This is a genomic window from Candidatus Chloroploca asiatica, assembly GCF_002532075.1.
Lineage (GTDB): Bacteria > Chloroflexota > Chloroflexia > Chloroflexales > Chloroflexaceae > Chloroploca > Chloroploca asiatica.
The window spans coordinates 1-57,671 of record NZ_LYXE01000080.1 but is presented as its reverse complement, the minus strand read 5'-3'; the positions used below and the strand labels follow the sequence as shown (position 1 = coordinate 57,671).

Sequence of the window (57,671 nt, the reverse complement as noted above, 5' to 3'; positions counted from 1 at the left end):
ATCACGACAATCTTTGCCATTGGGACAGGCACGGCAACGTACCCTGCCGAGTTCTTCTTCCTGGGTGGTGCGCAGCGTGTCCCTGCGCAGGTTCGCTTGGCGCACCTGGCCCCGTTTGCGGGTGGCCGTGCGGCGGTGAATGTGGTTGTGCCGGGCGATACGCCGTTGACCCTGGTCAATGATTTTGGGTTCGGCGATACGACTGATTATGTGCCCCTGCCTGATGGCACCTACCCGATCAATGTGGTCATTCCGAGTGCGCCGCGTGCGCTGGCCGATACCGTAGCGATTTCGGGGTCGGTGACGCTTTCGCCCGGCATGCGTTACACGGCGATGGCAATTGGTGGGGCCAATGGCTTTGATCCCGAACTGGTGCTCTTGAACGATCCGATCACGCCACCAATCACTGACACGGCGCGTGTCCGGATCTACCACGCGGCCCCGTTTGCGCCTGGTGACGGTGCGAATGTCTCGATCCGCACGCAGGATGGCGCGGTCGTCGGCGGGTTGGCCAATGTGCCGTACAAGGGCACGGCAACGCTGGAATTGCCTGCTGGTGTGTATGATCTGATCATTGCCACGCCGGATGGCGCAACGACGCTGCTTGACATCCCGGCGTTTGTGCTGACCGCAGGCGACGACATCACCGTCTTTGCGGTTGGTGATGGCGTCAATCAGGATGTAGGGCTTGTTGTGTTGCCACGCGATGGCATTGTGCCCCCGGCAGAAGTGCGTCTGGCGCATCTGGCCCCGTTTGCGGGTGGCCGTGCGGCGGTGAATGTGGTCGTGCCGACGGTTCCGCCGGTGACCCTGGCGAGTGACTTTGGCTTTGGCGAGACGACTGGCTTCCTCCAATTGCCGGGTGGCACGTATCCGATCAATGTGGTCATTCCGAGTGCGCCGCGTGCGCTGGCCGATACCGTGGCGATTTCGGGGTCGGTGACGCTTGCGCCGGGGATGCGCTACACGGCGATGGCAATTGGCGGGGCCAATGGCTTCGCGCCGGAGTTGGTGCTCTTGAACGATCCAACTGACCCGCCTGCCGCTGGTACGGCGCGGGTGCGCATCTACCACGCGGCCCCGTTTGCGCCTGGTGACGGTGCGAACGTCTCGATCCGCTTGCAGGACGGTACCGTCGTGCCGGGGTTGGCCAATGTGCCGTACAAGGGCACGGCAACGCTGGAACTGCCTGCTGGCGTGTACGACCTGATCATTGCCACGCCGGATGGGTCAACGACGCTGCTTGATATCCCGGCGTTTGTGCTGGCCGCAGGTGATGATATCACCGTCTTTGCGGTTGGTGATGGCGTCAATCAGGATGTAGGGCTTGTTGTGTTGCCACGCGATGGCATTGTGCCCCCGGCAGAAGTGCGTCTGGCGCATCTGGCCCCGTTTGCGGGTGGCCGTGCGGCGGTGAATGTGGTCGTGCCGACGGTTCCGCCGGTGACCCTGGCGAGTGACTTTGGCTTTGGCGAGACGACTGGCTTCCTCCAATTGCCGGGTGGCACGTATCCGATCAATGTGGTCATTCCGAGTGCGCCGCGTGCGCTGGCCGATACCGTGGCGATTTCGGGGTCGGTGACGCTTGCGCCGGGGATGCGCTACACGGCGATGGCAATTGGCGGGGCCAATGGCTTCGCGCCGGAGTTGGTGCTCTTGAACGATCCAACTGACCCGCCTGCCGCTGGTACGGCGCGTGTCCGGATCTACCACGCTGCCCCGTTTGCGCCTGGTGACGGTGCGAACGTCTCGATCCGCTTGCAGGACGGTACCGTCGTGCCGGGGTTGGGCAATGTGCCGTACAAGGGCACCGCCACCTTCCCGCTGCCTCCTGGGACGTATGACCTGATCATTGCGACCCCAGATGGCGCGACGACGCTGCTCGATCTGCCACCGTTTACGCTGGTGGCGGGCGACGACATCACCGTCTTTGCGGTTGGTGATGGGGTCAATCAGGACGTGGGCACGGTTGTGCTCGGTCTCCCCGAGGCAGAGCGCTTTAGGGTTTACCTGCCCTTTGTTGCCAACTAAGCGCCGTAGGCGCAACAATGAATGGTTGGAACGCGCAAACGCCAGCAATGCTGGCGTTTGCGCGTTCCAGAAAGAGCTACCATGAAGATTGGCAGCCAAAAATACGATATGCTATACTGGCGGGCGTATGTGGCCTGGTGCCGCAAAACAAGACGCATTATAGAGCGGAGGAAGTATGTCCACGCTGATCGAAGAGATCATCGCCCGTGAAGTTCTAGACTCGCGCGGCAATCCGACGGTTGAGGTTGATGTTCGCCTGGAGAGTGGTGATGTCGGGCGGGCGATTGTGCCGAGTGGGGCTTCAACCGGCGCTCACGAAGCCTTGGAACTGCGCGATGGCGATAAGTCGCGTTACGGCGGCAAGGGTGTGTTGAAAGCAGTTCGTGCGGTCAATGAAGACATTGCCGAGGCCCTGGTTGGCTTTGATGCGGCTGATCAGATCGGGATTGACAAGGAGTTGATCACGTTTGACGGGACGCCGAACAAGAGCAAGCTTGGCGCCAATGCGATCCTTGGGGTTTCGCTGGCCTGTGCTAAAGCGGCTGCGGCAGCTTTTGGCCTCCCACTCTATCGGTATCTCGGTGGTGCCCACGCGCATATTTTGCCTGTGCCGATGCTCAACATTATGAATGGTGGGCAGCACGCCTCGAACAGCACCGATTTCCAGGAATTTATGGTCATGCCGGTTGGTGCCGAGACCTTCAGCGACGCGCTGCGCTGGGGTTCCGAGATCTATCAGACCCTCAAGAAGGTGCTGCACGACCGTGGGTTGAGCACGACAGTCGGTGATGAGGGTGGTTTCGCCCCAAGCCTGCCAAATAACGAGGCGCCCTTGCAGGTGATTATGGAGGCCATCGAGAAGGCGGGCTATCGCCCCGGCGAGCAGGTCATGCTCGCGATGGATCCGGCCTGTACCGAGATCTACGAGGATGGCAAGTATCACCTCAAACGTGACGGCAAGGTGCTGACCACCGAAGAGATGGTTGATTACTGGGCCGATATCGCCAATCGTTACCCGCTGATTTCGCTCGAAGACGGTCTGCACGAAGACGACTGGGAGGGCTGGAAGCTCTTGCGGCAGAAGATCGGCCACAAAGTGCAACTCGTCGGCGACGATTTCCTGGTGACCAACGTGAGCCGCTTGCAGCGGGCGATTGATGAGAATGCCGCCAACTCGATCCTGATCAAGCTGAACCAGATCGGGAGCTTGACCGAGACGCTGGCGGCGATCCAACTGGCGCAGCGTCACGCGATGACGGCGGTTGTCTCGCACCGCTCAGGCGAGAGCGAGGATGTCACGATTGCCGACCTGGTAGTCGCCACCAACGCCGGCCAGATCAAGACCGGAGCACCGGCCCGTACCGACCGGATCGCCAAGTACAACCAGTTGCTTCGCATCGAAGAGGAGCTTGGTGGTGCCGCGAAGTATGCCGGCAAAGCGGCCTTCCATGTGAAGTTCTGAGCGTATTTATTTGACGCAAAGGCGCGAAGGCGCAAAGGTTTAAATACCTTTGCGCCTTCGCGCCTTTGCGTCAACACAGGTCAGCCTTTATGCGCTGGTTTAACGTGGCTGGCCCTTGCCGCCCCACTCGCGATGTTGGTTTTGGCCCAGGCGAGGCTGCCACCCATTGCCGAACGCCCCCCGCACCAGCGCTACCACGCCGAGCGGGCGTGAGGTGACGCTGGTGCGGGGGGCTACCATTAGCTTTGCGCTCAGTTTTCTGAGGCCGGTTGCTCGCGCGCTAACCATTGGTTCAGATCGGTAGCGCCGGAAAAGTCCAGCAAGGCTTCGGCTAAGGCGAGGCGCTGGTGGTGGTCAAGGCGCTGTACCTGTACGATGGTCTCGGCGCTTAACGGCCCACAGCGGCGGGTCAGCAGTTTCACGAGCAGATTCAGCTCGGCCTCTTCGCGGCCCTCTTCGCGGCCCTCTTCGCGGCCCTCTTCGCGTAACTTCCGCATCATGGGTGTTTCGGGCATCCCGTAGTCACGGGTGATGATCTGTTCTGCCATAGCAGCAAGCTCCTCATCAGGACAGAGTAAGAGTAATTCGGCAAGCAGACGCGCCTGGGTTTCGCCTTCGGTGCCCTTCATCAATTGCTGGACGGCTTGGGTAAGGATCGGTTCCGGCTCCCGAATGCGGGTTTGTCCGATCAGGGCCAAGAGGGCAGGTCGCTGGAGCGCCAACAGAACCTCGGCATCCACCTGCCATAGCCGAATGACCTGGTAGCGCCACGCGAGTGCCGGTTGTCCGGTGTGGTTCACCCGCTCGTGGATCCCCGCATCACGTGCCCCGGCTCCACCTAGATACCATACCACACTCGTGATGGGCAGATCACGGTAGATCAGGGCCAAGCGGGTTTGATAGTCGAGCATGCGCGTAGGCATAGGCTTTTTGCTGCCTGGACCCTGGAACTCCAGGTGCAGAATTACCTCGTGACCAGTGTCGAGCGTCACAAACAGGACGAGGTCACTATCGAGCGGGTCGGGCTGGGCGGTCAATTCGCCCTGGCGGGTGGTGACGGCACGGACGGGTTGTTCAAGCAGCCACGCGGCGACATCGGGGGCCGCCAGGGCGACAAAACGCTTCAGGGGGTGATCGGTTTCTGCCATCGGTTGGGTCTTGCTTCCACTGGGCACGAAGACGCCGGTTTCTCCCAGGATAACAAGTCCAACCGATGGCGAGGGTAAGCGGATGGTAACGGTTTAGGGTTTGGATTGATCGCGTACGCCAGCGCATTTAGCGCCGGACGAGAGGGATGTAGACCCGCTGGAGGCTAGGGTCAGGCGTAGGCGAAGCACCAGGCGTAGGCGACGGGCCAGCCGTGGGCGTCGTACTTGCGGTGGGCGAGGTGGTGGGCGAGGCTGACGGGCCAGCGGTGGGTGAGGTGGTGGGCGAGGCTGACGGGCCAGCGGTGGGCGAGGTGGTGGGCGTGGCTGACGGGCCAGCGGTGGGCGAGGTGGTGGGCGTGACTGATGGGCCAGCGGTGGGCGAGGTGGTGGGCGTGGCTGACGGGCCAGCGGTGGGCGAGGTGGTGGGCGTGGCTGACGGCTCCGCGGTGGGTGAGGTGGTGGGCGTGGCTGACGGCTCCGCGGTGGGTGTAGGCGTAGGCGTGGGCGCAAGGGGATCACTGGCGCTGCGCTCGACCGCACCGATATCACAGGCTGGCCCAACCGGGCGGGCGATACCCCGTTGATCGGTGTCGGGGCAGGTGGCTCCCGCCGCGTCGAGCGCAGGACTATCATCGTAGGGCGGGTGGGTGAGCGTGGTGCTGCCGTAATCGCTGAGCGGGGCGAGGCGGGGATCAAGCGGAGCCTGGCGCGTGCCGCTCTGGTCTGAGGTGGCGTCAAATAGGCAGGTTCCATCGCCAACGAGATTGGAGCCGCCAGAGGTGAGACTGCCTGGGCGCGTGGCGGCATCACTAGGAAAACCGCAGTCGCGGTCGCCATTCGCGGCGATGATGTTGCCCGTCGCAGTGACTGCACTGCCACCCCAGTAGAAGCCGCCAACAAAGCGGGCACGGTTGTTTGTCAGGGTATTAAAGGCGAAACGGACCTCGTTGGGCGTGCTGGCGAAGGTCTCGATAGCGCCACCAAAGTCGGCACTGTTGCCACTAAAGGTAACATTTTCGATCACACTCTGACTGGTGGAGTTATTGGTGAGGAATGAGAGACCACCCCCGCCGCTGAGACTCCTGTTATGCACTAGCGCACTACGCTCGATACGCAAGTGCGCCGCCGGATCAGCTGAGAAACTGGAGAAGTAGACGCCGCCGCCGCGATTATCGGCAGTATTATCACGAATAACACTATCTACAATCTCTAGCGAACCGAGCGGATCGTAATCGAAGAAGCGGAACGAGAGTCTGCTGCCTATACCACCGCCATCTGTTTTCGCATGATTATTGCGGATGATGCTGCGCTCGATCCGCATCTGCCCATCGTTATGTACCCCGCCGCCGCGTCCGTCGGCGTGATTGTTCTCTACAATGACATCAATCAGGGTCACGTTGCCAAACTGATTGCTGAGCCCCCCGCCGTCAACCGTCGTTGTGCCATTGCGCAGAGTCAGATTGCGCAGGGTCACGCTGGTCTCGCGGGTAACGCGGATAATCTGATCCAGCCCCCCGCCATCAATGATCGTCTGATCTGGCCCAGCGCCTTCGATCGTCAGCGTATCGCTGAGCACCAGTGGCCCTGCCCCGTTCAGGCTGAGTTGGTACACCCCGGCGTTCAGTTCAAGGACGTTCGCGCCAGGCAGATCGTTGGTCAGGCTGACCGCTTCACGCAGCGCACAATCCTCACGCGTGCAGGTGCCGTTGTCATCGCTGGTTTTGGTGACAATGGAACCTGCCGTGCTGAAGGTGGGCGAAAGATCAAGGAAGATATTGTCGGTACACTTGACGCGCAGGTTGGCGGCGAGCATGGCTCGGTTGGGCAGGGTGACATTGGCACTGCCATCGTTGGGCGTGCTGGCGAGCAGCGTGGTGTAGCTGGCACCGGCATCCTCAGTGAGATCGATCTGTACATTCGCGCAGCTAATTGGCGCGAGGTTGGTGTTGGCAACATCCCAGGTCACACTGAGGCTCGCCCCTTGGGCGAAGCGCTCGCCCCCGGCAATACTCGTGATCTGGAAGGGGCCAGCGGCTGCGACCACCGTGAGCGCCGTGCTATCGAAGGCAAAGGCGCCCGCACCGGGTCGGTTATCGCGAGCGGTGAAGCGAAACGTGAGCGTGCGATTGGTCGTTGGCAGCGTTTCGCCGATGCTTTCCTGACCAGTCACAATGTCGAGGTAGCGCGGAAAGAGCCGGTTCGGATTTGCACTTGGCGGGAACGAACGGAAGATCGGGCGCGCACCGTCATCGCTCAGCGGCGGCGAGGCTGCCCCCAGGTCGTACTGCTCCCAGGTAAACGTGAGCGGATCGCCATCTGCATCGCTCGCCGTGCCGACCAGTTCAAACGGCGTGCGGGCCGGGATGGTGTAACTCGACCCTGCATCTACTACGGGCGGGGTGTTGCCGGTGGGCGTGAGTTGAACGCCGCAAGGCGTCACAAATGGCTGCACCAAAAAGCTCTGCATTTGGAGCAGACTAAGCAGATGGAAGTAGCTATCGGCGCCATTTTGGATGTTTTCAGGCGCACAGAGGCCGGGGTAGGCCATAATCGTCGAGCCGCTAGCTGCTTCATAAGCGGAAGTTGCACTACGATTCGGGCCAAATCCGCCATAATTCTGACCACAAAGCCCACTTGAGCTGTTGAATGTATGGCTTGCACCAAACTGATGCCCGATTTCATGAGCAAATGTTATTAACAGATTGGCTACGGTTGGCTGGCTTGAGCCACTATTAGCGATGGCTTTCTGATGCTGTGGGCCGCTACAATTTAGACCAAAGCCAATCCCGCCGCTCTCGGTGGTAAGCAAATGACCAATGTCGAAATTGGCTTGCCCTAGTCGATTCAGCATTTCAGTATTGTTGATCGTCGCCAACACTACCCGATCATCCCCTTCTGGATCATTGGGATAGGGATCGGTCGCCGGATCAAGAAAGAAGAGTTGATCGGTATTGGCGGCGAGCGTAAAGCGCACCGCCATGTCGCGCTCGAAGATTGCATTGGTCGCATTCACCAACGCAACGACTTCGGCCATGACACTCGCCGTCGTCCCCCCATGAAACTGGGCATACTCGCCGGTGGTGGCAATCGCCAGCCGATAGTCGCGGCGCATGCTGCCGTTACTGCCGCTCTGGGCAATGCTCAGCGCATCATGATCGTGATCGTCTTCAGGCTCAGGCAGCCATTCGATTGGCGGCAGATCGCTGGAGGCGAAGGCGATATGCAAGGTGCGATCCGGCCCGCCATACGGCGTCACGTAGCTGCTCGTTGTTGGCCCGATGATGAAGGCGTGATAGCCATTTTGGCTGCGGGTGAGGCGGGCAGTCACGCTGGGGTCGTCGCGCTGCTGCCCGAGGTAGGTGCGGATCTGCGGATAGCGGGCGGCAAGTTCGGGGGCCATGACCGGACTTTCCACCAGGGCAAAAGAAGCCACACTACCGTCGGGCAGGGGCAAATCGAGGATCGCGGCCCGCTCCCAGGCGCGGGGGCTGTCCTCGCGTGGCGCACGGTTGAGCACCGCATCGATCGGTTCTTCCACCGCAAGTAGCGTCACATAGCGCAGGGGATCATCGGCGGGCGGTTCGGCGGCGAGCACAGGGCCAGCGGGGATCTGCCAGAACGGTGAGGTTTGTCCCGTAGCAGAATGCGACAGCGCGGTTGGTTGCGCCGGTTGAGGCAGGCTAACGACGATCGTGATCAGGGCCGTGACGACCAGACTAGCGAGCAGCAAGCGTGCGAGCATGGGCTTCCCTTTCAGGCACAGAGCTTCAGGAACGGCTTTCTTGCTATGTTACGGCTGCCAATCAGTCGCGGTGAACGACGCAACGCAACCTTGTGCGGGAGCCATGCTCCCGCGTCATCCAACGGTCTCACGCGGGTCATCAGGGGGCGGATGCCAATCACCACGCATCCAAAGACGACGGGCACGCTTGATCGCACCATCATTATGCCAGTCATCATTCAGATCGAGACGCTGCATGGTTGCGCGCCCACTGGGCGTTATGCCGTTGAACCATGGTCTGGGTAATCAAGGGTGCATATCCCTTACTATTGTTTGCCGCTGCCGTAGCAGGGCTGGGGAACCATCCCTGCCCTTTGCTATCTGCGGGAGTTGCAGAGCCGTTTGCATCGCTCGTTGACCGTGGGTAGTTTCGTTAGCATGCTCATGCTATGCCATCACCCAGCCCTTGTCAATCAAACAGCGCACTTCCAGCAGGGCTGTTGCAAAGATACTGCTGGCATCGAGATTATGTCTATAAGATGCAGGAACACACCTTTCAGTGTATGATGGAGGTAAGAAACAACCATTCAAACCAAAAGGTGTGTTCGATGCAGGATAGCACCGTGCCCTTTACGCTCGTCGACTCGAACGAACCGTGTGTGATCGATGTGGGAGCGCTCTCTGCGGCAGTGTCGACCTTGACGGATCGGCGCAAGGCGCGTGGTCGTCGCTCTCCGCTCGCGCTGATCATGACCGTTGCCGTGCTGGCGAAATTGGCTGGGTAGAGCCGTGTCGAAGCGATTGCTGATTGGGCCAAGCTGCGTTGTCAGGAGTTGCAGCTGCTCTTTGCAACTCCCCGTGCGCAGATGCCCCATCACACGACGTGGAGCCGTATCCTCGGCATGGCGGTCGATGTGGAGGAATTGGAACAAGTTGTCTGCACCAAAGAGAACGAGATCGTCGCGGCCCCGGTTGTGTTGCGCCAACTGGCCTTGCAAGGCTGCCTGATCACCGGCGATGCCATGTTCACCCAACGGGCCTTGAGTGTCCAGATTGTGGAGGCGGGCGGGGATTATCTCTGGATGGTCAAGGACAACCAGCCCACGTTGCGCCAGGAGATTGAACGGTTGTTTGAACCGGCCTGCGTCAGCGCCGGCTGGTCGGCCCCGCCGGTCGATTTCACCACGGCCCGCATCGTAGAAAGCGGACATGGCCGGGTTGAGGAGCGGATTCTGACGACCAGGAGCATGCTGGCGGACGATAGTGGCTGGCCCTCTTTGGCCCAGGTGTTCAAACTGGAGTATTGGAGCAAAGATACGGTCACTGGGAAAGAAACAACCGTCGTGCGCTATGGGGTGACGAGTGCTCCCGTCGCGGTGCTGGATGCGAAGGCGTTGCTTGAGGCCACGCGCATCCACTGGGGAATCGAGACCGGTTTGCACAGCCGTCGTGATGGTAGCTTGGCGGAGGATAGCATGCGGACGCGCACCGGACAGGCCCCCCATGTGTGAGCGACACTCAACAATATCACCCTCAGCTTCTTGGGGCGTCAAGGGATCACCAATGTGGCGGAGGCGCAACGAGCGATAGCCTACCATCTTGATCGGTTCCTGCATCAGACCCTTGCGAACAAGCGTGTTGAAACTGGTACATAATGGACTTTGCAACCGCCATGGAAAAGTGTGAACACTTATTTCACATTTGTACAATAATAGTGTACAATACGGTTTTTCGCCCTCTTTTATCGCTCAAATTGAGGCAGATGCGGCCTCGCCTTCGCTTGCTTCGCTCGAGAAGATTGCCAGTGCCCTTGGAGTCACTCGCGGCCAACTCTTGAGCTCGCTGGAACATAACGCTGCGGACGGTTCTAGGAGATGCCTGCCTGATGTCTATGATGATCACCCCACCAACTGAGCAAACGCTTGCCGATCAGCAGTTGGTTTCCGAGACCGCCCGCCGTCGTACATTTGCGATTATTTCGCATCCTGATGCAGGCAAGACAACGCTAACCGAGAAGTTGCTGCTCTACGCGGGGGCCATCGATCTCGCCGGTTCGGTGCGAACCCGCAAGCACCAGCGCCATGCGACGTCTGACTGGATGGCGATGGAGCGTGAGCGTGGCATTTCGATTACGTCGACGGTGCTGGCGGTTGACTATGCCGGCTGTCGGATCAATTTGCTTGATACCCCCGGCCACCAGGATTTCAGCGAGGATACCTACCGTACGCTGATGGCGGTTGATAGTGCCGTTATGGTGCTCGATGCTGCGAAGGGGATTGAGGCACAGACGCGCAAGCTCTTTGAAGTCTGCCGCCGCCGGGGGGTGCCGATTCTGACCTTTATCAACAAGCTCGACCAACCAGGGCGCGAGCCGCTCGATCTGCTTGATGAGATCGAGCAGGTGCTGCAAATCGGTGCGACGCCACTCAACTGGCCGATTGGCTCGGGCGGCGATTTTCAGGGCGTCTACAACCTGTCTCGGCGTCAGGTGCTGCGTTTTACGCGTACCGCCCATGGTGCCCACCGTGCGCCGGTTCAGGTCGCTGATCTCGCTGATCCGGCCCTTGAGACCCTGATTGGCGATGCGGCTGCCCAGCGCCTGCGTGATGATGTTGCGTTGCTGGAAGGTGCCGGTGCAGCGTTTGATGAGGCAACCTTCCTCCGCGGTGAGGTGACGCCGGTCTGCTTTGGCAGTGCGCTGAACAACTTTGGGGTCGAGCCCTTCTTGCAGACGCTGGTTGAACTCGCCCCGCCGCCTGGGATGCGGATGAGTGACCGGGGGTTGATCGATCCGATTACCGAACCGTTCTCAGGCTTTGTCTTCAAGATTCAGGCCAACATGGATCCGCAGCATCGCGACCGTACCGCTTTTATCCGGATCTGTTCGGGTCGGTTTACCAAGGATATGCAGGTTCAGAACCCGCGCCTCGGGCGGAGCATCCGGCTCACCCGCCCGAGCCGCATGTTTGCCCGTGAGCGTGAGACCGTGATCGAGGCTTTTCCGGGCGATGTGATCGGCGTGACGAATCCCGGGGTCTTTGCCATTGGTGATACGCTCTGTGTCGGATCTCCCTTGACGTTCACCGCCATCCCGCGTTTTGCGCCCGAGTGTTTTGCCGTGCTGCAGAATCGCAGCCTCGCCAAACACAAGCAATTCCACAAGGGCCTTGAACAACTGGTTGAAGAAGGGGTTGTGCAGTTGCTCTATGACCCTGATGGCCTGCGGCGTGAGACAATTCTCGCTGCTGTCGGTGAGCTTCAGTTCGATGTGGTACAGGCTCGCATGGCTGCCGAGTACAATGTCGAGACCACCCTTGAGCCTTTGGCCTATACCGCTGCTCGCTGGCCGACCTGCTCACCCGAGGTGTTGTCTGAGACGAGGCTCTTTTCAACGATCCGTCAGATGCGCGATAGCAATGGCGATCCGGTGCTCCTCTTTGCCAACGAATGGGAGTTGGCCTATGTCGAGCGTGAGCGTCCCCAGTTACTGCTTCGTGTCCCTTAAAGCTTCCGGGAAGCTCAGCCTTACCCGCGTACGCGGGCGGTCGTTTCCCGAATCACGAGTTCGGTCGTGATGGAGGGAAGCGCGGGTGGTTCGTTGGCAAGCAGCCTCAGCAGCCCGCGGGCGGCTTGGCGGCCCTGCTCATGCATCGACTGACGGACGGTGGTGAGGGGCGGGGTGGTGTAGACCGAGCCGAGCAGATCATCAAAGCCGACGAGCGAAATATCATCGGGCACACGTAGCCCGCGCCGATAAAGGCCGAGCCTGATCCCGTAGGCCATCTGGTCGTTGGCGGCAAAGATCGCCGTGAAATGACTCCCCCGCGCCAGGAGCGTCTCAAGGGCAAGCAGGCCGCTCTGCTCGGTGAAGTTGCTCTCAACGATCAGTCGCTCATCCACGGCAAGCCCGGCTGAGGTAAGCGCCTCGGTATACCCGCGGTGCCGTTCGCGCGCATCAAGGTGCGACGGAATGCCACTGATGTGGGCGATGCGCCGATGACCGAGATCGATCAAATGGCGTACAGCCTGAAAAGAGCCGGAGGCATTCTCGACGCGGATGCACTGATCTTCAAGTCCATCAATGTGGCGCCCGACGGCAATCAACGGGATCTGCTTGTTGATCGCACGCAAATCGGTATCAGGATGATAGCCCCCCAGCACGATCAGGCCGTCGACCTGGCGGGCCAGCAGAATATCGAGCGCAGCCTGTTCATCGAGCGACTCCCAGTGACCACTCGCAAAGACCCCTTGGTACCCACTGCCCGCCAGTCCCTCTTCGATTCCCTGGGCGAGTTCGCCATAGAACTGGCTCATCATGCTCTGGGTCAGAATACCGATCACCATTGACTTGCCAAGGGCGAGCGCACGGGCTGTCAGGTTGGGCCGAAAGTTCAACTGCTCGATGGCGGCCAGCACAGCCGCACTCTTGGCCGGGTGAACTCGGCTGTTCCCGGTGAGTACCCGCGAAACCGTGCTTGGCGAGACGTGGGCGATCCGGGCGATATCACTGACGGTTGGTTGCTTTGACATAGGAACATGTCCTGTTTTTTGACGGCGGTTTCAAGAACCGCCGAGCACAACATACCCCCTATTCTACCATAGAAGCGGAAGATCGCCAATCCCGAGGCGCGTAATTTTGAAAGCGATTTCATATATTTGGACGTCTTAACACCTTGACATGACTCTTTTGACCTTGTATAATGAAATCGGTTTCAAGATAAGGGCCGACAGCGTAAGGGCTGCAATTTCGCATATTATACTGACATCTTTTGGCAAAAGAGGCCACCGTTACAAGGTTGTATCTCTGAAACCGCTTTCGTAATCAGGCAACGGGCCAATACCGGGCAACTGCTGCACCGGCAACGGCATCGTTGCAAGTCAATGGCGACGTGTCGCTCAAAGCTCTGGGAGGTTTCGTATGTCTAGATGGCGTTCAACGATGTTCGGCATGATCCTTGTCTTTGCGCTGCTCCTGTCGGCGTGTGGTGCCTCTTCTTCGTCCACCCCGGGCGGTCAGGGTACCGCCGGTTCGTCAACAACCCTTCGCGTGCTTGTCCATCAAAATCCCCCAATGGTCGCTTTTATGGAGGAGTTCAATAAGGCGTTTGAGGCAGCCAACCCTGGTGTCAAGGTTGACATGACCGTAGTTAACACGAACGAACTGAGCACAGTGACCCAGACCCGCCTGACGGCCAATGATGTTGATGTGATCGATATCTTTGGTTTCTCGAATCAGGCGCAACCCTACATGAGCAATGTGACGGCTCCCAACTGGCAGACGCTCATCGATGCCGGTCTGCTGCTCGATATCACTGATCAGCCGTTCGTCCAGAATTATGACGCGGTTTCGATCAGGGATGCGGGCACCTACAACGACAAGGTCTATCAGGTAAACCTGGGCCGTGTCTCGTACAGTGGCATCTACTACAACAAAGATCTCTTTGCCGCCAACAATGTTGCCGTACCCACCACCTGGGACGAGTTGGTGCTGGCGTGTGAGACCTTTACGCAGGCCAATGTTCCCTGTATGACGGCGGGTGGCAAAGATGGTTGGCCGATCTTCGTCGGTGCCTATGGTTTGATTGGTGCGTTGTTCCCCGATCAGGGCCAGCTCGTCGAAGGCCTCTGGACTGGGGCGCGAAGCTGGAACGATGCTGAGTCGATGGTGATGTGGGAGCGCATGCAGGTCTATGCCCAGCAGATGATGGAGTCAGGGGCGAGTGGCATCGCGGGCGATGCTGCGCCTGGTCGCTTTGCTTCGGGTGCGGTCGCGATGTTCCCCGGTGGTACTTGGTACGCTTCGGCGATCGAGTCGGCTGAGCCTGAGTTTGAGTGGGGCTATATTCCCTTCCCGGGCAGCAATGAGGTTGCTGATAACTCCTTCCTTTTTGGCAAGTATGACCAGGGCTGGGCGATTGCCGCCAAGAGCCCCAATACCGAGGCGGCCCTCGCGTATCTGGCAGCCTTCTCAGAGCCAGCCAACTATCAGGCCTTTATCAATGCGGTTGGCTTTATCCCCACGCAGCCCGGCGCCACGCTCGATACCTTCATCGGCTCGGAAGTGGCCCCCTATCTCGCGAACTTCCGCGTAGGGTTTGAGCAGTACTGGGTTGCCCCCAAGGGCGCTGGCGAGTATGCCAATCCGTTTGCTTCCTACTTCAAGCCTTTTGGTACCTTTGATGATCCTCAGGCGCTTGCCGATCGCGTGCAGTCCGATCTGCAGTCGGGCCTCGATAGCAATTAGGTGCAATACCTGGCAAAGAAGGCGGTTGTTTTGACGCAAAGGCGCAAAGGCGCAAGGGTTTTCGCGTAGGTACGTTCACCCTTCGCGCCTTCGCGTGAGCTTCTTTGAAAAGTAGTGCAACTAGGCGTTCAATGATGCTTCACGGTGGGTTGCCGTTCGTCAGGGCAAGGAGCCTTGCGGCAACCCGGGAGCGCGGGCGGCCCGCCCGCGCTCCCCGCCGGTTCATTAAGCTGAAGCATTACATTGGGCATATGCGGAGTGCCGACTGAAGTCGGCTGAGCCGGAAGCCGACTTCAGTCGGCACTATCCGGAACACTTCTTTCACACACTACTCAGCGTGGAGGTGTAGCTTGCATAACTATCACTTTGGACGTGGTCGGGCGAGGTGGGCGCCCTATTTGCTGTTACTGCCCGGCTTCTTCTTTTACGTCCTGATTATGCTCGGCCCTTCGCTGGCAACGGCGGTCTATTCGTTCACCGATGCCAGTGGCATCCAGGGGTCACAGCTCAACTGGATCGGTTTCGAGAATTATCGTGAGTTCCTCTTTATGGGCCAGGCTTCCATCGATAACTATGGGGCTCTCTGGCGCACGCTCGTCTTTTCGTTTTTTGTGACCACCATCCAGTTTAGTCTCGGGCTCTTCCTGGCGTTGTTGGTCAACCAGCGCCTGATTGGCGTCAATATCTTTCGGACGATCTTCTTTATGCCGGTGATCCTCGGCGCGGTGATCCAGGGTCTTATCTGGTCGCTCTTTCTCTATCCGCTCGGTGGCCCGCTCGCGACAATGCTTGCCCCCTTCGGCATTCGCTCCGAGTTCCTCGGTGGGCAGCCCTCGGTGGCAATCGCCTGGGTGATCTTTGTCCAGATCTGGGCCAATCTTGGCGTGACGATGATGATCTTCATCGCCGGTCTGCAGACGATCCCCAACGATCTCTATGAGAGTGCTCGTATTGATGGGGCGAGTGGCTGGCAAGCCTTCCGCCATGTGACCTGGCCGCTTTTGACCCCCAGTGTCAATACGAATCTGCTGCTCAATATCATCGGCTCGCTCCAGGCCTGGCAGTTGTTCCTGGTGCTCATCGGCTATCGCAATGGTACCCAGGTGCTCGGCTATCTGATCTTTGCCCAGGGCTTTGGTCAGACCTCAGGGAGTGTGACGAGTGCCTTTCGCCAGGGCTACGCGGCTTCAGCCTCGATTGTGCTCTTCTTTATCGTGTTGGCAATTGGTTTGCCGGTGCAGTATTTCCTCCAGCAGCGTGAAAAGAGGGTTCTCGGATGAGTACCATAACTAACCCTGAAACAAAGGCGCTTCCCGAGCAACGATCATTTCCGGTCAAACGCTTCAACTGGATCCGCTTTGTCTCGTATGTTATTCTCGGCCTCTTTGCCCTCGTCTACCTCGGGCCGTTGATGATGCTGGTCATTACGTCACTCAAGACGATGCCCGAGTTTATGAAGAGTGCGACGGCGCTGCCCTCTGGCTTGCACTTTCAGAATTTTATTGATGCCTGGCAGCGGGCCAACTTCCTGCGCTATATGACCAATACGCTGCTCTATACGGTCTCGGCGACGGTGGCCTATGTGGTGATGGCGGTCTTTGTCGCCTTCCCGATTTCCCGTGGCTATGTCAAGGGCGCGAGTTGGCTCCTTACGCTCTATGTCATTGCGCTCTTTTTGCCCGTCGCCCTGATTCCTCAGTTCCAACTGATGCTCAGCCTGGGTCTCTACAACAACCCGTTCGGCTATGTGATGCTCTTCCTGGTCAACCCGATTGGCATCGTGATCCTGGTCAACTATATCAAGACCCTGCCGATTGAATTGGACGAGGCGGCGGCAATGGATGGTTGCGGTTACTTCCGTTTTGTGACCTCAATTGTCTTTCCGTTGATCCAGCCGGCGATTGCGACGATCGCGGTGCTGCACGCCATCGGGATTTGGAATGAACTGATCTTGCCGACGATCTATTTGACCAACAAGGATTATTATCCGATCACCCGTGGCATGATTGTCTTCCAGGGCGTCTATGGTAGCGATTGGCCTACCCTCGCCGCGGCTGTGCTGATTATGACTTTGCCGATGTTGCTGCTCTTCCTTGTCCTGCAACGCTATATTGTTTCTGGCTTGACCGCAGGTGCCGTCAAGGGGTAAGGTTTTTCGCTGTGCGTGGCAGCGGCTTTGCCGCTGCCACGCACAGCGAGGTGTGAGGTGGCCGCGGCTTTGTCGCTGCCACGCACAGCGAGGTGTGAGGTGGCCGCGGCTTTGTCGCTGCCCATCCCACCGCGGAGTGAGGTGGCTTGTCGGCGTGAGTGACGGGCAGTGGCTTTGCCGTTGCCACGCACAGCGAGGTGTGAGGAGCTATGCATATGGTTGAGGTGCAGGGTGACTTTGTTGAGCGCGAAGGTCTTGCGTGTTACCGGATCAGCAACATCGATCAGATGCCTCCCTTTCTGATGAGTCTGGTCGGTGCGGCTGACCATTGGATGTTTGTGACGAGTAGCGGCGGGCTTACCGCTGGCCGCGTCAGTCCTGATACGGCGCTCTTTCCGTATGAGACGGTTGATCGACTCTATGATAGTCAGGCCCACACTGGCCCACTCACCGTTTTGGCCGTTACCCGTGCGGGTGATACCTATCTATGGGAGCCGCTGGTGCGCCGTGACCAGTACGATGATAAGGTTGTGCAGCATCTCTATAAGGATGCGTTGAGCACAACCCTGGTCTTTGAGGCGATCAATCACGCGCTCGGGCTTGCGTTTACGATGACCTGGCAGACTAGCCCGCGTTTTGGTTTTGTGCGTACGTGTCGCCTCCACGAACTGACCGGGGCACCATGTACGGTACGACTGCTTGATGGCCTGCAAAATATCCTCCCTCACGGGGTGACCAGGCTTACCCAATCACAGCTGAGCAATCTGCTCGACGCCTACAAGCGCACCGTGCTTGACCCGAGTGGCCTGGCGATCTTTGCGCTCAGTTCGACCCTCACGGATCTCGCCGAGGCGAGCGAGTCGCTCCGGGCGACGGTGACCTGGCAACACGGGTTGCCCAACGCGGTGACGCTGCTCTCTTCGGCGCAGGTCAGGGCCTTCCGCCGTAATGAGCCCCTCGTCCCCGAGCACGATGTGCGCGGCCAACGCGGCGCGTATCTCCTTGCCACGACAATTGAATTGGCCCCCGGTACGACCCATACGTGGCGTGTCGTTGCCGATGTTGCCCAAGATGCCGCTGCGGTCGCTGATCTTGCCCGTGCGCTGCGCGATGATCCCACGGGTCTCGTCGCTGACCTCGAGGCCGACATTGCCCGTAGCCGCGCTGAGGTCGAGGCGCTCGTCGCTGCCGCCGATGGCCTCCAACAGAGTGCCGATGCCATGACGATTGCCCACCATGCCGCCAATACCCTCTTTAACATTATGCGCGGCGGGGTCTTTGCCGATGGCTATCGTCTGGATGCTGATGATCTGCGTGCGTTTATGGCCGAGCGGAGCCCGCACCTGCTTGACCAGCACCGCGCCTTTTTTATGCATCTCCCCCGTCAGCTTGAGCTCCGTGACCTGCGGAGGAAGGCGACGGCCAGTGGTCTTCCCGATCTCGAACGCCTTTGCACCGAATATCTGCCCCTCACCTTCAGCCGTCGTCACGGCGATCCCAGTCGCCCGTGGAATCGTTTCAAGATCAATATCCGTACCCACGATGGACGCCGCCGCCTCACGTATGAGGGCAACTGGCGCGACCTCTTCCAGAACTGGGAACCACTCGGCTATGCCTTTCCGTCCTTCCTCGAAAGCATGGTTGCGCTCTTCCTCAATGCCACGACTGCTGATGGCTACAATCCGTATCGGCTCGCCCGGTCGGGAGTTGAATGGGAAGTGCCCGAGCCTGAGAATCCCTGGGCGAACATTGGCTATTGGAGCGACCACCAGATTATCTATCTGCTCAAACTGCTCGAAGCTACCGAGCGCTTCGAGCCGGGGCGGCTCAGTACGCTGCTCAACCGTCGCTGCTATAGCCATGTTGATGTGCCGTATCGCATCAAGCCGTATGCGGCGCTGCTTGCCGATCCAACCGATACGATTGTTTTTGACATGGAGCGTGAGCGCCTGATCGAGCAACGTGTGGCGGCCCGCGGTGCCGATGGCAAATTGCTCCCCGGCCCCGACGGACATGTCTTCCACGTGAGCTTGGCCGAAAAGTTGCTGGTGCTGCTGCTTGCCAAGCTCGTCAATTTCGTGCCTGAGGGCGGCATCTGGATGAATACCCAGCGCCCTGAATGGAACGATGCCAACAACGCCCTCGTCGGCAAGGGCCTCTCGGTGGTCACCCTCGCCTACCTGCGGCGCTACCTGATCTTTTGCCGCACCCTGTTTGCAAGTGGCCCTGGTGATCTCACCGTGACCGCCGAGGTGCGCTCGCTCTTCGATAGCGTCTTTAGCCTGTTAGAGTCGGCCTGTTTGTTGCTGCCTGCTGGCTTTGACGATACGAGCCGCCGCATCTTGATGGATGCGCTTGGCACTGTGGGCGAACATTACCGCGAAGGCCTCTATGCCTCTGGGCTGAGTGGCGCCTTCCGCCTGCTCTCACGCAGCACTGTCGTTGAGCGTCTCGAGCTTGCGCTTGCCTTTGTCGAACAGAGCCTGCGGGTCAATCGGCGCGATGACGGCCTTTATCATAGCTACAATCTCTTACGGCTTGAGGGGGATCGTGCGTCGATCGGTCGGCTCGGCGAAATGCTGGAAGGCCAGGTCGCGATCCTTTCGTCGGGCCTGCTGAGTGCTGAAGCGAGTCTGGCACTGCTCGCAACGCTGCGCACCAGTGCCCTCTATCGACCAGACCAGCAGAGCTACATGCTCTACCCGAATCGCGATCTACCCGGTTTTCTGCAGAAGAACCATGTCGCGGCCACGCATGTGCAGGATCTCGGGCTTGTTGCCGCGCTCGAAGCCACCGGTGACCGCCGACTGCTTGTGCGCGATGCCAACGGTGATTACCACTTTGGCGGCGATCTCCGCAACCTCCGCGATCTACAGGCGCTCTTTGACGAACTGAGTCGCGACGCACGCTTTGCCCCCGCCGTTGCCACCGATGGCCCCAGACTGGCCGCGCTCTTTGAAGAGGTCTTTCGTCACAGCGAATTCACCGGACGCTCGGGCAGTTTCTTTGCCTACGAGGGTCTCGGCAGCATCTACTGGCACATGGTTGCCAAGTTGTTGCTGGCCGTGCAAGAGACGCATGCGCGTGCCATCGCCGAGGGTGCTGATGCTGCGACCATCAACGGGCTTGCCGAAGCGTACCACAGCGTACGGGCGGGGCTCGGCTTCTGCAAAGATCCGGCCACCTACGGGGCTTTTCCGTTCGATCCCTATTCGCATACCCCGCTTGGCCGTGGGGCGCAGCAGCCGGGCATGACCGGTCAGGTCAAAGAGGAACTGCTCACGCGGATGGGTGAACTCGGCCTGGTGGTTGAGGGTGGTCGCCTCACCTTTCGCCCGAGCCTCCTCGATCCCGCCGAGTGGGGGCGTGCAGCGAGCGTCTTCAACTACCTTGATGTCGCCGGCCAGCGTTGCACCCTGAGCCTCCCGGCGGATGCGCTCGCCTTCACTTTCTGCCAGGTGCCGGTGGTCTACCAGCGTGGCGACACGCCACAGATCACGCTGCACCTCACCGACGGCACCACACAGACGATACCTGGAGACACCCTGGATCTCGCGACGAGTCGCAGCATCTTCGAGCGCACCGGGAAGATCGAGGCCGTCACCGTCATCCAACCTTAGGGCAAACTAGCAAAACCGAACGGCCCGCTCGTCCTGCAAGGACGAGCGGGCCGTTCGGTGCTTGTCACCATCTCTACCAGTAGAAGGCAAAGACAAAGACGAACAACATAAACGTCAGGGCACCGGCCAGGGTATACATCAAGACCGTAGGCCCAACTTCCGAACTTCCACTCCACTCAGGCTTCATCGAGACCTCCTTCCACGTCAGCGAGGTGACGCTCCACGCAACCATTGTGCTTGTCGCGCCCCTCGCTATGAACCGTCGCTACTGACGCCCATCAAGACAGGCGTCAGCAGAGAGCCACTTATTTATCGCGCTTGGCATCGCCAATCGCGGCTTGCGCCGCTGCGAGGCGGGCAATCGGCACCCGGTAGGGTGAGCAACTGACATAGTTGAGGCCAACCTGGTGGAAGAAGACGACCGAAGCCGGATCGCCTCCATGTTCACCACAGATACCGACCTTCAGATTGGGCCGGGTGCTCCGTCCGCGCTCGGTTCCCATCTGGACAAGTTGACCAACGCCACGCTGATCAATCGTCTGGAAGGGATCGTCGGCCATAATCTTACGCTCGACGTAGAGGGGCAAGAAGCGTCCAGCGTCGTCACGTGAGAGCCCGAGGGCCGTCTGCGTGAGGTCGTTGGTTCCGAAGCTAAAGAACTCGGCGACACCGGCGATCTCATCGGCGGTCAGAGCTGCCCGAGGCAACTCGATCATCGTGCCCACCAGATACGGGATCTCGATGCCCGCCTCGGCAAAGACCTCGGCGGCGACCTTGCGTACCAGTTCTTCTTGCGGCTTGAGCTCGCTGAGATGGCCGACCAACGGGATCATCACCTCGGGATGCACATCAACGCCTTCGCGTTTCACCGCGACGGCGGCCTTGAAGATCGCCCGTGCCTGCATCTCAGTAATCTCAGGATAGATAATCCCAAGGCGGCACCCGCGGAACCCGAGCATCGGATTGGCCTCGCGGAGACTCTCGACCTTGATTTTCACCCGCCTGGGATCGGCCCCAAATTTGGCAGCGAGGGCCTCGATCTCGTGATCGTCGTGAGGCAAGAACTCGTGCAGCGGCGGGTCAAGCGTACGAATAGTGACGGGCAACCCGTCCATCGCCCGGAAGAGCCCTTCAAAGTCACTCTGCTGCAAGGGTTCGATCTTGGCCAAGGCGGCGCGGCGCTCTTCAACCGTATCAGCCAGGATCATCTCGCGCACGGCATCAATGCGGTCGCCCTCAAAAAACATGTGCTCGGTGCGGCAGAGCCCGATACCCTCGGCCCCAAACTGGCGGGCAACCTCGGCATCGTTAGGCACATCGGCATTGGCGCGTACGCCCATCGTCCGGATCTCATCAGCCCAACTCATCAACTCGGCAAAGTCTTCGGACAATTCAGGTTCGACGGTTGGCATCGCCCCGGCAAAGATCTCGCCGGTGCCACCATCGAGGGTGACCCAATCGCCCTTGCGGATCGTCACGCTCCCGACCGAGACCGACTGATCGGCGTAACTGACGCGCAGTTCACCGGCACCAGCCACACACGGCTTGCCCATCCCACGGGCGACCACCGCAGCGTGCGACGTCATGCCACCGCGGGCGGTCAGAATCGCCTGCGCGGCCACCATGCCGTGGAAATCTTCGGGGGCCGTCTCGACCCGGATCAGCACCACCTTCTCGCCTGTATTTGCCAGCAATTCGGCCTCATCGGGATCAAAGACCGCCTTGCCACTCGCCGCGCCGGGTGAGGCAGGCAGACCAGTGGTCAGCACCGTCGCCGTCTTGCGGGCCTCGGGATCAATCATCGGGTGGAGCAACTGATCGAGCGCGTGCGGGTCAACCCGTTGCACCGCCGTCGCCTTATCAATGACGCCCTCGTGGGCGAGATCGACCGCGATCTTGACCGCAGCGGCCCCGGTGCGCTTGCCAGCGCGCGTCTGCAACATCCAGAGCTTGCCGCGCTCGATGGTAAATTCGACATCCTGCACGTCATGGTAGTGCTGCTCGAGTTGCTTGGCAATCGTCGCAAACTCGGCATAGACCTCAGGCATCGTCTCTTGCAACCGGCTAATCGGCTGTGGGGTCCGCACACCGGCGACCACATCCTCGCCCTGGGCATTGACCAGGTATTCACCGAAAATCGCCGAGTCGCCCGTACTGGGGTTCCGCGTAAACGCAACGCCAGTGGCCGAGTCGTTGCCCATGTTCCCAAAGACCATCGACTGCACATTGACGCCGGTGCCGAGGCTATCCGCGATCTTATTGATGCGCCGATAATCGCGGGCGCGTCGGCCATTCCACGAGCGGAAGACCGCGGCAATCGCTTCGCGCAACTGTTCGTACGGATCCTCGGGGAATTCGACGCCTGCTTCTTCGCGGATAATGCCCTTGAACGTCTCGGCGATCTTGGTCAACTCTTCCGCCGAAAGATCGGTGTCCTGGCGCTGACCATGGCCTTTCGCCTCGTCCAACACATGCTCAAAACGCTCGCCATCGACCCCGAGCACAATCTTGCCAAAGAGTTGCACAAAACGGCGGTAGGCATCGGCGGCAAAGCGTGGGTTATCGGTCAGTTGCGCTAACCCTTCACGCGTCGCTTGGTTGAGCCCCAGGTTGAGCACGGTGTCCATCATGCCCGGCATGGAAAACTTGGCCCCGGAACGGACAGCCACGAGAAGGGGGTTGGCGGGATCGCCAAATGTCTTGCCTGTCTGTACCTCAAGGTCTTTCATTGCGGCAATGACCTGATCCCACAGACCCTCAGGAAATTGCTGTCCAACATCGTAATACGTGTTACAAGCCTCAGTCGTGATGGTAAACCCTGGTGGCACTGGCACACCGGTGCGGGTCATTTCGGCTACACCTGCACCTTTGCCGCCAAGAAGATCCCGCATCGTCGCGTCACCCTCACGAAAGAGGTAGACCCATTTCTTGCTCATAGAGCCTCCTGCTCCTGATGGCGTAGTCTTGAAAACCATCTCAAACTATAACGCCCTGATCGCCAAATGTCAAAAGATTTATGGCACGAAACCGGGATTTGTGACATATTCCCCATCTGGCGACGGGTGTAGATCGTTGCCGGGAGGTGTCGCCAGCGAAGCCGCCCACACCTCCCGGCAACGTACGTCTCACGTCACAGGACAGCAGGCGCACCTGGGGGGGCTGTCATGGTGTGTTGCATGATCCAGGTGGTGAGCACGTGATCACGGGGGTCGTGGGTCGTCGTGGCAAGCCTCGTCAGGGCATCAAGATCCTCGCTGGTTGCTTGCAAGGCCAGGCCATTGCGACTGAGAAAGAGCCGCATCGCCTCGCCAGCGATGCGTTTGTTGCCGTCACGAAAGGGGTGATTCGCAATCAGTAGAAAGACGAGGGCGGCAGCCTTGTCAGCGAGACTGGGAAACGATTCTTGCCCAAAGGCGGATTGAAAGGGTGTCGTCAGCGCCGAGAGTAACCCCGAGGGGTTGACGATCTCGAAACGCCATGGATCATCGACGGCAATACGGTCACGAATATCTACCAGATCACCCAGTGTAATATGGTTGGTCATGCGTTTGTCACCATCAGATGTTCACGTACCCAGGCAATGACCTCGGCACGTGCGCGATGTTCAGCTGCCTCAATCGCCAGGGTATACATCTCGTCGTTACTCGCGGTGAGACGCGCCCCATTTAGCGTTGCCATCAGGTCAAGCGCCACAACAGCAACTCGTTTATTCCCATCCGAAAAGGGATGCCCGCGAATAAGCGCATAGGCCAACGCCCCGATCTTGCTCGCCAGATCAGGATATAAATCGATCTCAAACATGCTTTGTTGCGGCGTCGCGGCGGCAGCTTGCAGACGGGCAAAGCCCGCCTCGGTAATGCCGGGCATCCCGCCAAACTGCTCGATCAGCGCTTGATGGATAATGAGGAGGTCGGTTGCGTCCAGATAGTGCATAGGTGTCAGGTCAGGTTCATCAGCGCTTCACGATATTTTGCCATCGTGATGCGCAGGCGGGCGAGCAATTCCGGGCTTGCTTCAGGTAATGGGCGCAGCAACACGCGCCCATCGCTGAGCCGTTCAAGCGAGACCGCAAACGCGGTTGGCGGAGCCTGTTCCAGCCAGGTGCGCAAGGCTGCGCACAGTTCGTATTCTTCAAGCAGCAGATCGTCCATAGTACCTTAAAAGCGGGCCGCGACACGCAAGGCTGCGCGCAGACGGCGATGGTATTCATGACGTGAGATCTCGATGGTACCGAATTGTAGCATATGGTCGCCCACAATGTACTGCGAATCGAGCAAAACAAAGCCCCCGGCATGCAGCCGTTCGACCAAATGCACCAGCGCCACTTTGCTCGCATCACGCTCGTAGTGAAACATGCTCTCGCCCGCAAAGAGGCCGCCAACGGCGACCCCGTACAGCCCCCCGACAAGTTGGTTGTTACGCCAGCATTCGACGCTGTGCGCAAAGCCGAGTTGCTGCAACACGGTGTAGGCCTCGATCATCTCGTCGCTAATCCAGGTCTGCTCGCGGCCCGGGGCTGGTTCGGCACAGGCCCGCATCACGTCGCGAAAGGCCGTGTCGTACCGCACCTCAAAGCGCCCGCTGCGTATGGTTCGCGCCAGTCGTCGCGGTACGACAAACCCGTCCAGGGGGATAATGGCTCGGGTTCTGGGTTCGTACCAGCCAATGGCACCGTCTTCATCCGCCATCGGAAAGATGCCCTGGCTATACGCCGCGATCAGCATGTCAGGCGTTAAGCGTGTCACCGCCGACCCTCGCCACGCCTCTCTTCAGTCTGCTTGAGCCCTCTGGTGATAATCTGTCCCCCCCAGATGAGCAAGAGCAACGTGCTCGCCAGGCCGGCCGTGATCGTCCAGTCGGCCCCGTTCAGCACCAGCGCCAGCCAGAGTGGCGCCCCCAACACACCGTAGATCAGCAGACTCAAGCCCAGGATCGCTGGAAGTAACGCGATGAGCATGCTTGACCACGCAAAACGCTGCACGACCAGCAACAGGTAGAGCAGACCGTAGCTGATCATGCTCGCCATCATTGCCGCGAGAACCGACGTACTGAACCCGAGTGGCAGTTCGCCGTTGCTTGCGTAGCTCCAGAACCCGAGGCGCATACCAACCACTTCGATGAGCAGGTGGTAGAGCAGAAAGACCAGATAGGTGAGGAGACCGGTGAACTGGCCCGGGAACCACCAGCGGAATCGGTAGAGCGTAAAGACCGCTAGAGCCGGTAGGGGGATTAACCAGGCGCTACTTAACATAATACCTAAAGGAACAGGTTCAGCGGCCAGGATTTGAACCGTCACCACATCAAGGCGATACTCAAGACCATACACAGCGCTCCAGAGGGGGATAGCCAGGGCGCTCACATGACCGGCGAGCAGCGTAAAGAGGTAGATGGGCGTGCGTTGCGTCCAACTGAAAGAGCCGATGGCTGCATACCAGATCAGCAACAGGAGAATCGTTAGAAATTCGCTCATAAGCCGTTGCGACAGGTCAGGTTGAGTCCCACCCTGGTAAAAGCACAGAGGCGTGCGTCGACGCTGCTACTCCCACTCATACTCACGTATCTGGCCTCCACGCAGGGTAAAGAGCTGATCGGTCAGCCCGTGGTCGCGTTGGGCAGCATCAAGTTGGATCTGATGGGCGATGTTGGTCAGAATCTCGCGGTCAGCATCGCTAAACGCAATCAGAAAGTCGCGATTGGGAATCCCGATCACTATCTGCCCAGGAAAATCGATGCGATGGCGTTCGAGCAGCTTCGGCAAGAGCAGACGGGTTGCATCAAACCCATCAAGCGTATTATAGATCAGAAGTCGCGAAGCCCCCTCACCAGCTATCGTGTAACTGGTCTTTTCTTCGGTGCGCTCGCGCAGATTGTCGATCGCCGTCGTGTGGAGGTCATGTTCCGCTAGTTCCCAGCGTTCCAGATGATCTTCATTGAGATAGGCAATGCTCGCCTGTTCGTCAATCACGTAGGTAATGATCAGATCCGCCAAAAAGGGGCGGTAGACAATCATCGGGAGCTTGCGCTCGCGAACCGCCACGAGCAACTGGATCGGTTTGAGCATCGGGTAGACCCGCTGCCGTAGTTCATCAAAGATAGGATATTCACGCATACTTTCACCACATCGAGGCTGCCACTCTTCAAACCGGTTGCTTTGCGGGCACAACGGCTCGTCAAGCTGGCCGTGTTACCCGCAAAGCAATGCTTCTCCCTCCCCCTTACCTCTTCCACGCTGTGCGTAATGCTTCAACCGGCAGGTCAAGCACGCTCGCCCCCTCGGCTTCGATCCGCAGGTGTGGTTCAACGGTCACCCGCCCAAGACGCACCAGCGGCACCCCGCGCAAGGTGTCTTCAAAAGCTTCACGCTCTTCTACCGGCACTTCGATCAGAAAACGACTCGGACTTTCGCTGTACAAGGTGACGACGACGCCTTCGGGCAGCAAGATCGGATCAAGCGTCAGGTCGAGCCCAAGCTGGCCCGCAATGACCATCTCGGCAGCGGCCACGCCAAGCCCGCCCTCACTCAGGTCGTGGCAGGCGGCGACCAGTCCGCCTTTGATCGCCGCATGCATGGCCTTGAAGGTTGTGCGCGCTGTCTCTAGGTCGACCCGGGGCACTTGGGTGCTACCGGGATACGCATGGGCATCCACGAGGCCGAGGTGACTGCCCCCGAGTTCAGCCTGTGTCGTGCCGACAAGATAGAGCGCATTGCCTGGGTGCTTGAGATCCATCGTGACGCAGTGGCGTACATCGGGTACAAAGGCCAGCGCCGAGACGAGCAGCGTCGGTGGAATGGCGACCCGGTTGCCCTCAGCGTCACGGTACTCGTTGTTGAGCGAGTCTTTGCCCGAGATAAAGGGCGTGCCAAAGGCGACGGCGGCATCATAACAACCTGCGGTGGCGCGCACCAACCCGGCCATACGATCAGGTTGGCGTGGATCGCCCCAGCAGAAATTGTCGAGGATCGCTGTCTGTGCGGGGTCGCCGCCGACGGCAACGACGTTGCGCAGGGCCTCGTCAACCACGGCGAGCGCCATCCAGTAGGGATCAATGTACCCGTAACGTGGATTGATGCCACATCCAAGGGCGAGGCCACGGGTTGTCGTTGGCACGGGTTGCAACACTGCCGCATTGCCGGGGCCATCCATCTGTGCCCCGACCAGTGGCTTGATCACCGTTGCGCCACGCACTTCGTGATCGTAGGTGCGCACGATGGCCTCTTTTGAGGCAATATTGGGGTGTGCGAGCAAGGCCATCAGGAGATCGCCCGCACTTTGGTCGGACGGGGCGGTTGCCGGTAGAGGGGCGGTTTTTCCTTCCCCCGACCAGCGGGCCTCAAGGATGCGTTGGGGCCTTCCATCGTGCAGAAAGTCCATCGTGAGATCAACCACATTGAGCCCACTGTGCGTGACCCGCAGATGTTTGTCGTTGGTGAATTGCCCGATCACCGTTGCCTCGACATCCTCGGCTGCGCAGAGCGCCAGGAATTCATCGAGGTTCGCATGGGGGACGGCAAGCACCATGCGCTCCTGCGCCTCTGAGAGCCAGACTTCCCAGGGTTGCAAACCGGCGTACTTCAGCGGTACTCGTGATAGTTCCACCGTTGCGCCGCACTCGGCGCCCATTTCGCCAACCGCTGAAGAGAGCCCGCCCGCGCCACAGTCGGTAATGGCGCTGTAGAGGCGACGGTCACGGGCCTGCAGCAACACATCAAGCATATTCTTTTCGGTAATTGGGTCGCCGATCTGCACTGCACTCCCGACGGTAGTTGCTGTGTCGTGGGTCAACTCGATACTGCTAAACGTCGCCCCGTGAATGCCATCGCGCCCCGTGCGCCCGCCAAGCACAACCACGGCATCCCCTGGGGCAACCTGGCGGGGATGGTAGCCCCGTGGGGCCAACCCCACGGTGCCGGCATAAACGAGCGGGTTGGCCGTGTAGCCCGGATCAAAGAGCACCGCCCCATTCACCGTCGGAATGCCGAGCTTATTGCCGTAGTCGCGCACGCCAGCAACAACCCCGGTGGCGACACGCTGGGGATGCAACACCCCTGGCTGCAAGCGCTCGGGGGGCGTATCGGGCATCCCAAAGCAGAGCACATCAGTATTCGCGATTGGCTCAGCGGAAACACCGAGCACATCACGGATCACCCCACCGACCCCCGTATTTGCCCCGCCGAAGGGTTCCAGCGCACTCGGATGATTGTGCGTCTCGACCTTGAACGAAACCTCGTGCTCATCGGTAAAGGCGAGAATACCCGCGTTATCAACAAACGCACTCAAGACCCACGGCGCGTTGGTGTGCGCCGCGCGGTCGGCGAGCACCGTGTCGGTTGCCGTCATCAAATAGTGGCGGATCAGACTCGTGATCGTCACCGGCGCACCGGCAAGCTCGTGCCACATCGGATAGAGCGTTGAAGCCCCGGGGGGCGGCGCTGCGATCTCGCCACGAAGATCCTGTTGGTACCTAACTTCAGCCTTGAACGTCTTGTGGCTGCAATGCTCACTCCACGTCTGAGCCAGCGTCTCGAGCTCACCATCACTCGGGTCGCGCCCGAGGTGCGCAAAATAGTCGCGGATGGCGCGCATTTCGGCAAGATCGAGCGCAAGCACGCCCTCGCGGCTAATGCGCAGCAACGTTTCATCATCGGCGGCAAGCAAGGGCACCGCCATCACATGGAGGGCGTGCTCGGTTGGGGCCGCCAGCAGGGTTTCATAGAAGCCCAGGCGCTCATCAAACGCGCCGCCGGGCTGATAGATCAAGGTTGTCTGCACCAGGTCGATGGCGAGCTCGCTGGCTCGTTGCGCGGGATCGCCGCCGGGCGGCAAGAGATAGCGTCGCAGGGCGCGCGCTCGTTCTACCTCTTCGATACCGAGGCGGTGGGCACCAATACGCACACTTTCCCCTTCGTTATCGGTCACCCCCGGACGATAGGCGACCTCAATGATATGAGCCGCAGCCAGTACTGGCTCGGTCGCCAGCGCCACTCGATCGAGCGCACACCAGGTCGCTGTCTGCACCACGGGATCGTGCAACAACTCTTCGGTCAGGCGGGCAACTGATGCAGCGTCCAACGCTTCACCAGCAAGCAAATAGAGCAGATGCAACTGCTCGTGATACGCGGTCGGCTCGCGTGGAACAACTGTGACCAGGAACTGAGCCATAGGTTTTGCCTCCGGCGGGGATCGTCAAGGATGGAGGCGATTGTAGCCGATCAGTTGCAAGCCCGTCAAGCAATGAGGAGCATGCTATAATAGCCAAAATGTTGCCGAAGCAACGCAAAAGGAGACGTCATGCAGCTCTATCTGGATACCGCGAACCTCGATGAGATTCGCGAAGCAGCGAGTTGGGGTATCTTGAGTGGGGTCACGACCAATCCAACCCTGATTGCACGCGAGAAGGGGGCGGATTTCAAGCAGACGATTAGCGAGATCGCCGAACTGGTGAATGGGCCCATCAGTGCCGAAACCATCTCGCTCGATGCCCCGGGTATGCTCAAAGAGGGCCTGGAATATGCAGCCTGGCATCCGAATGTCATCATCAAGGTACCCAGTACCACCGAGGGTCTCAAGGCGGTGTATGAACTGGCGAAACGTGACATCCGTACCAACGTAACCCTCTGTTTCAACGCAGCCCAGGCGCTGATGGCGGCGCGGGCAGGGGCCTTCATTATTAGTCCGTTTGTTGGGCGGGTTGATGATACGGGTGTTGATGGGATGCAACTGATCCGCGAAATTGCGACGATCTATCGCCAGGATCCCGCCATTACGACGCTCATCCTCTCGGCGTCGATTCGCCACCCACGTCATATTATTGATTCGGCGCTTGCCGGGGCCGATATTGCGACATGCCCTTTCAAGGTACTACAACAGGCCATGCGCCATCCACTGACTGATCGCGGGATTGAGCAATTTCTTGCCGATTGGAAATCACGAACCTAAGATGCAAACGATGCAGCCATTGATGTTAGGGCTTGTCGGTGATGGGGCTTCCGGCAAGACGACCCTCGTGCGTGGGGTGGTGCGTCTGCTTGGCAATCAGGGCGTGACGCCGATCTGTCTTGATGACTATTATCGGTATTCGCGTACCGATCGTCGCGCCCGTGGGCTTACCGAAGCTGATCCAGCTGCCAACGATCTCGAATTGATGATGCAGCACCTTGCGACCCTGCGCGCCGGCGGCACGGTTCGCAAGCCCTTCTATGAGCATCGCACCGGCACCCTTCGTGGCCCCGAAGAGGTTGCGGCGACAGGTTTGGTGCTGGCATATGGGATGTTGACGCTGGCGTTGCCTGATCTGCTGCCTCTCTTTGATCTGACGGTCTACCTTGAGCCAGACCAGGCGCTGCGACGAGCGTGGCGGCTGGCGCGAGACGTGCGTGAGCGGGGGTATACGGCTGCCGAAGTGATGGAACAGCGTGAGCGGCGCGAAGGTGACGCGGCGCGCTTTATTCGGGTGCAGCGCGTGCTGGCCGATGTGGTGGTGCGCTTTCACGATCGCCCCAGTGGCTCGAACCCCGATCTTGATGCCGAATTGATCTTGCGCCGTGCCGATCGTGCGACCCCACTCGATCCGTTGCTGGCGCGGCTTCAGCAGGCTAATGTGCCCGGCCTGCACATTACGCAACTCGACCGCGATGACGATGGCAAGCCCGCCGATCTGGTGACCATTGATGCCACGATCAGCCAGTCAGCAGCGACGGCAGCCGCGATGATTCTCGGCGTCGGTATTCCCGATTTTCAACTGGCCGAGTGTGTCAATCTTGGGCAGATCCGAACCGACGATACCGCTCAGCATAGCCGTAGCCTCGCGCTGACCCAGATGTTGATCGTGCGCCGGTTGCTCCAACGCTCGTCAGACGCTACGTAACGAGCAGGGGTGCGCACCGGTGAGACCGCACAGGTCTAGAGCAGACTTGTGCGGTCTCACCGCGTTCGTTTTGCGCTAGTGCGTCTACGGTTTTTCTGGTTCACCTGCGGCAGCCTCAACGAGCCGATAACGAAAATCGCAATGGCTCGCCCCCTGCATAATCGTCTGGGTACGGGTCAACTCAACCCCAGGATTAAAGCCCTCGATCAGAGCATAATCGCGATTGCACGAGAGCACCGCCCCAAGTTCAGGGATACCGAGCGCGTGGTAGAGTTCCGCATAGCGACAGCGCGTCACATTGAAGCCAAAGCGTTGCGCATCGCGCTCGACGACCTCAATGCGCAGCGCATCGTCTTGCGTCCAGGCGTCCAGCGTCTGCTCAAAGGCACCAAGGTCATTGTGGCCCACTTGTGTTGCCAGTTGCGCCCCCTGCTCGCGGGCGATCCGCACAATCGTCGTGCGGGCGACCTCGAGCACCGCCTCACGACCGAACTCAGCCCCCAGCGCGTCTAATAATGGCCCAACGATCCGCGCCTCGATCTCACGACGACGCAGCACCCCAATCGCATTGCCCGTATCGGCAAGCTCGCCCTGGGCCAGGTTCTTTGCCGCTTCCTGCTCGTGCATGGGTGGTACTCCTCAATCACGTGAAAAACACGCACTCTCGATCCAGAAACACGAAATACACGATATATCTGCCCATATTATATACGCGCGCTCATACATCGTTTGCCCGCGCTCATAATTGTGACCGTAGGTGCTCATCGCTGGCCTGGAGTCGACCACTCAAGCTTGCTCCTCACCACCCAGTACGCCATCGGACTCCCCGGTACCTGCGCAAACGATGCTGGATCGGCGCGGTAGACATCGGGGTGCTCAGCGCCGCTGCGCAGCGCATCAATGGCCGCAGCGAGAGCGGCGGCTTTGTCGTCGTGGGTGAGCAGGCCGAGCAAGGTGGTGTCAGTCATAATCGCCCTCGGCGTTTTGTGTGTGGGCAGGCGGTGGCAAGACTGTTCCCGGGCGGTAGAGCGAGGGCTCGAAGAGGGACAGGTAGGGGTCGTAGCGAAAGCGACGGTTGCGTTGCCAGCCGGTAGTCTCGCGCAGCAGGCCGAACTGGACAAAGGCCTCAACCAGTTTGGCCGCCGTAGCATAGCTGCAGCCCAGGCGCTCTTCGACAAGCCGCACCGTCAGCAGGGGCTGCTCGAAGAGTTGGTCAAGCAGGCGTAAGCCCGCAGTGCTCCCCTCCATACGTGCGGCAATCAACTGGCGGTGCTCCTCGCGCATGATCAAGATGGCGCGTGCCGTTGTCGTCGCAGCCTGGCTGACTTCGGTGATGCCGCGTAAGAAGAAGCGGAGCCAGCCCTCCCAGTTCCCGTCGTTGCGAACAGCCATGAGCCGGTCATAATACTCGGCCCGGTGCGCTTTGAGGTAGTAGCTGAGATAGAGCAGTGGCAGTTGGAGCACCTGACGTTCACAGAGCAGCAGCGTGATGAGGAGACGTCCGACTCGTCCGTTGCCGTCGATGAAGGGGTGGATGGTCTCGAATTGAGCATGCACCAGACCACAGTGGATGAGCAGTGGTTGCGTTGTATCGTGCAAGAAACGCTCGAAGTCAGCAAGGACAGTTGGCAGTTGCTCGGCTGGCGGCGGGATAAAGGTTGCCTCGTGAATGCTGCAGCCTGCTGGCCCAATCCAGTTCTGATTGCGGCGAAACTCACCCGGGGTACGCTCACCGCCGCGCACGCCTGTGAGCAGGATGGCGTGAAGCTCGCGAATGAGCCGTAGGCTAAGGGGCAGCGTCGTGAGGCGTTCCAGGCCGTAGTTCATCGCCTGGACGTAATTGACCACCTCGGCGACATCGCTCGGTGTCTCATGGCCCTTCGCGTCAAGCTCAAACTGTAACACATCCTCAAGCGTACTCTGGGTGCCCTCGATCTGCGAGCTAAGCACCGCCTCCTGGCGCACATACATCGCCACAAACAGGTTTGGGTTGGGCAGGATTGAAGCGACGCCATCAAGCCGCCCGAGCGCTCGGTCGGCCTCTGAAAGCAGTCTGGTCAGCTCACTGTCCAGCTGTATCGGTGGCTCAGGCGGTAGCGGACGTGGGATGAAAGCCCGATAGCCGCCAATCTGGGGAAGATACTCTCCTGTACGCATCATTTATTGTATCCGCAGCGTATATATTCGTCGACAATAAGAGAATTGTTCTCTGAGCTATCTTATTTTACTACATGACGATTTCGTAAAACAAGATGTTCGTCAGGGTCGTATATCTCAGCGCATCACACTATGGTCTGCTCATCTGCGCAGCGCATCAATGGCCGCAGCGAGAGCGGCGGCTTTGTCGTCGTGGGCGCGCAGGCGGAGCAAGGTGGTGTCAGTCAGCGGGAGGCCCTCTTTTTTGTGTTCCTTTGCGTTCTTTTGTGGCAACGAACAGATTTTCTGTCCGCGTTCAAACTGACCATGCAACGGTCACGGTGACGACGACAATGGCGAGTGCAAGCACAAACCAGAACAAGGCCCAGACAAGCGCAGGGATATGCGTCATCGCGGCAAGCACCTCGGCGTCGGTACGTTGCTCGCGTTGCGAACGTCGCACCGATAACCGCATCAGGTCAACAAGGCTATTGGCCGAGGTCAGGGGTAGGTGCATCATCAGCAAGAGAAAGAGCCACGAGGCTGGTTGGGGCGGCAGGTACCATCCTGCGGCAACGAGGCTTGCTGCAAGGAGCAAGCCGGCGACAAAACCAAAGAGGTTGCGCACAAAACGCAGACAGAGCAGCGCCAATCCGAGCCCAAGGCCGATCAAGATCGTCTGTTCAGCAAGCTCTGTCGCTGAAAGCAAGATCAACGCCCCACCGAGCAACGCAGGGCCAAGATAGCCGGCACTCACCACCACAAAACGGTTGCCGCCACGAATATGCGCCAACCCCTCGCGATTTGGGTAGACGACAAAACGCTCGAAGCGCCCACCCGTCATGATCGCCGCCATCCCGTGGCTCATCTCGTGGACAAAGGTATCGAGGAGGCGCAACGGATACAAGAGCCAGCCAAAGATCGGCACGCGCCAGAACACCGCCAACAACAGGCTGAGCCCGGCGAGGGCCAGTACCTCGGGCTGGCTCCAGGTTGTCATGATCGCGTCAAGCACCATAAACCTTTGCACCTTTGCGTCAAACGATCTGACGACTAGACCTCACCGCGTTGAGAACCCTCCTTGGTCTTTCGTTACGGCGCGCCTACCCATGGGGGGGCGGTCTCTCACACAAGGTCTGCCAGACCTTGTGTGGTCTGATCGAGCGGATTCATTTCTGAAGGGTTTGAGCTATCAAACTTGAAGCTACTGGACAAAGCTGCGCCTGGTGCGCGCAGCCTCTTTCCTGCTTTCTATCCCCTAAATCTTTTGCTCATGCGTACGGGGCGTGCAATCTGTGGTACGATACACCAAGTGTACCTTACCTAACGTCTGTGGAGAGCCCCATTGTCTGATTATCGCTGTGCGTCGACGTCGGCTATACCGTGGACGGTATGGGCTCAGAGCATTGTGAATGGTGCGGTTGGTGACTATCTCGTTGCCCGCCAAAATGGTCTCGGCATTGATATGGCGCTGTATGCCGAGCATCGTCCTCTCCCTATGACCCGTGAGGCCTTCCTGCAGGCTTATCCTCGCCCTACGCCGAAGGTGTGTCTGCTGGTGCATGGCCTTGGCTGCAATGAAGGCAGTTGGTCGTATCGTGACTCCTCAGGCCTTGAACGCGAAACGTCATATGGAGCTGAGCTTGCCGCTGATCTTGGCTTTACCCCGCTCTTCGTGCGCTACAATACCGGGTTGTCGATCGCTCGCAATGGTCAGTCGCTCGCTGCGTTGCTGACGGCCCTGCTGGAAGTCTATCCTGTGCCGATCGAGGAGCTTGTGCTCATTGGGCATAGCATGGGTGGTCTGGTGATTCGACACGCCTGTTATGTTGGCACTCAGCACCATCATGCCTGGGTACAGCATGTGCGCAAAGCTTTCTATCTCGGCAGCCCCCACGAGGGCGCCCCACTGGCCTGGCTGAGTGATGTCGCCGCGCAAGTGCTCTGTGCGGTGCCCCATCCGATCACCAGACTCATTGGTGATGTCTTCAATGTCCGTAGTCAGGGTATCAAGGAGCTACGTGCTGCCCCAAGGCCTCATGCACATGCTCATTTCGATGCTCCGCCACACCAGACGCTGCCCTGGATTAGCAGTGTGCAGCACTATCTGATCTATGGGACGCTCGCAAGTGACCCCGAGCATCTGGTGTCGCTCTTGCTTGGCGATGGATTGGTAGTGGTGCCCTCTATCCCACCCATGTCGCCCAAGAAGTCGGATCTTTATCCTATTTTGCCGAACCAGCTTGCCTGTTTCCCGCAGACCGATCACCTCCAACTGGCCTGTGACCCGATGGTGTACCAACAGATCTACCAGTGGTGTGCAACTCACGAAAGGAGTGCCTAGATGCAACCGGATACGCTTCATCAACTACGTGGTGCCGTCGAACTTGCTACCGATGCTGTCGACGTGACCGTGACTCGGATTGCCGACGCGCACCAGACGATCGTCCGCCAGGTCTATGCACCCTTTGCCTTGCTTGGCCCGCTCGCTGGACCTGTGCGTGTCGTCGAGCAGATCCAGTCTACCATTACGTGCCAGGTCTACCAGACGATCCTGACCGTCAATCAGGCGCTTACACGTGGTGCGCTTACGGTGTTGGATCAGCCTGCAGATCGCACGCCTTCGGCGTGGCCGGATCGCCGCCGCATTGATTAAGGGCGCAGCGGCGCCGTGCCCGTGCCGTGCCGCCGCGCCGCGCCGCCGCGCCCCCGTACGGGCACGGGCAAGCCGTGCCCCTACCGCCGCCGCGCCGCGATGCCGTGCCCCCGCGATGCCGTGCCCGCGCCGCGCCGCCGTACGGGCACGGCGGCGCCGTGCCCCCCCGCCGTGCCCCCCGCGCCACGCCCCCCGTACGGGCACGGCGGCGCCGTGCCCCTACCGCCGCCGCGCCGCCGCGCCGCGATGCCGTGCCCCCGCGATGCCGTGCCCGCGCCACGCCCCCCGTACGGGCACGGCTTGCCCGTGCCCCTGCCGTGCCCCCCGCGCCACGCCCCCCGTACGGGCACGGCTTGCCCGTGCCCCTGCTGTATATTGACAACCTTCAATATATATGCTATCCTGCACGTAACCCTGACTGTCCTGCCCGAGAAGAGGAGGAGCTACGGTGGCTGAACGTGCTGGTTGTTGTCTTCCCAAGCTTGCCCCACGCCTTGATGCTGCCGAGGCCAGGCGGATCAGCAATGATCTTGCGATCCTGGCCCATCCAATCAGGCTGCAGATCCTTGATCTGCTGGCGCAATACCAGGGCCAGGTCTGTGTCTGCGATCTCGAAGCGGCGCTCCCGGTCAAGCAGCCCACGGTTTCCCATCATCTCAAAATTCTCCGTGAAGCAGGGCTGATTACCGCCGAACGCCAGGGGCTCTGGATCTATTATTCGATCTGCTGTGACGCCGTGCAGACGATGCGCGAGCGTGTTATGGCCCAGTTCGCGTTTCTTGGGTAGGCGCAACGCGGCGCATGCAGATCCCGCAAACCTTCGCGCCTCTGCGCCTTTGCGTCAATAGGGGTCTCCTGCAAGGTAGCGCCTGGCTCGCTTCCTGCGAAGCAATCGGGTTGGCAGGGTTTTTTATCGGTTATATATCGAAGTTTATCAATGTATGAGGAGGAAGAGATGACGCAGTCCGTACAAGATCCGATGGCAGTCAAGGCCGCAGTCCAGGCCCACTATGGCAAGGCGATCCGTGCCGGTTCAAGTTGTTGTGGCGGCGAGACGAGTACGGAGATTTTGCTCCACGGGGCCGAGACACTGGCCTCATTGCCCGAGGGTGTGGTGACGACATCGTTTGGCTGTGGCAATCCGCTGGCGCTGGCAAGCCTGGCCCCCGGTGAGGTCGTGCTTGACCTGGGTTCTGGCGGTGGCCTCGAGGTGTTGCTCGCGGCGCAGCGTGTCGGGCCGACGGGTTTTGCCTATGGTCTGGATATGACCGATGCGATGCTCGAAACGGCGCGGGCCAATGCGTCCAAAGCTGGCGCGACCAATGTAGACTTCCTCAAGGGTGATATTGAGGCGATCCCGTTGCCGGATCACTCGGTTGACGTAATCATCTCGAACTGCGTGATCAATCTTGTTCCCGACAAGAGCCTCGTCTTCCAGGAGGCGTTCCGGGTACTCAAGCCAGGTGGCCGCTTCTCGGTCTCAGATATTGTCTTTGACGGCGATCTCGCCGATCTGCCGGTCAGCGAAGCGCAACTACGCGCCGCGTTGAGTTGGGCCGCCTGTTTCGCCGGTGCCCTGACGCGCAACGAGTATCATACGATGCTGACCGAGGCTGGCTTCGAGCGCGTTGATCTGCTCGTGACCCAGCGTTACACGCTCGACGACCTGCGCGCCCAGGGGTCCGAAATGCTCGTCGGGTTGCCCGACGAGGTTCTGCCGCTGCTTGAGGGCCGCGTGACGAGCATGACGATTACGGCCTGGCGGCCTCTGGCCTGATATTAGACGGGTTGTTTGACGCAAAGGCGCGAAGGCGCAAAGGTTTGGTGGACTGTATGCGCCGCTGCGCGCCGCTGCGCGCCTTTGCGCCTTTGCGTCACTACGGGGCGACCGTGCTCGTGCCCCTACGCTACCCGTACGACCGGCAAATGGATATTGCCCCGCATCGCGAGCACGCGCAAGGCGACGATCAGGCCAAAGCCCGACCAGAAGGCGATGTCGTGCGTTACGGCAAAGTAGTCGAGTACCAGGTAGAGCACAATGCCACTGATTGCCGCCGTTGCGTAGATCTCGCGTTGCAAGATCAGGGGCACGTGCGCCGTGATGACATCGCGCAAAACACCGCCAGCTACGCCGGTCATCGTGCCCATGATAACTACGATGATCGGGGCGTAGTTTGCCGCAAAGGCCAAGGTGGCCCCCGACATCGCAAACAGGGCTAGTCCGAGCGCATCGGCAACCAGGAACATGAACCCGGGGGCTGGTCGCCACCATACATAGAGGATCGTCACGAGAGCCGCCCCGATAATTGTGGTGAGGTACCACGTATCAACGATCCAGAAGATGGGATGGCGGTTGAGCAGGAGATCGCGGATGGTGCCGCCCCCAATCGCGGTCAGGGTTGCCACAATGATCATCCCAAAGATATCGAGTTGACGATCACGCGCCGCCAGCACACCACTTGCCGCAAAGACCGCCACGCCGATCAAGTCCAGGTAGTAGAGCAGCACAGGATCTCCTTATCCCCAAGTACGCTTGCAGAATACCAACCTTCGCACCTTCGCACCTTCGCGCCTTTGCGTCAATACAGCTCAACCTTTGTTGCAAACTCTTGCGCCTACCGCCGGATCAACGGCATCCAGGTAAACGGTTCGTGCGTGTAGGGCACAATGTCGGGTGGTACGGCGAAGCGGATGATCGCCCCTGGGCCGACACTGTGTGTTGCTCCATTGCTGTTCAGTTTGTAGATCGCCCGCGCCTGCGCCGCTCCGGTTTCCCCACTCACTATCCCGCTCGCTCGTACTTCAACGCGGTAGTAACCTTCAGGCGCACTCGGGTCGGTGACAAGGATCAGTTCGACTTCGCCGCCGCCCAGGCTGGCGACGATGCCTAGGTCGCTGCCGTTGATGCTGAGCCATAGTTCGCTGTATGGCTCGAAGTTGGTTCCCTGAACCAGAATCTCGCTACCCGGCGTAACTCCGTTGGCACTCAATGTAAGCATCGGTTGCACCACCGGCTCTGGCGTTGCTGTCGGCGAAGGTGTCGGCGATGGCTCAAGTGTCGCCGTTGGTGAGGAGGTCGCCGTTGGTGATGGCTCGGCAGTCATTGTCGGCGCTGGGGTTCTCGTTGGCGATGGCGTCGCGGTCGGCGCCGATACCCCCGGTGGCTCTTGGTCAAGCCAGAGCCAGACACTTGCGACGCAGCCTTTGTACGCTCCGCCAGGCCCAGGCCCGAGCGGGCACGGATCGGGACCCCCTCCGTACCAGCCCATTGGGTTTGTTTGGCGCCCACCGTAGCGGACTTCAAAGTGGATGTGCGGGAGCCCGCCGGCGGTGCCACTCAGTCCGATGGTTTGCCCCTGTGTGACGGCTACGCCCACCTGCGAGCCCGGTTGGCCGATGTAGACCGCGTTCATATGCCAGATCACCAGTTCGTATTGCCCAGTGACAATCACGAGGCCGCCGTCGCTGGCCCCGCTCGGGAGCCGGTTGTAGAGCAGGCCGCCCGCCGGCGCGATGATCGGTGTGCCAATTGGCATGCCAAAGTCGTCTCCATCGTGTGTGTCGTACGTCGTCGTCGTGCGCCCTAGATAGTCGAGCATCCCTGGGACGTTCGGGCTTTTGTTGTTGTCAACCGATGGGTAGGTGTGGTCGTAGTAGGCCCGCGAGAGTAGTGGTACGTTGAAGGGGCGGATCAAGAAGGGCTCGCGGGTCTGCTGCGGCACAAATTCGTCAACCGTCGGGTCGCCAAAATGTTCGCGATAGAGTGTCAGAAAGCGTTCTTGCAGCGGTGCAATGTTGCTATTCTGCGCCAGCGGGCTCAACAGCAGGGCTAGCCCGAGTTCGGTTGTATGGCTGGCGGGTACCACTAGGTCGGCATCACAGTCGCCAGGATGGACATGCGTGCTCGCATGTGGCCCAAGCGCTGCCCGTGTACGGGCAATTTGCACCGCCAGCCAGCGCTGCCACGCCGCTTCGTCGTGCGCCGGTGCGGCCTGATCAAGCACGGCCATCACCAGCAACAGACGCGTATTGACGCCATGCAACATCGCCGCTCGTTCAAGCGTTTGCAATTGATCCGGTGCCAACTCAAGCCCAAGCTCTTGGGCCGCCCTGGTCAGGGGTTCGCCGTACCAGCCGTTGCTGTAGAGCAACAGGGTATCAGGATAGGCCGATGTTGCACTGGTTGTGGCTGCGCTCGCTGCCGGTGCCGGTGCGGACGTGACATTGACCAGGCTCGTTGCGGGTGGTGCATTGGCCGTAAAGAGGCGTGCGGTCGGTTCGTCCCACGCTGGATCATCAATTGGTATCGTTGGCAGGCACTGGGTCGCCTGGGTTGCGGCAACCCGACTCATTGTTGCACGGTCGCCAGGCAAACGCAACGTGGCGACCAGGCCAACGGTCAGCACCAATCCGATGGTGACTGGCAGAGTGTAAGCGGCTGAAGCGAGACGTTTCATTGTCCTTATCCTGCGTTTTCTTGCTTGAGCACATGTTTCTGGACTTTGCCCATCGCATTCCGTGGCAAGGCGGCGAGAAGCCGGATCTGGCGGGGGCGTTTGTAAGCCGCCAGCCGTTCACGGCAAAAGTGTTCGAGTTCATCTTGAGTCGGCGGATGCGCCGGATCACGTGGCACAACTGCCGCCACCACCTGTTCGCCAAAGGTCGCGTCAGGTAGCCCAAAGACGGCACACTCGGCTACTCCGGGGTGATCGAGCAGCACCTCTTCCACCTCACGCGGATAAATATTATAGCCCCCGCTGATGATCAACTCTTTGGCGCGCCCGGTGATCGTATAGTAGCCATCGTTACTGCAATGACCCAGATCGCCGGTGCTAAACCAGCCATCCTCGGCCAGCACTTCGGCGGTTGCCGTTGGGTTACGCCAATACCCGGCAAAGACGTGCGGGCCGCGTACCTGGATCTCGCCAATTTTGCCCGCCGGCACCGGTTGCCGACTCTGCACCTCAACAATGCGCGCCTCTTGCCCTGGGAAGGGGCCGCCCACGCTTCCCGGACGCCGCTCGCCCGTATACGGGTTCGTCAGGTTCATCCCGGTTTCGGTCATGCCGTAACGCTCAAGGATCGGCTGACCGGCTAGCGCCGCAAAATCGGCAAAGGTCTGCGGGCTGAGCGCCGCCGAGCCTGACACAAAAAGCCGGACATGCTTGCCGGCGTCGCGCAGCGCCTCGCCCGCCCCAACCGTGTTGATCAACCGGGTATAGATCGTCGGTACGCCAAAAAACATCGTACACCGACCGTCGCGCAGCGTCGCCAGGGTCTCTTCAGGCTCAAAACGGGGCCGTAGCACCAGACTTGCCCCGCGCAACAGGGTGCCATGCACGCCAACCCCTAGCCCGTGGATGTGAAAAAGCGGCAGCACGAGCAGCAAGCGATCACGTGCCCCCCAGTTCCAGGCTGTGCAAACAGCCTCGCTATTGGCAACCAGGCAACCGTGGGTCAGCATCGCCCCCTTCGCGCGCCCCGTCGTTCCTGAGGTATAGGCGAGGATCGCCAGATCCTCGGGCCTGGGCAGGTCCTCCGTATCCTCGCCGCTGTGATGAGGCGACGATCCTGGTGCTAGTTCAATGGCAGCAGGTTTCAGTTGAGTCGGGTCGGTCAGCAACTGTGCCCAGGGTTGTTGAGCGAGTTCCCCCAGATGCATTGACCCTTCGGCCTCACACACGACCACCCGTGGCTCGCTATCGCCGAGAATATGATCCAGTTCGACCCGGCGATACTGCGTATTGATGAGCACCACCGTCGCCCCGGCAAGATGGGCGCCCAGATATGCCCCGAGAAAGGCCGGCCCGCCGGTAAGATAGAGTGCGACTCGATCAGCGTGGCGTATCCCGTTGGCACGATAGTGCAACGCCCATTGCCTGGCCGCTGCCAGCAACGCACCATACGTGATCGTCGTGTCTTCCCAGATGACACATGGTCGCTCGGGATCAGTCGCGGCCCATGTGCTTGTCGCCGCCAGAAGAGAAGAGAATTGACTCATCGCTTAACCAGAATCTTGTAAAAGCTTAACAAACCGACAAACATTTGTTAGTATGAGGCGCGTAGGATCATGGTTCATGGAACCACCCCGATAGAGGTATCGGGATCAATACCTACTAGTATGAGGGAGTATAGCATGACCAGGATGTCACGTCGCTCGTTTTTGCGCGGCACCGTTGCGCTCGGTGCCGGAGCTATTCTCTACAAGTTTGCCAATGGATGGTCAATTGCCACGGCTGCCAATGGTGACGAAGCCTATCAGTTGCGCATTGTGCATACGAATGATCATCACGCACGGATCGAGCCGACCCTCAGCGTCACGATTGCCTCGGGGGTTACCCGTGACCTTGGCGGTGTTTCGCGCCGGAAAACGCTGTTTGATCAGATTATTGCCGACAATACGCCTCCTGTCGGTATTCCACGCGATCTGCTCTTCCTCGATGCTGGCGATGTCTTCCAGGGCACGCTCTATTTTAACCAGTATCAAGGCCAGGCCGATCTCGAGTTCTACAATCAGCTTGGCTATGCCGCCATGGCAATTGGGAACCACGAGTTTGACTCGGGCGATCAGGTGCTCGCCGATTTCATTGCCGGGGCAAATTTCCCTATTCTTGCCGCCAATATCACCGCTGGAGCAGCCTCACCCCTCGCGGCGCTCTATGAAGAGGGCAGTGTCACAGGCGGCAAGTGGGGCCCCTGGACGATTATTGATAATACGGCGACTGGTGGCAAGAAGATCGGTATTTTTAGTTTGACGACGAGTGACACCGCAAATATCAGCAGCCCCAGCGCGGCGGTCACCTTCAATGGCAATTACGTTGCCGTGGCGCAGGATCGCATCGACCGTCTACGCACTGACCTTGGGTGTGACATCGTCATTGCGCTTACCCACATCAGCTACCTCGATGACGTTGCGCTGGCTGAGGGCGTGCGTGGGCTGAACCTGATTGTTGGTGGTCACTCGCACTCGTCGCTGCTCAGCGCTGCGCAGAGTACGCAACCCACCGGGGCACCTCGGGTCGATGGCCCGTATCCTACCGTCGTCGAAGATCTCGACGGCAAGAGCGTGATCGTCGTCACCGACTGGGAGCATGGCAAGTGGGTGGGTGATCTGCTCGTCAGCTTTACCGCTACCAACGAAATCCGCGAGGTCGTCTCAGATGCCACCTTGATCCGTCCGGTCTGGGCCGGTGGGATCAGGGATGGACGCGAGTTGATTGCGGGCGAAGGGGCTGAAATCCCAACCAATGCAGCCTTCGAGACCCGTATTGCCGAGTTGGCCGGCCCGCTTGATGAGTTGCGCCGCACGAAGATCGGTGAAACCACGGTGCTGCTTAGCAATGCATCTTCGGTCGTCCGTGAGCGCGAGGCCCCGCTTGGCAATTTGGTTGCCGACGCGCTGCGCGAACTGGCACTGGGCTTTGGCGGCAATCCTCAGAACTTCCCGATTGTGACGATCATCAACGGTGGTGGCTTGCGCTCGACGATCCCGGTTGGTGATATTACGGTAGGAAGCATGCTCGAAGTCTTGCCCTTTGGCAATACGGTAGCCCTGGTTGACCTGACGGGGGCGCAACTCCTGGCGGCCCTCGAAAATGGCGTCAGCGCCCTGGGCGGAACCGCCGGAACGGGACGGTTTGCCCAGGTCGCCGGTCTGCGCTTCAAGTTTGCACGCACCCGTCTGCCAGCTATTCAGGGCAATCCCACGGGGACGCCCCCGGTCGCAGCGCAACGCGGTGAGCGTGTGCTGAGTGTCGAGGTGCTCGAAGGTACCACCTTCCAGCCACTTGATCTTGCGAAGGTCTATCGGGTGGTGACCAACGACTTTATGGTGCGCGGCGGAGATAGCTACTTTGTCTTCACTGCAGGCGGCGATCGCGCTGATCCGACGGTTGGGGGCGGTACCAATCAGGTCGATACCAAACTGCTGATGGTTGATGCCGTGATTGATTATATTCGCGCCCAACCGGGAGGCATTGTCAGCCCGGAGGTCGAAGGTCGCATCACCGAAATTCGGTACGCGTATCTACCTTTCGTGGCCCAGCCGGCTGTCGCTACACCAGCGTTTGTGACCGTCCGCTGAAACATGCGGTACGTTGGCGCCCGCTCATAGGCGGCGCAGAGGGCCTACGGTTTGCTAGCACCTGTTGTTATCCGACAGGTGCTAGCATTATAACCATTTACGCAGGCGAAAAAAGATCAAAAGCCCTACTCCAGTCATGATCATCAAAGCAAGTGCCCAGAGATACCCGAAGCGCCATTGTAGCTCGGGCATATAGGCAAAATTCATGCCATAGATGCCAGCGATGAGGGCGGCTGACATCAGAATGATCGAGGTGATGGTAAGGACTTTGACAATCTGGTTGAGTTGATTTGATTGAACCGAGAGAAAAGCATCAAGCGCACTGGAGAGTAGCTCACGGTAGGTGTCAATGCTATCGGTGATGCGGACGATATGATCGTAGATGTCTTGGAGATAGATAACGTTCGTTCGTTCGAAGATGGGCACATCGCGGCGGATCAAGACATTGAGTACATCGCGTTGTGGGGCGACAATGCGACGGACATGGAGCAATTCGCGCTTGAGGGCGAAAATATCGCGCACAACGTCTTCGCGGAACCGGGCAAAGATTTGTTCTTCGATTGTCTCGATGCGTTCCGCCAGTTCATCAATCACGGGAAAATAGTCATCTACGATTGCATCAAGCAGTTCGTACAAGATGCCGCCACTGCCGTGGTTGAACTGCTGTTCGTTGCGCTGCCAACGGGCGAGCGTCTGGTCAAGCACCGTCATTGTCCCGGCGTGGATGCTGACGATATAGTTTGCGCCGACGCACAGATTAAGCGCATGCGTGACCAGTCGTGCGTGTTCAGAGTCGTAGCCGATCACATAAAAGACCAGAAAATAATAATGGTCGTACGAATCGAGTTTTGGCCGTTCATGGTGGCGGGTCGCATCCTCAATTGTGAGCGGATGCAAAAGAAATTCTTCGCGCAAGAGCTCAATATCGGTCTCTTCCGGGTTTTGCATATCAACCCAGATAAATACATCGGGCTGCTTGAGCAACTCACTAATCGTACTGGGATCGTCCACTGACGTTATCTGTCCTTGACGGCGACAGAGCATAATCCGCCGCGGCTGCGACAACTCAGGCAAGGCCGCTCGTTCGATCCGATCGGTCATATCATCCGCAAGCAACCGGGTTGTCATCGCGTGACCCTCCAACGATGGCGGCTATGCTATGCTGATCCACGGGCAAAGCTATTTGGTACTCCGCACCAGCAACACAACCCCGCCGATCAGACTGATCAGCAAGCGAATGCTAAACACCGTGAAGGCCAGGGCGAGCGCCGTGGCATCAGGTACTCCTGCTTGGCGTAAATAGAGCGTAAAGACGAGATCACGTGCGCCAACATTGTTGAAAAAGATCGGCACCATCCCAATAATATCGGTCAATGGCACCATCAACAGATAGATCAACCATGACGCCTCGATGCCAAGGGCCCGGCTTGCAATGATGTGCATGCCAATCCAGAGGGCATGCACCAGCAGCGAGATCACCAGCACCGCGAGCAAGGTGCCTCTGCTATGACGATACTCATCAAGCGCCTGTGCAATCGTGCTCAAGGGTTGGCGTACCAACTCGGGTAGCCAGTGTCCAAAGCGCCGCAGCAGCCACGGTGCGGCTAATGCCCCACCGGTTGCGACCAGCGCAACAAGCGCAAAGCCTGCGGTTGCCGTGATCAGCACTGGTTCGGTGACGGGATGGCTCCCAACAAGCGCACTTGCCCCGACCAGCAGCGTGCCGAGCGCAATCAAGCTCAATGCGAGAAAGCCCGTCAAGCGCTCCATAAAAACCGAAGCGCTCGCCTGGGCATAACTCCCGCTCTTCCGCCCTAGTGCCACGACGCGCATTGCATCGCCCCCAACCGAGGTCGGGAGAAAATTATTAGCAAACAGGCCGAGAAAAGAGGTTGCGAGCAACCAGCGATAGGGCTGAGGCCGCTCGTTGGCTTGTAGCAGCAGCGACCACTTCCAACTACTGAGTGCAATGCCCCCCAGTTGCACAACGATCGCCAGCAGCAACAGGCGCAGATCGGCCTGTTGCCACTGGGCCCAGATCATCCGTGGATCCGCCCGCCAGACCAGATACCCCAGGAGTCCGCCACTCACAGCAAGGCGCAAGAGAAGCCAGAGTGAAGATCGTAATGCGTGACTACTCCTGGTGTGCAAACGTGAATCCCCTGATCGCATAAGCTCACGTAGAGCCGCCAAAGCACGAAGCGTTGGTATGCCTGACGTCAGAAACTTTGCGCCTTTGCGCCTTTGCGTCAAAACACCATCTGAGTTGAAAGACTTGGTTTTAGATCAACTCAAAGCCAAGTTTTTGCAGCGCCTCACGCAGCCGATGGCGTCCTGTCAGGCTCTCAGGGCCAGCGACCCGGCGGGCCGAATGCTCAACCCAATCACCTTCAACCTTCATCTGCTGTTCGGCGTAAAACGCGGCCATCGTCGCACTGTACGCACTGATCTGGTTGTCCTGATCAGCCTGATACTGCTCACGATGCAGCACGGTCTCGAGGGGCAGCCGTGGTTTGACGGCAGCGGGCCGTTCGGGATCAGGGTAGCCAACGGCCATCCCAAAGACGGCGAACGTACGTGGTGGCAACCCGAGTTCAGCCGCGACCTCTTCAGGCTTATTGCGCATTGCCCCGACATAGACTATGCCAAGGCCAAGGCTTTCGGCGGCGACGGCGGCATTCTGCGCCGCAATGGCCGCATCAACCGACCCCATCAAAAAGGTTTCGAGATAATCAAGCGCCTGATGCGGCATGCCACGGGCCTCGGCGGCGCGGGCCACGCGGCTCAGATCAGTGATCCAGACCAGAAAGAGCGGCGCACGGGCAATGAATCCCTGCTTGCCACCAAGCTCAGCAAGCCGCGCCTTGCGCTCGGGATCAGTCACGGCGATCACACTCCACGACTGCAGGTTTGACCCTGTTGACGCCGACTGTGCGGCGGCAATCATCACCTCCAGCGCACCCTCGGGCACCGGCTCGTTGCTATACGCACGCACCGAACGATGGCCCAACAAAACATCTACCGTTTCGTTCCAGAGTTCGGCTGGCAACGCCAGGTCACTGCCATAGCGTGCCGTGGTTGCTTCACTAACTCCCATGGTTACATACTCCTCATCCGGCGAATTCTTCTGTTGCGCAGTATACCATAGGCATGGAAAGCTTCCGGGAAGCTTGCGCGGTGGTGGCAGCAGGCTCATCGGTGGTTCAGGCACGTCGGTGCGCCATGACATCTTCGCGCAGAGCTTCCCGGAAGCTGTGTCGCACCCGTGCCCACGCACGCGGGAACCCAGCGCAGCGATGGGCCATGCCAGCGCCGACCATGGCGTGGCACGGCTCGTTTATGGCGCTGGTCGCACGACCAGCACCCCCTCTTCTGGATGGCCTGGCACAGAACAAGCAAAGCGAAACGTTCCGGCCTGATTAATTGGAAAGGTCATAATCGCATCAACCCCTGCCTCAGCTGCAACAATGCGTGTGCCGGTGGGCAATTCCAGCATTAGGGCGTGGGCAATAGTATCGCGGTTACGAAAACGAATGGAAACAATCTCACCGACATACGCCTCGATCTCGGCTGGTTCGTAGCCTGAAGAAGTGACCGTTAATTCGATCAGCCGTTCGGGGGGCAGGGCTTGACCACAACCAGCGAGCAGCATTAGCAGCATCAGACCGATGACGACACGACGAACATGGTTCACAGAGACACGAAACATAGCGCAACCTCATCATAGCTTGCAAGAATACCGAAAAAGTGTAGTACAATACTTCACAAGATCCCCTTTTGACAAGAAGAAATAGTCTCAAGCAGACCGACCCCTCTGGCGAGAGCGTGGAAAGCAAAGGGTCGGCCCGTGTATGATTGTGAATGCATAGAGGATCATCATGCTGTTGTGGATTGTACTGTTTGCGTTGGTCACATCGCCGCTTGGCCTGCTCGGCCGGCGGACGCCGCGTCCACTGATTGGATGGGGGCTGGCGGTGCTCCCGTTGAGCCTCTTTGTGCTGCTTGCCTTGCAGATTCCCTTGATCGCCAGTGGCGGTCGCCTTGACGAAGCGGTACCCTGGGTGCCGGCGATGGGGCTTGAGTTGCGCTTTAGCCTGGATGGGCTGGGCATGCTCTTTGCGCTGATTATTACGGGTATTGGTACGCTCATCGTGGGGTATGCCGGGGCCTATATGGCGAACGATGCCGGTCTGGGGCGTTTCCTCGTCTACATGTTCCTCTTTATGGGGGCGATGCTCGGCGTGGTGCTCGCTGGCAATATCTTGACGATGTTTGTCTTTTGGGAATTGACTTCGATCACGTCGTATCTGCTGATCGGGTACAAACATGATTATCCTGATGCCCGGCGCGGTGCTCAGCAATCGCTCTTGATTACCGGCATTGGCGGGCTTGCGCTGTTGCTCGGCCTGCTGATCCTCGCTGCCGCAGCTCAGCAGGTCGGGGTGTCCGTCGCCGATTCCTATCGCTTTGATGCCCTGATTGCCGCTGGTGAACAGATCCGTCAGACGGCACTCTATGCGCCAGCTGTCGCGTTGATCTTTCTTGGCTGTTTCACGAAATCCGCCCAGTTCCCCTTCCATTTCTGGTTGCCTGGCGCGATGCAGGCTCCGACACCCGCCAGTGCGTTTTTGCACTCGGCCACCATGGTTAAGGCGGGGATTTACCTGCTGGCGCGCCTCTCGCCTGCCCTCGGTGAGACGCTGCTCTGGAATGGGACACTGGTGGCTGTTGGTGGCTTTACGTTTGTCTTTGGTTCGATTGTGGCCTTCCGTCAGTATGATATCAAGGCGCTGCTTGCCTATACGACCCTCAGTATGTTGGGTGGTCTGGTGATGATGATCGGGCTCGGGGGCAAGTATGGGGCCGAAGCCTTGGTGACAGGGATTCTCGCTCACGCGCTCTATAAGTCTTCGCTCTTTATGGTGGCGGGTATTATTGACCACGAGGCTGGAACCCGTGATCTCAATAAGCTTGGGGCGCTGCGGCGTTATATGCCGATCACGATGGTCGTGACGGCGATCGCGTTGCTGTCGCAGATGGGTATTCCGATTCTGATGGGCTTTGTCTCCAAAGAGTGGATGCTCAAAGCTGCCCTTGAGAGTTCGCTGCCGGATCCGTGGCCGCTGGTGGCCCTCATTGCGATTGTGATTGGTGCTGTTGGCTATATTATCGCTGCATGGCGGCTCTTTCGCAATGCGTTTCTTGGTGAACCGTCGCCTACGGTGCAGACCCATCACCTTGTCGATCCGAAATGGTCGATGCTCTTGAGTCCGGCGGTGCCCTCAGCGCTCTCGCTGATCCTGCCGCTCGGGTTGTTGCCTGCCGTGAGTTCGTTGTTGAGTCCAGCCGCCTCGGCGGTCTATGGTGCTCCTTTTACCTTTGAACTCTACCTCTATCGTGGGGTCAATACGGCGTTGCTCATCAGCCTTGGGGCTATTGCGCTTGGGGTGCTGTTCGCGACCCAGCAACAACGTCTGGCCGCCCACAAGATCATTGCCTCGATTGATGGGGCCGTGGTCTTCGATAAACTGATCGAAGGCTTGCTGGCCTTTGCGACAGGTATGACGCGGATGATCCAGTCGGGACGCCTGCGCACGTACCTGCTCTACATCGTGCTGGTCTTTATGCTCTTTGTCGGGACGCCTTTTGTGGCCTATGGCCTTGATGATATTCGTTTTGTCCTTGATGAGAATTTGCGCTTCTATGAGGTGGTGGTAACCGCACTGATCCCCATTGCGGTGATTGCGACCATTGCCGCCCGTTCACGCCTCGGGGCTATTATTGCCCTTGGGGTCGCTGGCGCAATGGTGGCCCTGATCTTTGTGCTCTTTAGTGCGCCTGACCTGGCCCTCACGCAGTTGCTGATCGAGGTGCTCTCGACGGTCTTTTTGCTCTTTGTCTTTTCGGTCTTGCCCTCTCGCTTTGCGAGTCTATCGCCTGCGTGGGTGCGCTGGCGCGATGCGTTCATTGCGACCGTCTTTGGGGTGATGATGGCGATGCTGGTGCTAGCTACGTCATCAAATACCGACTTTCCGTCGCTCGCCCCCTGGTTCCTCGCCAATAGCCTGAGCGAGGGCAAGGGTACCAATGTGGTCAATGTGATCCTGGTTGATTTCCGTGGCTTTGATACCCTCGGTGAAATCGTTGTGCTCTTTGTGGCGGTGCTCGGTATCTATGGTTTGTTGCGCTTCCGCCGGGTGAAACCCGATGTGCGTACTTCCGGTCGTGATGCGCAGACGATTATGCCCGGTGAGGATCCTGTTCTCGCGGGTAATGGTGCCAGTCCTTCTGCCGAACATCAGGTCAGTGCTGGGGTTGAGCCGCAAAGGCTGAGGAAGTCTATCACAGAGAAGGACGCAAACGATGTATGAGTCAGTGATTTTGCGCACGGTCGCCCGGGTGATGATGCCGTTGCTCTTGTTGCTGGCGGCCTTTATGTTGCTGCGTGGCCATAATTTGCCTGGTGGGGGTTTTATTGGTGGCCTCCTTGCCTCGGCCGCGATTATTATGCAGATTATTGCCTTTGGGCCGACGTTTGCCCGCAAGGTGATCCGCGTTGGCTATCTGAATATGGCGGCGTTTGGGGTCTTTTTTGGGGCGTTCTGGGGCCTTCCCGCCCTCTTCTTTAATCTGCCCTATATGGATGCTTTCTGGATTAATGATCCGATTCCTGGCATTGGTAAGATTGGAACCCCAGTTCTCTTTGATGTCGGGGTCTTTTTGGCTGTCATTGGCGTGACAACCCGCGTTGCGCTCTTGCTCGCCGAAGAACCAGAACTCTTTCCAATGTATGTCCAGGCTGAAACTGAAGAATTGTCATAACCATACATGAGGAATCGCGATGAGTATTTTGCTTCCCGTAGCGATTGGCTCTCTTTTTGCTGGGGCGATCTATTTGCTCTTACGTCGGAGTGTGGTCAAGCTCTTTCTGGGCCTGACCCTGTTGAGCCACGGCGTTCACCTGCTCATCTTTAGCATGGGCGATGGCCTCCGCCGTGGGTTGCCACCGATTACCGCCGCTGATGGCTCAACGCTACCAGGGACGACCGATCCACTTGTGCAGGCCCTGATCCTGACGGCGATTGTGATCAGTTTTGGCATTCTGGCCTTTATTCTCGCGCTCGCCTATCGGGCGAATCAGGCGGTGAAGAGTGACGATCTTGACGATATGGTGACAACGGATCGACTGTAACTACGGAAATCTGATCTTATGGCAAATCACCTGTTTCTTCCTCTGGTTTCATTGATGATCGGGGCCGCGCTGGCGGTGCTCTTTGGTCGCCAGCGCTGGCTTGCCCGGGGTATTGTGGTTGGCAGTGTGCTTTTTCACCTGGTCTATAGCCTGCGCTTGCTCTGGGTTGTGGCTGAGCACGGTCGCCAGGTGAGTCAGGCGGGTGGCTGGCTGGCCCCCTTTGGCATTACGTTTGTTGCCGATGGCGCGAGTGCGATTATGCTCGCGGTGGCGTCGCTGTTGACGCTGATGACCGTGTTGTATAGTTTTGCTTCCCTCGACGAGGGCTACGAGCGCTATTTTTACTATCCGTTGCTCTTGCTCCTCTTGCTCGGCGTCAGTGGCGCCTTTATGACCGGCGATCTCTTTAACCTCTATGTCTGGTTTGAGGTGCTGCTGCTGGCCTCGTTTGGCCTGATTACGCTTGGTGGTACCCGCGCCCAGCTTGAGGGTGGTCTGAAATATGTGGTGCTCAATCTCTTTGGTAGCATTGCGTTTCTGATTGGTTGTGGCCTGGTCTATGGGGTTGTCGGCACCCTCAATATGGCCCATATCGCTGAACGGATGCAGACGATCCAGCAGCCAGGCATCATGACGGCCATTGCCTGTGTCTTTCTCTTTGCTTTTGGCAGCAAGGCCGCCATCTTGCCGCTCTTCTTCTGGTTGCCCACCAGTTACCATACGCCCCCCGTCGCCGTGACCGCAATTTTCAGTGGTCTGCTCACCAAGGTCGGCGCCTATTCGCTCTATCGGTTGCTCGGTACGGTGATGCAGAATGAATTGATCCACCTCGCGCCCTGGATTCTGACGATTGCCTGGCTCACGATGCTCGTTGGCGTCTTTGGGGCGATGGCACAGATGAATGTGCGCCGGATCCTCAGTTTTCATATTGTGAGCCAGATTGGCTATTCGGTGATGGGCCTCGGTCTCGCGAGTTCGCTCGGTCTCGCCGCCGGTCTGCTCTTTACCGCCCACGTGATGATTGTCAAGACGGCCCTCTTCTTTATTGGGGGCGCTGCCGAGCAGATCTATGGTACCGGTGATATCAAAAAGATGGGTGGCCTCGCCCGTCGTGAACCGGCCCTCGCGATCTTCTGGTTCCTGGGTATTATCTCGCTGGCTGGCCTGCCTCCCATGAGTGGCTTTTTTGGCAAGCTTGCCCTCTTGCAGGCCGGGGTTACGCAGGGGGCCTGGCTCGTCACGAGTGTCGCAACCCTGACCGGCATCCTTACGCTCTTCTCGATGCTCAAGATCTGGAATGAGGTCTTCTGGAAGAAGTCCTATGCCGATGTGAGTAAGTTGCCCAGGGTTTCACCTGGTTTGTTGCTGCCCGGGGCGCTGCTTGTGATCGTTAGTCTCGCCCTCGGTCTTGGGGCTAGTGTGCTGGTTGATTATACGACGGTTGCTGGGATGCAACTCTTTGATCAGGCAGGCTATATTCAGAGTGTCTGTGGCCTTGATGGCTGTGAGGCTGTCTTTCAGACGGCGATCAGGTGATCCTGCACTAACGTTGGAGGCAAATTGTGCTGGTCTTGAATTTTGTCTTTGCGCTGATCTGGATGGCCCTCAAAGAGGAGTTTAGTTTTATCGACTTCATTGTTGGCTTTGGCCTCGGCTTTGCCATCATTGCTCTCTCGCAGAAGGTGCTGCAAGATCAGATTATTCGGACATCTCAACTGCGCTCTGAGGATAGCTATACCAGCTATCCCGAGCGTACGATGAAGACGTTTAGCCTGATGGTCTTTATGTTCTGGAGCATCATCAAGGCGAATATTGAAGTCGCTCGCCTTATTATTAGCCCGCGGCTCAATATTCAACCCGGTATCCTCGCGATTCCGCTTGATGTCCAGAGCGAGATTGGCATTACGTTGCTCTCGAATCTGATTACGCTTACTCCTGGTACAGTGAGTCTCGATATTTCGCATGACCGCAAGACGCTCTATGTCCATTTTATGGATATTGCCGATCCCGATGCGGCTCGTCGCGAAATTAAGGAAAATTTCGAACGGCGGGTGATGGATCTCTTTCCCTAAGATGGACGGTCTTTTGTATCTGTAGCTCTGAGGTGAAACATGTCCCTCTTTGAGACGATTATTGCGGTCTTGATGGCAATTACGTCGGTCTCGCTGGTGATGACGACGATCCGCCTCTTGATTGGCCCAACCATCCCTGACCGGGCCGCAGCCCTTGACCTGGTGATGGGCCATGTGGCAGCGCTCGTTGCGCTCTATGTAATCTTTGTGCGTCAGGAAATTCTGATTGATGCCTTGATTGTGATCGCGATCCTCGGTTTCCTCGGTACGGTTGCTGTCGCTCGCTATATTGAGGAGGGTCGCAGCTAATGACGATTCTGGAAATGTTGACTATCTTTTTTGCTACGGTCGGGGTTGCTTTTATCCTGCTGGCTTCCTTTGGGGTGCTGCGTCTGCCTGACATCTATACACGTGTCCACGCAGTGGGCAAAGCAGGTACCCTCGGGGTGATCGGGGTGCTCTTTGGGGTTGGTTTTTATTTTGGCAGTCTGCTGGTGCTCGCCAAGATGCTGGCGCTGATTGGCTTTTTTCTCTTGACCTCGCCCGTTGCCGCCCATATGGTTGGTCGCGCTGCCTATCTCACCAAGGTCAAGGCTATGCCAAGCAATGCCCCCGATGAACTCGCTGGCCGTTATGATGAGCAGCGACGTTTGTTGTAGGGGCGGAGTCCTTCGGTTGCGGTGCGTAAAAAAGCCAGCTACGCTGGCTTTTTTTACGCACCGCAGGATTTTTTTACACTCACCTCGACGCTCGCCGCCAGTGATTGATCAGCAAACCAAGCGCCCCTGCCGCCATCAGCACCAGGCTAATGACCTGCGCTGTGCGCAATGGCCCGAGATAAAGGCTGTCAAGCCGTAACCCTTCGATCCAGAAGCGTCCCGCCGAGTAAAAGATGGCGTAGATGAAGAAGAGATCCCCCGGGCGTAACCGGCGCTGCTTGGAAGGTGCGCCATGGCCGAGCCGCCGATCGAGCAACAACAAGAGCCCGACCCCGATGAAACTCCAGACTGACTCGTAGAGGAACGTCGCGTGAAAAACGGTGTCGAGCGGGTATTCTTGCAGGTTGGTGTAGGGCGGTAGCCGATAGTTGGCGTCAATCCGTACCCCAAACGGCAGATCCGTCGGTCGCCCGTAGGCCTCCTGGTTAAAGAAGTTGCCCCAACGCCCGATCGCTTGCCCTAGCATAAAGCCCGGGACACAGATATCAAGCCACTCCCAGAAGGGCAGGCGGTTCCAGCGCGTGTAGATCAAGACCGAGAGCACCGCGCCAATCAGGCCGCCGTGAATCGCCAACCCGCCTGTCGTCAGGTTGAGCACACTCCACGGATTGGGGGCAAAACGGTTCCACTCAAAGATGACATAATAGATGCGTGCTCCGGCGATGCCCATGATCAACCCGAGCATCAATTGGTTCCAGACATGATCGGGATCATAACCACGGGCTACCGCCCGACGCGAGGCAAGGTAGGCCCCGAGCAGGGCCCCACTCATGATCAAGACGCCATACCAACGTACTGCGATGGGCAAACCAAAGAGCGTAAAATAAAAGAGAAATGGATCGTCAGGCGGATAGAGTATCATAGTCTCGTCTATAAAGCTGCGGCGTAGCGCACCGCATTGCGAAAGAGCTGCAAGCCGTCACCTTCGTCGCGGGCTGCTTCACGGGTCCAGCGTGGATGTTGCTGTGGCAAGATGGCATTTTCGGGATGCGGCATCAGGCCGAGCACATTGCCTTGCGCATTGCAAAGCCCGGCGATATGGCCGACCGAGCCATTCGGATTGGCGGGATAGCTGATGGCTTGATCGCCCATTGTCGTCGTGTAGCGCAAGGCAATCAGCCCTTGGGCTTCAAGCAGCGCCAGCGTCGCTTCGTCGCGCAGGGCGATCCGGCCCTCACCGTGGGCGACCGGAACCTCGATCGGACGCGTGAGATCGCGGGCAAACGAGCAGCGTGTCCCAGGGTTAGCCTCAAGCGTCACCCAACGACACTCAAACTGTTCCGAGGCATTGTCGGTCAAGGTGACTGCCGGCGTACAGTCAGGCTCAGCCAGGCATCCTGGCAACAAGCCCGCTTTGACGAGCACCTGAAACCCATTGCAGATCCCAATGACGGGGCGGCCATCCTCCACAAAACGGTGCAAGGCCTCACCAAGCCGATGCACGAGATCAATGGCGAGCAGCCGACCGGCCCCCAGATGATCGCCATACGAAAACCCACCAGGGATCAGCACCATGCCATAATCGGCGAGACGAACCGCCCCTCCAGCCAACTGGTTAATATGAACCCGCTCAGGGGTCGCCCCAGCTAATTCACAGGCCAGTGCCGCATCGCGATCACGGTTGATACCAGGGGCGCGCAGGATCAAAGCTCGGACATGCATAGTTAACTCCAGCGGAACTCGATCTCAACTTCACCAATCTTGATCCGATCACCCTGACGCAGCCGATGAGGAATGCGTGGCGTGATCAAGGTGCCATTGACCAGGGAGCCATTGGTACTCCCCAGGTCAGTGACCGTATAAAAATCACCATCGCGCCGAATCGTAGCGTGGTGGCGTGAAGCAATGCCACGGTCATGCTCGGCGAGATCAATTTCAGGATAATGATTCTGCCGTGGGTCACGGCGTCCAATCCGCATCGGGGTGGTGCCGAGTTTCAGTTCCCAGGTGCGATGGGGCGACCTGACCACCAGGCGTGCCGTTGGCGGCGGTGCGAGGGGTGTCCCACAGGTTGCACAAAAACGGGCGCGCGGCTTATTCAACCGCCCACAACTCGGGCAGGCGGTGGTGGTTGCCGTATCAAAGACCGGGGCGGGTTGTGGTTTTGGGGCCGCCACCGGTGGGCTCGGCAGCGGTGCTGGTCGTGGTGGCACCGGGGGCGCAGTTTGTGGCGCTGGTTGGGGCGTCGGCGGCACAGGACTAACCCGCTGCGTCGGATCAACAAAAGGCCCATCGAGGCACTGCAAGAGCGCTTGTTCGAACTCAACACAACTCGCAAAGCGATGCTCGGGCTGCAAGGCCATTGCCTTGATCACCACCGCCTCGGTGCGCTCGTCCACCGAAGGATTCAGCTTGCGGAGCGAACCCGGCAGAGGGCTCTGCAGGGGTACCGGCGGGAGGTTTGTCAACAGATGCAGCAGGGTAGCTCCCAGCGCATAGACATCGCTGCGTGCATCGGTCTGACCGCGCCCGTACTGCTCGGGTGGCGCATAGCCCGCCGACCCCATCGCAATCGTATCCTTCTTTTTGCCCTGCTTGTGGGTTCGCGCTACCCCAAAATCAATCAATTTGAGCACACCCTCGGGCGTCAACATCACATTCGAGGGCTTCAAATCCCGATAGATGATCGGGGGTGTCTGGCGGTGCAGATAGCCGAGCACCCGGCAAAGCTGGATGCCAAAGCCTATCACATCACGCCTGAGCAGCGGGGCATTGGCATCGTGAATGCGTTTCTCGAGCGTCTGCCCAGGGACAAACTCCATCACCATGGTCGGGCGTCCTGCGTGCTCAAAGAGTTCCAGCACTACAGGCAAGGCCGGATGCTGGAGCGATTTGAGCAACAGCGCCTCACGCTCAAACAACTGGCGGTTATCCACCATCTCTTCAGGCGAAGGTTCCCCCTGAGGGCGCATCTCCTTGAGTGCCCAGATGGTACCATCGCTCGAACGGGTGACGCGATAGACGACCCCCATCCCGCCACGACCAATGGTATGGAGGATCGTATAGCGATCAATACCACCCTGTACCACCGTGTTTGGGGCAAGCTGATCCAGTGTTATCAAAGCTCTCGTCCCGGGCATAGACTGATAATGGGCAACGCCGCAGGCATTATACCATGCCCCTTCTGGGAAGATAAGCCATCAAAGGCCGCCGTCACCGGGATGTCGTCAATCGCTAGGGCTACGTCAAAGTGGTAGGGACACCGATCAGGGCAAGTGCGGCCCCCACGGAAGCGGCGGTCGCGCGCACGGCATCGGCGATATTCGTCCAACCCGCGCGCCGCCACAGCGCCAGGAGGCTGTTGCGCAGCGCCGCGAGCGTCTGTGGGGCTTGTCCTGTGCGCATATGGTTGCGGTCTTCCCCAAGCGTCACGTCCCGCACATAATGGGACGCGCTTTCAATCGTCCAGTGGCCGCGCCAGAGCTGTTCCAGCACTGCGGCATTGGTCTCCTGCCCCGGCAGGTTCGTCACGCCATAGAGCACGGTGTGGGTCGTCTGTTGCGTACGATACACGTGCCGCTCACACGTACGGCGGATGATGACGGTCGCACCGGGCCAATCCAGGTAGGCAC

General features: G+C 59.1%; 50 protein-coding genes and 1 pseudogene (1 of these 51 running past the window's edge). 24 read left to right on the top strand and 27 right to left on the bottom strand.

The window, feature by feature from the left end; genetic code table 11:
• Both A9Q02_RS09540 and eno read left to right on the top strand, forming a co-directional pair.
• Positions 1-2,031: the 3' portion of a DUF4397 domain-containing protein gene (locus A9Q02_RS09540; protein ID WP_172450836.1), read on the top strand. It extends 657 nt beyond the left edge of the window; the window shows 2,031 of its 2,688 coding nt (coding positions 658-2,688); its start codon lies off the left edge, out of view; the stop codon is at positions 2,029-2,031.
• 175 nt (positions 2,032-2,206) lie between these two features.
• Entirely contained in the window at positions 2,207-3,493 is a 1,287-nt protein-coding gene (gene eno, locus A9Q02_RS09535) for a phosphopyruvate hydratase (RefSeq protein WP_097652340.1), read from the top strand.
• A 251-nt stretch (positions 3,494-3,744) separates the two neighbouring features.
• On the opposite strand, the gene A9Q02_RS09530 is transcribed toward eno, so the two are convergent.
• The 3 genes from A9Q02_RS09530 to A9Q02_RS25055 form a co-directional block, all read right to left on the bottom strand.
• Positions 3,745-4,641, bottom strand: coding sequence for a DUF4351 domain-containing protein (locus A9Q02_RS09530; RefSeq protein WP_097652338.1), 897 nt, complete (start codon positions 4,639-4,641; stop codon positions 3,745-3,747).
• A 127-nt stretch (positions 4,642-4,768) separates the two neighbouring features.
• Positions 4,769-8,383 (bottom strand): reprolysin-like metallopeptidase, encoded by a 3,615-nt coding sequence (locus A9Q02_RS09525; protein WP_097652336.1) that lies wholly within the window; start codon positions 8,381-8,383, stop codon positions 4,769-4,771.
• Between the two features lie 114 nt (positions 8,384-8,497).
• Positions 8,498-8,620, bottom strand: coding sequence for a hypothetical protein (locus A9Q02_RS25055; RefSeq protein ID WP_281256888.1), 123 nt, complete (start codon positions 8,618-8,620; stop codon positions 8,498-8,500).
• Between the two features lie 350 nt (positions 8,621-8,970).
• On the opposite strand from A9Q02_RS25055, the gene A9Q02_RS23670 reads away from it, so the two are divergent.
• The 4 genes from A9Q02_RS23670 (at position 8,971) to A9Q02_RS09510 (ending at position 11,867) form a co-directional block, all read left to right on the top strand.
• Positions 8,971-9,147 (top strand): transposase family protein, encoded by a 177-nt coding sequence (locus tag A9Q02_RS23670; RefSeq protein ID WP_141508805.1) that lies wholly within the window; start codon positions 8,971-8,973, stop codon positions 9,145-9,147.
• Between the two features lie 48 nt (positions 9,148-9,195).
• Positions 9,196-9,873 carry an ISAs1 family transposase gene (locus A9Q02_RS09515; protein WP_097652334.1) on the top strand — a complete coding sequence of 226 codons (678 nt, stop codon included), beginning with the start codon at positions 9,196-9,198 and terminating at the stop codon, positions 9,871-9,873.
• Positions 9,874-10,063: 190 nt separating this feature from the next.
• On the top strand, positions 10,064-10,276 hold the full coding sequence (locus A9Q02_RS25185; protein ID WP_216361489.1) for a helix-turn-helix domain-containing protein: 213 nt from the start codon (positions 10,064-10,066) through the stop codon (positions 10,274-10,276).
• Positions 10,248-11,867 (top strand): peptide chain release factor 3, encoded by a 1,620-nt coding sequence (locus A9Q02_RS09510; protein WP_245860480.1) that lies wholly within the window; start codon positions 10,248-10,250, stop codon positions 11,865-11,867. Before A9Q02_RS25185 ends, A9Q02_RS09510 begins: the two co-directional genes overlap by 29 nt.
• 20 nt (positions 11,868-11,887) lie before the next feature.
• Here A9Q02_RS09510 and A9Q02_RS09505 read toward each other — a convergent pair whose 3' ends face one another.
• The gene (locus A9Q02_RS09505) at positions 11,888-12,892 is read right to left on the bottom strand and encodes a substrate-binding domain-containing protein (protein WP_097652332.1); all 1,005 of its coding nucleotides are present in this window, start codon (positions 12,890-12,892) and stop codon (positions 11,888-11,890) included.
• A 388-nt stretch (positions 12,893-13,280) separates the two neighbouring features.
• Here A9Q02_RS09505 and A9Q02_RS09500 point away from each other — a divergent pair, with 388 nt between their 5' ends.
• From A9Q02_RS09500 to A9Q02_RS09485, 4 genes are all read left to right on the top strand, one after another.
• Entirely contained in the window at positions 13,281-14,606 is a 1,326-nt protein-coding gene (locus A9Q02_RS09500; protein ID WP_097652330.1) for an ABC transporter substrate-binding protein, read from the top strand.
• Between the two features lie 350 nt (positions 14,607-14,956).
• Positions 14,957-15,886, top strand: a complete 930-nt coding sequence (locus tag A9Q02_RS09495; protein ID WP_097652328.1) for a carbohydrate ABC transporter permease — start codon at positions 14,957-14,959, stop codon at positions 15,884-15,886.
• Positions 15,883-16,755, top strand: coding sequence for a carbohydrate ABC transporter permease (locus A9Q02_RS09490; protein WP_097652326.1), 873 nt, complete (start codon positions 15,883-15,885; stop codon positions 16,753-16,755). Before A9Q02_RS09495 ends, A9Q02_RS09490 begins: the two co-directional genes overlap by 4 nt.
• A 215-nt stretch (positions 16,756-16,970) precedes the next feature.
• Complete coding sequence (locus A9Q02_RS09485) at positions 16,971-20,375, top strand: hypothetical protein (protein WP_097652324.1); 3,405 nt, start codon at positions 16,971-16,973, stop codon at positions 20,373-20,375.
• Positions 20,376-20,680: 305 nt separating this feature from the next.
• Here the strand turns inward: A9Q02_RS09485 and ppdK are convergent, their stop codons facing one another.
• The 8 genes from ppdK to purL form a co-directional block, all read right to left on the bottom strand.
• Positions 20,681-23,311 (bottom strand): pyruvate, phosphate dikinase, encoded by a 2,631-nt coding sequence (ppdK, locus tag A9Q02_RS09480; RefSeq protein WP_097652323.1) that lies wholly within the window; start codon positions 23,309-23,311, stop codon positions 20,681-20,683.
• A gap of 194 nt (positions 23,312-23,505) precedes the next feature.
• Complete coding sequence (locus A9Q02_RS09475; RefSeq protein WP_097652321.1) at positions 23,506-23,919, bottom strand: type II toxin-antitoxin system death-on-curing family toxin; 414 nt, start codon at positions 23,917-23,919, stop codon at positions 23,506-23,508.
• Positions 23,916-24,308, bottom strand: a complete 393-nt coding sequence (locus A9Q02_RS09470; protein ID WP_097652319.1) for a type II toxin-antitoxin system death-on-curing family toxin — start codon at positions 24,306-24,308, stop codon at positions 23,916-23,918. The genes A9Q02_RS09475 and A9Q02_RS09470 overlap by 4 nt, the downstream gene beginning before the upstream one ends.
• Positions 24,309-24,313: 5 nt before the next feature.
• Entirely contained in the window at positions 24,314-24,526 is a 213-nt protein-coding gene (locus tag A9Q02_RS09465) for a hypothetical protein (RefSeq protein ID WP_097652317.1), read from the bottom strand.
• Between the two features lie 6 nt (positions 24,527-24,532).
• A complete protein-coding gene (aat, locus tag A9Q02_RS09460) occupies positions 24,533-25,120 on the bottom strand; it encodes a leucyl/phenylalanyl-tRNA--protein transferase (RefSeq protein ID WP_245860479.1) in 588 nt (195 codons plus the stop codon).
• Positions 25,117-25,845 (bottom strand): hypothetical protein, encoded by a 729-nt coding sequence (locus tag A9Q02_RS09455; protein ID WP_097652313.1) that lies wholly within the window; start codon positions 25,843-25,845, stop codon positions 25,117-25,119. Before A9Q02_RS09455 ends, aat begins: the two co-directional genes overlap by 4 nt.
• 66 nt (positions 25,846-25,911) lie before the next feature.
• Positions 25,912-26,484: a DUF1444 family protein gene (locus A9Q02_RS09450; RefSeq protein ID WP_097652311.1), complete on the bottom strand. Its 573-nt coding sequence runs from the start codon at positions 26,482-26,484 to the stop codon at positions 25,912-25,914.
• Positions 26,485-26,590: 106 nt separating this feature from the next.
• Complete coding sequence (purL, locus tag A9Q02_RS09445; protein WP_097652309.1) at positions 26,591-29,536, bottom strand: phosphoribosylformylglycinamidine synthase subunit PurL; 2,946 nt, start codon at positions 29,534-29,536, stop codon at positions 26,591-26,593.
• A 129-nt stretch (positions 29,537-29,665) separates the two neighbouring features.
• Here purL and fsa point away from each other — a divergent pair, with 129 nt between their 5' ends.
• Entirely contained in the window at positions 29,666-30,313 is a 648-nt protein-coding gene (gene fsa / locus A9Q02_RS09440) for a fructose-6-phosphate aldolase (protein ID WP_097652307.1), read from the top strand.
• 1 nt (position 30,314) lies between these two features.
• Positions 30,315-31,241, top strand: coding sequence for a phosphoribulokinase (locus A9Q02_RS09435; protein WP_245860478.1), 927 nt, complete (start codon positions 30,315-30,317; stop codon positions 31,239-31,241).
• A gap of 84 nt (positions 31,242-31,325) precedes the next feature.
• Here A9Q02_RS09435 and A9Q02_RS09430 read toward each other — a convergent pair whose 3' ends face one another.
• The 4 genes from A9Q02_RS09430 to A9Q02_RS09415 form a co-directional block, all read right to left on the bottom strand.
• Positions 31,326-31,868: an L-2-amino-thiazoline-4-carboxylic acid hydrolase gene (locus A9Q02_RS09430; protein ID WP_097652305.1), complete on the bottom strand. Its 543-nt coding sequence runs from the start codon at positions 31,866-31,868 to the stop codon at positions 31,326-31,328.
• A gap of 134 nt (positions 31,869-32,002) precedes the next feature.
• Positions 32,003-32,209: a hypothetical protein gene (locus tag A9Q02_RS09425; RefSeq protein ID WP_097652303.1), complete on the bottom strand. Its 207-nt coding sequence runs from the start codon at positions 32,207-32,209 to the stop codon at positions 32,003-32,005.
• On the bottom strand, positions 32,202-33,401 hold the full coding sequence (locus tag A9Q02_RS09420; RefSeq protein WP_216361488.1) for a Fic family protein: 1,200 nt from the start codon (positions 33,399-33,401) through the stop codon (positions 32,202-32,204). The genes A9Q02_RS09425 and A9Q02_RS09420 overlap by 8 nt, the downstream gene beginning before the upstream one ends.
• 292 nt (positions 33,402-33,693) lie before the next feature.
• Entirely contained in the window at positions 33,694-34,395 is a 702-nt protein-coding gene (locus tag A9Q02_RS09415) for a M50 family metallopeptidase (protein ID WP_097652301.1), read from the bottom strand.
• A gap of 327 nt (positions 34,396-34,722) precedes the next feature.
• Here A9Q02_RS09415 and A9Q02_RS09410 point away from each other — a divergent pair, with 327 nt between their 5' ends.
• The 4 genes from A9Q02_RS09410 (at position 34,723) to arsM (ending at position 37,810) form a co-directional block, all read left to right on the top strand.
• Positions 34,723-35,721, top strand: coding sequence for an esterase/lipase family protein (locus A9Q02_RS09410; protein WP_097652299.1), 999 nt, complete (start codon positions 34,723-34,725; stop codon positions 35,719-35,721).
• Positions 35,722-36,033, top strand: coding sequence for a hypothetical protein (locus A9Q02_RS09405; RefSeq protein ID WP_097652297.1), 312 nt, complete (start codon positions 35,722-35,724; stop codon positions 36,031-36,033).
• Between the two features lie 448 nt (positions 36,034-36,481).
• Positions 36,482-36,820: an ArsR/SmtB family transcription factor gene (locus tag A9Q02_RS09400; RefSeq protein ID WP_245860477.1), complete on the top strand. Its 339-nt coding sequence runs from the start codon at positions 36,482-36,484 to the stop codon at positions 36,818-36,820.
• Positions 36,821-36,988: 168 nt separating this feature from the next.
• A complete protein-coding gene (gene arsM, locus A9Q02_RS09395; RefSeq protein WP_172450834.1) occupies positions 36,989-37,810 on the top strand; it encodes an arsenite methyltransferase in 822 nt (273 codons plus the stop codon).
• Between the two features lie 125 nt (positions 37,811-37,935).
• On the opposite strand, the gene A9Q02_RS09390 is transcribed toward arsM, so the two are convergent.
• The 3 genes from A9Q02_RS09390 to A9Q02_RS09380 all read right to left on the bottom strand — a co-directional run bounded on the left by A9Q02_RS09390 (position 37,936) and on the right by A9Q02_RS09380 (position 42,034).
• A complete protein-coding gene (locus A9Q02_RS09390) occupies positions 37,936-38,541 on the bottom strand; it encodes a trimeric intracellular cation channel family protein (protein ID WP_097652290.1) in 606 nt (201 codons plus the stop codon).
• 107 nt (positions 38,542-38,648) lie between these two features.
• A complete protein-coding gene (locus A9Q02_RS09385; RefSeq protein WP_097652288.1) occupies positions 38,649-40,490 on the bottom strand; it encodes a peptidoglycan DD-metalloendopeptidase family protein in 1,842 nt (613 codons plus the stop codon).
• Positions 40,491-40,495: 5 nt separating this feature from the next.
• Positions 40,496-42,034, bottom strand: a complete 1,539-nt coding sequence (locus A9Q02_RS09380; RefSeq protein ID WP_097652286.1) for an acyl-CoA synthetase — start codon at positions 42,032-42,034, stop codon at positions 40,496-40,498.
• A gap of 135 nt (positions 42,035-42,169) precedes the next feature.
• Between A9Q02_RS09380 and A9Q02_RS09375 the strand changes: the two genes are divergently transcribed.
• Positions 42,170-44,116 (top strand): bifunctional metallophosphatase/5'-nucleotidase, encoded by a 1,947-nt coding sequence (locus A9Q02_RS09375; RefSeq protein ID WP_216361487.1) that lies wholly within the window; start codon positions 42,170-42,172, stop codon positions 44,114-44,116.
• 87 nt (positions 44,117-44,203) lie between these two features.
• Here the strand turns inward: A9Q02_RS09375 and corA are convergent, their stop codons facing one another.
• From corA to A9Q02_RS09355, 4 genes are all read right to left on the bottom strand, one after another.
• Positions 44,204-45,244 (bottom strand): magnesium/cobalt transporter CorA, encoded by a 1,041-nt coding sequence (corA, locus tag A9Q02_RS09370; protein WP_245860476.1) that lies wholly within the window; start codon positions 45,242-45,244, stop codon positions 44,204-44,206.
• Positions 45,245-45,295: 51 nt separating this feature from the next.
• Positions 45,296-46,288, bottom strand: coding sequence for a lysylphosphatidylglycerol synthase transmembrane domain-containing protein (locus A9Q02_RS09365; RefSeq protein WP_097652282.1), 993 nt, complete (start codon positions 46,286-46,288; stop codon positions 45,296-45,298).
• Positions 46,289-46,397: 109 nt separating this feature from the next.
• A complete protein-coding gene (locus A9Q02_RS09360) occupies positions 46,398-47,213 on the bottom strand; it encodes an NADPH-dependent oxidoreductase (protein ID WP_097652280.1) in 816 nt (271 codons plus the stop codon).
• A 240-nt stretch (positions 47,214-47,453) separates the two neighbouring features.
• On the bottom strand, positions 47,454-47,825 hold the full coding sequence (locus A9Q02_RS09355) for a cupredoxin domain-containing protein (RefSeq protein WP_097652278.1): 372 nt from the start codon (positions 47,823-47,825) through the stop codon (positions 47,454-47,456).
• Positions 47,826-47,994: 169 nt separating this feature from the next.
• Here A9Q02_RS09355 and mbhE point away from each other — a divergent pair, with 169 nt between their 5' ends.
• From mbhE to mnhG, 7 genes are read left to right on the top strand one after another with little or no spacing between them, the layout of a single operon-like run.
• Positions 47,995-50,487 carry a hydrogen gas-evolving membrane-bound hydrogenase subunit E gene (mbhE, locus tag A9Q02_RS09350; protein ID WP_097652276.1) on the top strand — a complete coding sequence of 831 codons (2,493 nt, stop codon included), beginning with the start codon at positions 47,995-47,997 and terminating at the stop codon, positions 50,485-50,487.
• A complete protein-coding gene (locus A9Q02_RS09345) occupies positions 50,480-50,938 on the top strand; it encodes an MnhB domain-containing protein (RefSeq protein WP_097652274.1) in 459 nt (152 codons plus the stop codon). Before mbhE ends, A9Q02_RS09345 begins: the two co-directional genes overlap by 8 nt.
• A gap of 19 nt (positions 50,939-50,957) precedes the next feature.
• On the top strand, positions 50,958-51,308 hold the full coding sequence (locus A9Q02_RS09340) for a sodium:proton antiporter (protein ID WP_097652272.1): 351 nt from the start codon (positions 50,958-50,960) through the stop codon (positions 51,306-51,308).
• An 18-nt stretch (positions 51,309-51,326) separates the two neighbouring features.
• Positions 51,327-52,844: a proton-conducting transporter transmembrane domain-containing protein gene (locus A9Q02_RS09335; protein ID WP_097652270.1), complete on the top strand. Its 1,518-nt coding sequence runs from the start codon at positions 51,327-51,329 to the stop codon at positions 52,842-52,844.
• A 26-nt stretch (positions 52,845-52,870) separates the two neighbouring features.
• Positions 52,871-53,380, top strand: a complete 510-nt coding sequence (locus A9Q02_RS09330; protein WP_097652268.1) for a Na+/H+ antiporter subunit E — start codon at positions 52,871-52,873, stop codon at positions 53,378-53,380.
• Between the two features lie 39 nt (positions 53,381-53,419).
• Positions 53,420-53,689 (top strand): MrpF/PhaF family protein, encoded by a 270-nt coding sequence (locus A9Q02_RS09325; protein WP_097652266.1) that lies wholly within the window; start codon positions 53,420-53,422, stop codon positions 53,687-53,689.
• Entirely contained in the window at positions 53,689-54,039 is a 351-nt protein-coding gene (gene mnhG, locus A9Q02_RS09320) for a monovalent cation/H(+) antiporter subunit G (RefSeq protein ID WP_097652264.1), read from the top strand. Before A9Q02_RS09325 ends, mnhG begins: the two co-directional genes overlap by 1 nt.
• 79 nt (positions 54,040-54,118) lie before the next feature.
• Here mnhG and lgt read toward each other — a convergent pair whose 3' ends face one another.
• From lgt to A9Q02_RS24200, 4 genes and pseudogenes are all read right to left on the bottom strand, one after another.
• Positions 54,119-54,961, bottom strand: a complete 843-nt coding sequence (gene lgt / locus A9Q02_RS09315; RefSeq protein ID WP_097652262.1) for a prolipoprotein diacylglyceryl transferase — start codon at positions 54,959-54,961, stop codon at positions 54,119-54,121.
• Between the two features lie 8 nt (positions 54,962-54,969).
• A complete protein-coding gene (gene purQ / locus A9Q02_RS09310) occupies positions 54,970-55,761 on the bottom strand; it encodes a phosphoribosylformylglycinamidine synthase I (protein ID WP_097652260.1) in 792 nt (263 codons plus the stop codon).
• Between the two features lie 2 nt (positions 55,762-55,763).
• Positions 55,764-57,161: a protein kinase domain-containing protein gene (locus A9Q02_RS09305; RefSeq protein WP_245860475.1), complete on the bottom strand. Its 1,398-nt coding sequence runs from the start codon at positions 57,159-57,161 to the stop codon at positions 55,764-55,766.
• Between the two features lie 118 nt (positions 57,162-57,279).
• Positions 57,280-57,671 (bottom strand): annotated as a pseudogene (locus tag A9Q02_RS24200) (hypothetical protein); the annotation flags it as partial.

Bases quoted from the DNA above. Each gene is read 5' to 3' on its own strand.
- A9Q02_RS09325 (WP_097652266.1), top strand. From the start codon at position 53,420: ATGTCCCTCTTTGAGACGATTATTGCGGTCTTGATGGCAATTACGTCG.
- mnhG (WP_097652264.1), top strand. From the start codon at position 53,689: ATGACGATTCTGGAAATGTTGACTATCTTTTTTGCTACGGTCGGGGTT.
- A9Q02_RS09375 (WP_216361487.1), top strand. From the start codon at position 42,170: ATGACCAGGATGTCACGTCGCTCGTTTTTGCGCGGCACCGTTGCGCTC.
- A9Q02_RS09420 (WP_216361488.1), bottom strand. From the start codon at position 33,401: ATGATGCGTACAGGAGAGTATCTTCCCCAGATTGGCGGCTATCGGGCT.
- A9Q02_RS09360 (WP_097652280.1), bottom strand. From the start codon at position 47,213: ATGGGAGTTAGTGAAGCAACCACGGCACGCTATGGCAGTGACCTGGCG.
- A9Q02_RS09385 (WP_097652288.1), bottom strand. From the start codon at position 40,490: ATGAAACGTCTCGCTTCAGCCGCTTACACTCTGCCAGTCACCATCGGA.
- A9Q02_RS09355 (WP_097652278.1), bottom strand. From the start codon at position 47,825: ATGTTTCGTGTCTCTGTGAACCATGTTCGTCGTGTCGTCATCGGTCTG.
- A9Q02_RS09335 (WP_097652270.1), top strand. From the start codon at position 51,327: ATGGCAAATCACCTGTTTCTTCCTCTGGTTTCATTGATGATCGGGGCC.
- A9Q02_RS09425 (WP_097652303.1), bottom strand. From the start codon at position 32,209: ATGACTGACACCACCTTGCTCGGCCTGCTCACCCACGACGACAAAGCC.
- eno (WP_097652340.1), top strand. From the start codon at position 2,207: ATGTCCACGCTGATCGAAGAGATCATCGCCCGTGAAGTTCTAGACTCG.
- A9Q02_RS09505 (WP_097652332.1), bottom strand. From the start codon at position 12,892: ATGTCAAAGCAACCAACCGTCAGTGATATCGCCCGGATCGCCCACGTC.
- A9Q02_RS25055 (WP_281256888.1), bottom strand. From the start codon at position 8,620: ATGCAGCGTCTCGATCTGAATGATGACTGGCATAATGATGGTGCGATC.
- A9Q02_RS09500 (WP_097652330.1), top strand. From the start codon at position 13,281: ATGTCTAGATGGCGTTCAACGATGTTCGGCATGATCCTTGTCTTTGCG.
- A9Q02_RS09490 (WP_097652326.1), top strand. From the start codon at position 15,883: ATGAGTACCATAACTAACCCTGAAACAAAGGCGCTTCCCGAGCAACGA.
- A9Q02_RS23670 (WP_141508805.1), top strand. From the start codon at position 8,971: ATGCAGGATAGCACCGTGCCCTTTACGCTCGTCGACTCGAACGAACCG.
- A9Q02_RS09405 (WP_097652297.1), top strand. From the start codon at position 35,722: ATGCAACCGGATACGCTTCATCAACTACGTGGTGCCGTCGAACTTGCT.
- A9Q02_RS09430 (WP_097652305.1), bottom strand. From the start codon at position 31,868: ATGCACGAGCAGGAAGCGGCAAAGAACCTGGCCCAGGGCGAGCTTGCC.
- A9Q02_RS09365 (WP_097652282.1), bottom strand. From the start codon at position 46,288: ATGCGATCAGGGGATTCACGTTTGCACACCAGGAGTAGTCACGCATTA.
- arsM (WP_172450834.1), top strand. From the start codon at position 36,989: ATGACGCAGTCCGTACAAGATCCGATGGCAGTCAAGGCCGCAGTCCAG.
- A9Q02_RS09485 (WP_097652324.1), top strand. From the start codon at position 16,971: ATGGTTGAGGTGCAGGGTGACTTTGTTGAGCGCGAAGGTCTTGCGTGT.
- purL (WP_097652309.1), bottom strand. From the start codon at position 29,536: ATGGCTCAGTTCCTGGTCACAGTTGTTCCACGCGAGCCGACCGCGTAT.
- A9Q02_RS09525 (WP_097652336.1), bottom strand. From the start codon at position 8,383: ATGCTCGCACGCTTGCTGCTCGCTAGTCTGGTCGTCACGGCCCTGATC.
- corA (WP_245860476.1), bottom strand. From the start codon at position 45,244: ATGACAACCCGGTTGCTTGCGGATGATATGACCGATCGGATCGAACGA.
- A9Q02_RS09415 (WP_097652301.1), bottom strand. From the start codon at position 34,395: ATGGTGCTTGACGCGATCATGACAACCTGGAGCCAGCCCGAGGTACTG.
- A9Q02_RS09435 (WP_245860478.1), top strand. From the start codon at position 30,315: ATGCAAACGATGCAGCCATTGATGTTAGGGCTTGTCGGTGATGGGGCT.
- lgt (WP_097652262.1), bottom strand. From the start codon at position 54,961: ATGATACTCTATCCGCCTGACGATCCATTTCTCTTTTATTTTACGCTC.
- A9Q02_RS09380 (WP_097652286.1), bottom strand. From the start codon at position 42,034: ATGAGTCAATTCTCTTCTCTTCTGGCGGCGACAAGCACATGGGCCGCG.
- purQ (WP_097652260.1), bottom strand. From the start codon at position 55,761: ATGCATGTCCGAGCTTTGATCCTGCGCGCCCCTGGTATCAACCGTGAT.
- A9Q02_RS09530 (WP_097652338.1), bottom strand. From the start codon at position 4,641: ATGGCAGAAACCGATCACCCCCTGAAGCGTTTTGTCGCCCTGGCGGCC.
- fsa (WP_097652307.1), top strand. From the start codon at position 29,666: ATGCAGCTCTATCTGGATACCGCGAACCTCGATGAGATTCGCGAAGCA.
- A9Q02_RS09465 (WP_097652317.1), bottom strand. From the start codon at position 24,526: ATGGACGATCTGCTGCTTGAAGAATACGAACTGTGCGCAGCCTTGCGC.
- A9Q02_RS09470 (WP_097652319.1), bottom strand. From the start codon at position 24,308: ATGCACTATCTGGACGCAACCGACCTCCTCATTATCCATCAAGCGCTG.
- A9Q02_RS09455 (WP_097652313.1), bottom strand. From the start codon at position 25,845: ATGAGCGAATTTCTAACGATTCTCCTGTTGCTGATCTGGTATGCAGCC.
- A9Q02_RS09340 (WP_097652272.1), top strand. From the start codon at position 50,958: ATGAGTATTTTGCTTCCCGTAGCGATTGGCTCTCTTTTTGCTGGGGCG.
- A9Q02_RS09475 (WP_097652321.1), bottom strand. From the start codon at position 23,919: ATGACCAACCATATTACACTGGGTGATCTGGTAGATATTCGTGACCGT.
- A9Q02_RS09450 (WP_097652311.1), bottom strand. From the start codon at position 26,484: ATGCGTGAATATCCTATCTTTGATGAACTACGGCAGCGGGTCTACCCG.
- A9Q02_RS09345 (WP_097652274.1), top strand. From the start codon at position 50,480: ATGTATGAGTCAGTGATTTTGCGCACGGTCGCCCGGGTGATGATGCCG.
- ppdK (WP_097652323.1), bottom strand. From the start codon at position 23,311: ATGAGCAAGAAATGGGTCTACCTCTTTCGTGAGGGTGACGCGACGATG.
- A9Q02_RS09510 (WP_245860480.1), top strand. From the start codon at position 10,248: ATGTCTATGATGATCACCCCACCAACTGAGCAAACGCTTGCCGATCAG.
- mbhE (WP_097652276.1), top strand. From the start codon at position 47,995: ATGCTGTTGTGGATTGTACTGTTTGCGTTGGTCACATCGCCGCTTGGC.